Source organism: Mucilaginibacter conchicola, from assembly GCF_003432115.1.
GTDB classification, from domain to species: domain Bacteria; phylum Bacteroidota; class Bacteroidia; order Sphingobacteriales; family Sphingobacteriaceae; genus Mucilaginibacter; species Mucilaginibacter conchicola.
This window is the reverse complement of the sequence record NZ_QWDC01000002.1, coordinates 576716-634386: the sequence shown is the minus strand read 5'-3', so window position 1 is coordinate 634386 and position 57671 is coordinate 576716. Positions and strand designations below refer to the sequence as shown.

The window sequence follows — 57671 nt, the reverse complement described above, 5'->3', positions numbered from 1 at the left end:
GAAATTCTAATTTTGTTTTTCGCTTATTGCGCACACATTTTATTTAACTTATATTATAAACAAAACGAAAACTAAAAATTAAAAAGTAATGGCAAACGCACCAACAAAACCAACTACTCCTGTAAAAAAAGAAAGCTCAAGTGCATCGGGCGCATTTGCGACTTTAACTATTCCACTTTGTCTTGTAGTAGCTGTATTAATCTTCATTTTCATCTTAGGTCACCCAAGTCACTATAAAGGCGGCGATCCTGCTAACGATCCAACCGATATCTACGGTACTGTACACAAAGGTGGTGTTATCGTACCTTTAATTATGTCATACCTGTTAATGGTTATTGTATTCTCTCTTGAGAGGTTTGTGGTAATTGGCAAAGCTTCTGGTACTGGTAACGTTGATGCTTTCGTAAGAAAAGTACAATCTTCATTAAACTCTGGTAACATTGATGCTGCTAACGCTGAGTGTGACAAACAAAAAGGTTCTGTTGCAAACGTTATCAAATCAGGTTTGAAAAAATACCGTGAGATGGAAGCAGAGCAAAACCTTGACGTAGATCAAAAAACTTTAGCTATCCAAAAAGACATTGAAGAAGCAACAGCTTTAGAAATGCCAATGTTAGAGCAAAACTTAACCATCATCGCTACTTTGGTATCTATCGGTACATTAACCGGTCTATTAGGTACGGTAATCGGTATGATCGGTGCGTTCGCTACTTTGGCAGCATCAGGTGCTCCAAACCAGGCAGAACTATCTTCTCACATCTCTGAGGCACTTATCAATACTGCATTAGGTATCGGTACTTCAGCTGTATCAATTGTAATGTACAACGTGTTTACTTCTAAAATTGATAAACTGACTTACGCTATCGACGAAACTGGTTTCAGCATCGTTCAAACATTTGCGGCATCTCACAAAAACAAATAATCGTAAAATAAAGTTCTTATATAACCATTTTTAACAAAATAAAATTTGGTTATTAAATTTAAAGTCTTTAATTTTACATTATTACATAAACAAAGGAAAAATGCCAAGAGTAAAAGTAGCAAGAAAGAGCACTTCGATAGATATGACCGCCATGTGCGACGTAGCTTTCCTGTTGCTTACTTTCTTCATATTAACTGCAAAACCGAGAACTGAAGATCCGGTGCAAGTTGATATTCCTGCCTCTTCAGTTGAGCAGCCTGTGCCTGATGATAACATGTTAACGTTAACCGTTGGCCAGGGTAAAGTGTTCTTTAGTGTTGATGGTAATGATATCCGCAAGCAAACGCTTATCCAAATGGGCGAGAAATATAAAATCAATTTCACCCCAGAGGAGCAAATTAAATTTTCAGGTCTTCCTGTATTCGGTGTGCCAATTGCACAGCTAAAAGGTTTCCTTGCGCTTGAACCCGATCAAAGAAAAGAGTTTAAGCAACCTGGTATCCCTCGCGATACAACAAACAACAACGAGTTGTCTGACTGGATCCGCGAAGCGCGTAAAGCCGACGTAGCTCTACACAACAAAGCGTTACGTATAGGTGTTAAAGGCGATAACAAGGAAGAGTACCCGGTAGTTAAGGATGTAATCAGAATCCTTACCAACCAGAAAATTAACAAATTTAATTTCATAACGTCGCTGCGTGCTGCGCCAAAAAAATAATTAAGAAATGGCAGAATTAGACACCTCCTCCGGCGGGGGGAAAAAAGGCGGGAAGGTAAGAAGTAAAAAGGCGTCAACCCGTGTTGACTTAACCGCGATGGTTGACCTTGCGTTCTTACTGATCACCTTCTTTATGCTAACTACTACGTTAGCTAAGCCTAAAGCAATGGATGTTACCATGCCTGATAAGGATGAGAAAGTTAAAGATGAGTTGCCTGTTGCGGCATCAAGGTCAATGACACTCCTTTTAGGTGCCAATAACAAAGTAGAATGGTTTATCGGTGAACCGGGCAAAACTCCGCCAGAAACTACCTCTTATGGTAAAGATGGCTTACGTAAAGTCCTTATCGAAAAAGGCCAGGAAGTACAGCAAAGTACTGGTAAGTACATGGTGGTATTGATCAAACCAAGCGACAAATCAACCTACAAAAACCTGGTTGATGCTTTGGATGAGATGAAAATCACAAACGTACAATCACTTGCTATTGTAGATATTACGGCGCCAGAGCTTGAGCTGCTGAAACGTGATGGTAACTACTAATTGATAATTAACAAACAAACGTTATAACAATGTTCGGATCAAAATTAGACATATTAAACCAGCAGTGGATCGACGTTGTTTTTACAGGACGTAATAAGGCATACGGCGCATACGAGCTTAGAAAAGATAACCCTCGCCATACTAACAGGGCTCTTTTAATAGGTGTAGTGCTATTTGTTTTCCTTATCTCTTTAAAAACGATTCTAAACGCTATCGAGGGTATTATCCCGAAAGCTGCTGAGAAAGTGAAAGTGACCGAAGTGGTTTTACCACCACCACCGGTTAATGAACAAGAAAAACCACCTCCGCCACCACCGGAACCACCTAAACCAAAAGTTGACCAGGTGCGTTTCCCACCTCCGGTAGTAAAACCGGATAACGAGGTGCGTGAGAAAGAACCACCAACCGTAAAAGACCTTGAGGTTGCTGACCCTGGTCCAAAAGACCAAAAGGGTGACCCAAATGCCGATATTCGTATTGAAGAACCGGTAGGTAACTCAGACGTTAAACAGGTTGTTGAAGAAAACCCTAACCAAATCTTTACCGCAGTAGAGCAATCTCCGGCTTTCCCGGGTGGCGATGCAGCATTTGGTAAATATTTGAGTAAGAATATTCGTTATCCTCCGGTTGCGAGAGAAAATAACGTGCAAGGCCGTGTTATCTTAACCTTCGTGGTTGAGCGCGACGGTTCATTAACTGATATCAAAGTTGTTAGAGGCATTGGTAGCGGTTGTGACGAAGAAGCAATGCGCGTACTTAAATCTTCTCCGAAATGGAAACCTGGTATTCAGAACGGACGTCCGGTGCGTGTACAATACAGTATCCCTGTAAACTTTGCACTGGCAGAAGAATAAAATTTAATGTTAGAAGATAACAAAGAACAGCAAAAATCGCCCAAAAGGCGGTTTTTGCTTATTTTAGGAGTTACCGCATTTATTTGTTTTATAGCGCTGGGCTTACTTATCATCTTTTGGGATAAGTTTCCGTTGGATATGCCTCAATCGCGCAGAACAATTTTTGGTTCAGTAATTTTATTATACGCTGTATTGCGTTTTTCACGTTACCTAAGGAAGAACCCTAATGAAAATTAACGCAAAACCGTTTATTTATGCTATTGCCGTTTCGCTTTTTACGCAAGGTTGCGGGCAAGGTGGCAATACGAATAATAAAACAAAAGCCCCGTTAGATGGCTTTGCCACCGGTACGGCTAAATTTTCGGCAGATGAATCTTTTTCACCTATAGTTGAAGAGGAGCTTTTTGTTTTTAAGGGCATCTTTACTGAAGCTAAACCTGTTATTACATACAAACCCGAGACGGGTGTTTTAGATGATTTGCTTAACGATAAAACGCGTGTAGCAATCATAGCGCGTCAGTTGGATACAACTGAGTTAGGCCTGCTAAAAAGACGGGAACTTATACCCGATGTAAACAAATTTGCTATTGACGCTGTTGCATTAATTGTCAATCAGGCGTCAAATGATACCACCATCTCTGTAAAAGAGATAAAGCAAATGTTGAATGGGAAAGCAAAAACAGACAAAAGTATTGTGTTTGATAACCCTAACTCCAGTTTGGTAAGGTATTTGAAGCTATTGTCTGGTAATCAAGAGTTTAAACAGAAAAATATTTATGCATTAAGTTCAAATAAAGAGGTTATTAAGTACGTAAGTACACACCCCAATTCAATTGGAATAACTGGCTTTAGCTGGCTTAATGATCCGGATCAGGACTATGCGGAGGCTGTTGACAAGGTTAAAATTGTAGGTGTAAAAGACGAAAGCAGTAAGACTTCGCCTAATGAATACTTTAAACCATCGCAGACAACTCTTGTCCAAAAGACATATCCGTTAAGCAGGCCTTTGTATATCATAGACTGCACGGGCCGCAAGGGTTTAGGTGCCGGATTCGCATCCTTTTTGGCGAGCGAACGAGGCCAGCGGATCATATTAAAATCGGGCCTGTTGCCTGATTCACTTCCGACAAGGGAGATTAACTTTGTACACTAACTATATTTTTATTATACAATAAACTAAGATGAAAATGATCAGTAAAATAAGTAAGATCGTACTGGCGCTGAGTGTTGTGGGGTCGTCAGCTTTCGCACAAAGTTTAGCTGATGCTAAGAAGGCGATCGACGCAGAACAGTATCAGAAAGCTAAAACGATGCTTAAAAACTTGACCACAACTCAGGCTAATAAAGATGAGAATTTCTTTTACTACGGCTGGGTTTATGTACTACAAGAGTATCCGGATTCTGCAAAAGCAATTTTCCAGAAAGGTATTGCTGTTAATCCAAAATCGGCTCTTAACTATGCAGGTTTAGGTGCAGTTGCTGTTTTGGATAAAGATAAAGCCGGTGCTTCTACAAACTTTAACCAGGCATTAAGCTTAGCCGGTAAAGATAGCAAGCCATACCTTTATGTTGGTTTATCTTACTTGTTAAACAATGTAGACGGTAAAGTACCTGCAGAAGATGCAAACGCCGCAATTGCTGCGCTTAACAAAGGCAAAGCCGTTAATGCTAAAGATGCCGAGATTTTGATCGCTTTAGGCGATGCTTACCGTACACAGTTGAAAAACACTGATGCATTAAGCAGCTACCAGGCAGCTTTGGATATCGATCCGAAACTTGCTCACGCTAAAGTTGCAACCGGTGTTATCTGGAAATACGCTAACAACTTTGAATCATCAGAAACTGAGTACAAAGCTGCTTTGGCTATTGATCCTAACTATGGCCCTGCTTACCGCGAGTGGGCTGAAACCGACGTACGTTGGGCATTCAACGATCCGCGTATGGCATCAGCTAAGATCAAAGAAGCTACAGATCAGTACAAAAAATACCTATCGCTAACAGATTTGTCTCTTGATTCACGTTTACGTTACGCCGACTTCTTATTACTATCAGGCGATTACAAAACCCTGCAAACAGAAGCGCAGGCATTATCTAAAGATGCGGCTAACAACTTAAAAGTTTACCGTTATTTAGCTTATGCTGCTTACGAGAACAAAGATTACCCTGCAGGTTTACAGGCAATGAACACCTGGATCACTAAAGCAGATCCTAAACGTGTTATCCCTCGTGACTACTTGTACCTGGGCCGTTTGCAGATCGCTTCAAAACAAGATTCGTTAGGTATTGCTTCTCTACGTAAAGCTGCTTCAATTGATACAACACAAGCAGATGTATATTCAGATATCGGTAAAACCTTATTTGGTCAAAAGAAATATCTTGAAGCTGCAGAGGCTTACAATACTTATACTCAAAAAAGCCGTAACGCCAAGTTATTAGATCACTTCTATGAAGGTTTGAGCTACTACTACGGCTTCCAGGATCAGTATTTTTCTAAAGATAAAAGTGTTAAGGCTGATACATCATTGTTAGCAAAAGCAGATTCTGCATTTAGCTACGTTGCGCAGAAAAGCCCAACCACTCCGGATTCATACGTGTTCCGTGCACGTGTAAATGATTATCGCGAAAAAGACCGTAACAATATTGTTGGTTACGCAAAACCATATTACGAGAAGTTTATTGAGGTAGCCCTTGCAAAAGGTGCCCCTGCAGATAAAGTTAAAAAAGACCTTGCTGAAGCTTATGTTTACTTAGGTACTTATGCCGAATTTAAGGACAAAGATATGGCAAAAGCTACTGATTACTTTACCAAGGCCCGCGAAATGGATCCTACCAATAAGCAGGTTGTAACCTTCTTCTCTAAGAAAGGTGGCGCTGCTAAAGGCAAGTAAACAATAACAATTCTAAATACAAGAAGCCCCTTTTTTAGGGGCTTTTTTATTATACACACATTTGTATATTTGCAGCATGGAAGCACAAAGTTTACCGGTTAATTATTTACCCATCATTTTCCAAATGCTGGTGGCTATTGGTTTTGTGGTTACAACAATGTTTGTTACCCACAAAATAGGCCCTAAGCGCCAAACTAAGGATAAACTTACCCCGTTCGAGTCGGGTATCGAGGTGGTGGGTAACGCGCGTACCCCTGCGTCTATCAAATACTTCCTGGTTGCTATTCTTTTTGTGCTGTTTGATGTGGAAGTTATTTTCATGTACCCGTGGGCGGTTAACTTCCGTGATATGGGCAAAACCGGTATGATAGAGATGTTCATCTTTATGGCCACTCTGCTTGCCGGCTTTATCTACGTTATCAAAAAGAAAGCATTAGACTGGGATTAGTTTAGACTGATTCTAAATATATCACACCAACGCTCATTGTGTATTTCTTACAGCACTTTGTTGTAAATTTGCGCTATTAGCCATGGCTGATATTAATTTCATTACAATAAATAATGAGCGATATACAAATAGTTGATGCCCCCGCGGGAGTTGAGGGATCGGGGTTTTTCGCTACTTCACTTGATAAGGCGATAGGTTTGGCGCGTGCCAATTCACTATGGCCGCTACCATTTGCTACTTCTTGTTGCGGTATTGAGTTTATGGCTACCATGGGCTCACACTATGACCTGTCTCGCTTTGGTGCCGAGCGTTTAAGCTTTTCACCTCGCCAGGCCGATCTGCTGATGGTAATGGGTACTATCTCTAAAAAGATGGCCCCTGTACTTCGCCAGGTTTACCTGCAAATGGCCGAGCCGCGTTGGGTAATGGCTGTTGGAGCCTGCGCATCAAGCGGTGGTATATTTGATACTTACTCTGTTTTGCAGGGTATTGATGAGGTAATACCGGTAGATGTTTATGTACCTGGTTGCCCGCCACGCCCCGAAGCTATTATTGATGGCTTTATGGGTATTCAACATCTGGTTAAAACAGAAACGCTGCGCCGCCGTAACGAACCTAAATACCAGGAATTACTTGCTAAATACGGAATACAATAATGGGTAAGATAGCTAACGAAGAGCTTTTAAAAAGGCTTGATGAAAACTTCGCCGGCAAGGTAACACAAACCGGTGCCGATTTTGGGCTGCTTACCGTAGAAATAGATCCCTCAGTTATTACCGAGGTATTAACGTTCCTTAAAACTGATGCAGCGCTGAAGTTTATCTTCCTTACAGATTTAACTGCTATACATTACCCCGAGCTGGAAAAGCCAATCGGCGTAATTTACCACCTGCACAGCCTTACTACAAATACACGCATCAGGCTTAAGGTTTTCTTATCGTTAGATAACCTGCACATCCCTACCGCCTCAACTATATGGGACGGCGCTAACTGGATGGAGCGTGAAACTTATGATTTCTTCGGTGTGATATTTGACGGCCACCCAGACCTTCGCCGGATACTGAATGTTGATGACATGACCGTATTCCCGATGCGTAAGGAGTATCCGTTAGAAGACCCTAACCGCGTTGATAAAAAAGATTACTTTTTCGGAAGATAAGATATGCAGAACCATCCCGTATATATCGATACCGATCCGCAGAGTGAATACTCTACGCTAAACCTGGGCCCAACCCACCCTGCAACCCACGGTGTGTTCCAGAACGTTTTGCAGTTGGATGGCGAGCGTATTGTAAGCGGCGTATCAACCATTGGTTACATACACCGTGCATTTGAAAAAATTGCCGAGCATCGCCCATTCTACCAGATAACCCCGCTAACCGACCGTTTAAATTATTGTTCGTCGCCTATTAACAACATGGGCTGGCACATGACGGTTGAGAAGCTTTTAAATATCACTACTCCTAAGCGTGTTGATTACATGCGCATCATTATTATGGAGTTGGCGCGTATTGCCGACCATATTATCTGTAATGGTGTATTGGGTGTAGATACAGGTGCTTTCACCGGCTTCCTGTACATGATGGAGTACCGCGAAGAGATCTATGAGATCTACGAAGAGATCTGCGGCTCGCGTTTAACAACCAACATTGGCCGTATAGGCGGTTTTGAGCGTAATTTTAACCAGATCGCTTTTGATAAGATCAGGAAATTTGTAAAGAAATTCCCGCCGGTATTAAAAGAGTTTGAAGCGCTGTTTAACCGTAACCGCATATTTGTTGATCGTACCCGCGGCGTAGCAGCTGTATCTGCTGAAGATGCTTTAAGCTACAGCTGGAGCGGCCCGTTATTACGTGCAGCAGGTGTTGACTATGATGTGCGTGCAATGGAGCCATATTCATCTTATGATGAGTTTGACTTTGAAGTACCTGTAGGCGAGAACGGCGACGTTTATAATCGTTTCCTGGTACGTAACGAAGAAATGTGGCAGAGCCTTCGCTTAATTGAGCAGGCTTTGGATAAAATAGAAAAAGAACCATCAGATATATTCCACGCCGATGTGCCTGCGTTTTACCTGCCCCCAAAAGAGGAAGTGTACAACAACATGGAAGCGTTGATCTATCACTTTAAAATTGTGATGGGCGAAGTGGAAACACCAACTGCCGAGGTTTACCACAGCGTTGAAGGCGCTAATGGCGAGCTTGGTTTTTATCTGGTAAACGATGGCGGCCGTTCGCCGTACCGCTTGCACTTCCGCAGGCCAAGTTTCATCAATTACCAGATGTATGCACCAATGAGCCGCGGCATGCTGCTTTCTGATGCCATTATTAACATGAGTAGTTTAAACGTTATAGCCGGAGAGTTAGATGCTTAGTGTACAAAATACCGACGCGCCGGTAACCTTTACACCGGAACTGCTTGGCAAATTTGCCGATGTAGTTAGCCGCTACCCAGAGGGTAAGCGGAAATCGGCGCTATTGCCTATCCTGCACCTTGTACAAGCCGAATTAGGCTGGGTTAGCGCACCTGCAATGGATAAGGTTGCCGAGTATTTAAAAATTGAACCTATTGAGGTTTACGAGGTGGCAACATTTTACACCATGTATTTCTTAAAGCCGCAAGGCAAATACATGCTTGAGGTTTGCCGCACCGGCCCATGCGAAATTGTTGGCGCTACGCCGATAATGGAGCATATTGAGAAAACACTTGGTGTTAAAGAAGGTGATGTTACCCCTGATGGCTTATTTAGCTGGAGAGGCGTAGAGTGCCTTGCTGCCTGTGGTTACGGCCCGGTACTGCAAATTGGCCCCGAGTATACTTTCTACGAGAACTTAACCAACGAATCGGTTGATAAGCTGATAAGCGATTTAAAAGGAAAGGCGAACAACTAATGGGACGCAAACTTTTACTTGAACATATAAACGTACCCGGCATCAATACCTTTGATGTTTACCGCTCAAAAGGCGGCTATGCATCGGTAGAGAAAGCCCTGAAAACCCTTTCGCCAGATGATGTGGTTGAAGAGGTTAAAAAATCGGGCTTGCGTGGCCGTGGTGGTGCAGGTTTCCCAACCGGTATGAAATGGAGCTTTTTGGCTAAGCCGGAAGGCGTACCACGTTACCTGGTTTGCAACGGCGACGAATCTGAGCCTGGAACTTTCAAAGACCGTTATTTAATGACCCACATCCCTCACTTATTAATTGAGGGGATGATCGTAGCCAGCTACGCTTTAGGTGCAAAAACGTCATACATCTACCTGCGTGGTGAGATGATGCCGCAGATCCGTATCCTTGAACGTGCTATCGCAGAAGCAAAAAATGCTGGCTTCCTGGGAAAAAATATTTTAGGCACCGGTTACGATCTTGAGCTGTATGTACAGCCGGGCGGTGGTGCTTATATCTGTGGCGAAGAGACCGCCTTGTTAGAATCATTGGAAGGTAAACGCGGTAACCCGCGTATTAAACCGCCATTCCCGGCTATTGCGGGTTTGTATGGCTGCCCTACCGTGGTAAACAACGTAGAGTCTATCGCAGCAGTAGTGCCTATCATTAATGAAGGTGGCGACGAGTACGCTAAAATAGGCATCGGCCGTAGTACAGGTACCAAGCTGATCTCAGCAGGTGGTAACCTTAAGCGCCCCGGTGTTTACGAGATAGAATTAGGCGTACCTGTTGAAGACTTTATTTATGGCGATGATTATTGCCAGGGTATTGCCAATGGCAAACGCTTAAAAGCAGTAGTTGCTGGTGGTTCATCAGTACCTATCCTGCCTGCTAACCTGATCTTGAAGACCATCAACAACGAGAACCGTTTAATGAGCTACGAGTCATTATCTGATGGTGGTTTTGCTACCGGTACCATGTTAGGTTCGGGTGGTTTCATCGCTTATGATGAAGACCAGTGTATTGTTCGCAACACCTGGAACTTTGCCCGTTTCTATCACCACGAAAGCTGTGGCCAGTGTTCGCCATGCCGTGAGGGTACAGGATGGATGGAGAAAGTACTTCACCGCCTTGAGTACGGTCACGGTAAAATGAGCGACATGGACCTGCTGGTTGATGTAAGCAAGAAAATAGAAGGTAATACAATTTGTCCGCTGGGTGATGCGGCAGCTTGGCCGGTGGCCAGCGCTATCCGCCACTTCAGAGATGAGTTTGAGTGGCACGTAACTAACCCGTCAATTGCTGTCACAAACAACTACGGTTTAGCACATTATGCAGATCCGCTGCCTAAGTTAGAAACAGCGGAGGCGTAGAGTTTAAGTCAAAATTCAAAAGTAAAAATTCAAAATAGAAAAGCAACTTGAGCGAAAAGCCATACGACATCAAACAACGATGTTACCAGTTCTCAAAAGAGATTGTGCTTTTTATCTCAAATGCAAAATATGACAGAATTTACTTTTCAGTATTTGACCAGTTGCTAAGAAGCGGTACCTCGATAGGTGCCAACATAATAGAGGCTAAGGCCGGTAGTTCGACGAAGGATTTTAGGAACTTTTACAACATAGCTCTTAAATCTGGAAACGAAACGAAATACTGGATATGTTTGATAAGGGATACGATCTTATCAGACGAGAAAGAGAAGCTAAACAAGTTGCTGACCGAGGCAGATGAGATTTCAAAGATCATCGCTCGGATAATCATCAACCTTAAGTAATAAAGGAATTATAAAAAGGATAAGAGTTTTTGACTTTTGACTTTTTAATTTTGAATTATCCATGAAGGTTACAATTGATAACATATCAATAGAGGTAGAAGCCGGGACAACCATCCTTAACGCCGCAAGGATGATAGGTGGTGAGATTGTTCCGCCTGCTATGTGCTATTACTCAAAACTGCAGGGTAGTGGCGGTAAATGCCGTACCTGTTTGGTAAAAGTAAGTCAGGGTTCTGAAAAAGACCCACGCCCTATGCCTAAGCTGGTTGCCAGTTGCCGTACTACCGTTATGGATGGTATGGTGGTGCAAAACATTACTTCGCCAGAGGTAATTGAGGCACGTAAAGGCGTTGTGGAGATGCTTTTGATCAACCACCCGCTTGATTGCCCTGTTTGCGACCAGGCCGGCGAGTGCCACCTGCAGGACTTAGGTTACGAGCACGGTGCTGCTAAAACCCGTTACGAGTTTGACCGCCGCACGTTCGATAAAATTGACATCGGTGATAAGATACAACTGCACATGACGCGTTGTATCCTTTGCTACCGTTGTGTTTTCACTGCCGATCAGATAACCGATCACCGTATACACGGTATCTTAAACCGTGGTGATCATTCAGAGATCTCAACCTACATACAAAAAGCCGTTGATAACGACTTTAGCGGTAACGTAATTGACGTTTGCCCTGTAGGTGCTTTAACCGATAAAACTTTCCGTTTTAAAAACCGTGTTTGGTTCACCAAACCTGTTGAAGCACACCGCGAGTGCCAAACTGAAGGTTGCTGCGGTAAAGTAACTCTTTGGTACAAAGGCGAGGATGTTATCCGTGTAACCGGCCGCAAAGATGAGTATGGCGAAGTAGAAGAATTTATCTGCAACACCTGCCGCTTTGATAAAAAGAAAACTGCTGACTGGGTTATTGAAGGCCCGCGCAAGGTTTCAAACAAATCGGTTATCAACTCAAACCACTACGATACGCTTAAACCGCTGCCGGTTGTAAAAACTAACCCGGTACTGCAGGAAGCCAATAAAGAACAATTTGAAAGGGAGACACGCCTGTAATGGAAACTATAGACCTGCTTATTAAGATCGCACTGATCGTTATTATATTTGCGATAAGCCTGGTAGTAGCCATGTACTCTACCTATGCTGAGCGTAAGATCGCAGCCTTTTTCCAGGATAGGGTTGGCCCTAACCGCGCAGGCCCATGGGGTATTCTACAACCTTTGGCCGATGGTGGCAAAATGTTCCTGAAAGAAGAGATCATCCCCACCAACGCAACAGGTTTCCTGTTCATTGTAGGCCCTTCATTAGCTATTTTAACGGCCTGTATCGGTTCGGCAGTTATTCCATGGGGACAAAACCTGGAGATAGGCGGCCGTGTTATCCCGTTGCAGGTTACTGATATCAACGTAGGTATCCTTTACATCTTTGGTGTAGTATCATTAGGTGTGTACGGTATCATGATAGGTGGCTGGGCATCAAACAACAAATACTCTTTGTTAGGTGCCATCCGCGCAGCATCACAAAATATCAGCTACGAAATTTCAATGGGCCTTTCTATCATCGCTTTGCTGATGGTAACAGGTACCCTAAGCCTTGGTGAAATTGCTAAACAACAACACGGTTTCTGGGCTGATGGCTATTTTAGCTGGAACGTATTTAAACAGCCTTTAGGCTTCCTGCTATTCATTGTTTGTGCCTTTGCGGAGACCAACCGTTCACCTTTCGACTTACCTGAGTGTGAGACCGAGCTGGTAGGTGGTTACCACACCGAGTACTCATCAATGAAACTGGGTTTTTACCTGTTTGCAGAATACATTAACATGTTCATTTCATCGGCAGTTATGGCTACGCTTTACTTTGGCGGCTACAATTTCCCTTTTATGGATATGATACACTCGCCAAACCTGGTTGCCATTTTAGGCGTGGTGGCGTTGTTTGCTAAAATATTCCTGTTCATCTTCTTCTTTATGTGGGTACGCTGGACCATCCCGCGTTTCCGTTACGACCAGTTGATGGACCTTGGCTGGAAAACATTGATCCCATTGGCAATTGCCAACATCGTGTTGACCGGTATATTTATGACTTTTTTCAAATAGAGAAGGATTTTAATTAATGGAATCATTAAGTAATAAAAAGAAGCAATTAGAAGTAAAGCCGCTCAATTTTTGGGAGCGTGCTTACCTACCTACTATAGCTAAGGGGCTTTCTATCACCATGAGCCACTTTTTTAAAAAGCCGGTGACCATTAAGTATCCCGAAGAAAAACGTGAGTTCTCTGAAAACTTCCGTGGCATGCACTCGCTTAAACGCGATGAGGATGGCCGCGAACGTTGTACAGCTTGTGGCCTTTGCGCACTATCGTGCCCTGCAGAGGCTATTACCATGCAGGCTGCAGAGCGCCAGAAAGGTGAAGAGAACCTATACCGCGAAGAGAAATACGCTGCGGTGTACGAGATAAACATGCTGCGTTGCATTTTTTGCGGATTATGCGAAGAAGCATGCCCTAAAGAGGCGATCTACCTGGACGGCGATATCATCCCTTCAGATTACCTGCGTAAGGATTTTATATACGGTAAAGATAAATTAGTAGAGGCACCTTTAAATCAATAACCAAAGTTTATACCTTTGGCCAGCTTTAAAACGGGGCTAAGGGTATTTGTAAATATCAACCATGAGTACATTTTACTTCATTGCGTTTTTATCCATATTTTTTTCAATACTGGTTATTTCTGCAAAAAACCCGGTACACAGTATCCTGTACCTGGTGCTCACCTTTTTTACGTTTACCATTCATTACATTTTGCTTAACGCGCAGTTTTTGGCGGTTGTAAACTTCATTGTTTACATGGGTGCCATACTGGTACTGTTCCTGTACACGCTGATGCTCATCAACCTCAACAAAGAGGCCGAGCCGGTTAAACCGTTCATGGTGAAAATATCTGCTGTATTTGGCGGCGGTATTTTAGCTGTTGCGCTGGTATCGTCATTGAAATCGTTAGGCGTATCAGACCCTGTAGTGTTAAAAGACCCTAACCTTGGTTTGGTTAAAAACCTTGGTAAAGTATTATTCAACGAATTTTTATTGCCTTTTGAGATATCATCAGTACTGTTACTATCAGCAATGGTAGGTGCGGTATTACTGGCAACAAAAGAGAAAGAACCTAAAGCAACCATCTGATGGAAAGTTTAACCAGTACCATTCAAGCGGTTCCGCTTAACCACTACATATTTTTAAGCGCTATCATTTTTTCGATAGGTGTTATGGGCGTATTGCTACGTCGTAACGCTATCATCATATTCATGTCGGTTGAGCTGATGCTTAACTCGGTTAACCTGTTGCTTACCGCATTTTCTGTTTACCGCGGTGATGCAGCCGGGCAGGTCTTTGTATTTTTTATTATGGCACTTGCCGCTGCCGAAGTTGCAGTAGGCCTTGCCATTATAGTAATGATATACCGTAACACCAATTCTATCGACATTAACGTGTTGAACAGGTTGAAGTGGTAAAACTCGCCCCCCAGCCCCCTGAAGGGGGAGTTTAGTGTGGCGTGAATAAATAAAAAGAAAAACTTCTATTCCCCCTTCAGGGGGTTAGGGGGCAATTACATTATATGAACAATTTGATCTGGCTTATTCCTGTACTACCCTTAGCCGGTTTTATTATCAACGGCCTTGGGCGCAATGCCTTGTCTAAAGGTGTTATTGGCACCATTGGCAGTTTACTGGTATTGGCATCATTTGGTTTAAGCGTTGCTACATTTTTCCAGGTTAAATCAACCGGTGCACCTGTAAACGTTCATTTGTTTGATTGGATCAGCGTAGGCACATTCCACATCCAAATGGCGTTTTTGATAGATCAGCTTAGCTCAATTATGCTGTTGATCATCACCGGTGTTGGTTTCTTAATTCACCTGTACTCGGTAGGTTATATGCATGATGATGCCGGTTTTGGTAAGTTTTTCGCTTACTTGAACCTTTTCGTGTTCTTCATGCTGCTGCTGGTTATGGGCAGCAACTATGTGGTAATGTTTATTGGCTGGGAAGGTGTAGGTTTATGTTCATACCTGCTTATCGGTTTCTGGTATACCAACCCAAGCTATGCCGATGCCGCTAAGAAAGCTTTTATCATGAACCGTATAGGCGACCTTGGTTTCCTGTTAGGTATATTCCTGCTGATGGATCAGTTTGGCAGCGTTGCTTATGCTGATATTTTCCCTAAAGCAGTTGGCGCAGTTTCGCACGGTGCCCCAATCGTACTGATCACTTTATTACTGTTTGTAGGTGCGGTTGGTAAATCGGCACAATTGCCATTGTTTACCTGGTTGCCTGATGCGATGGCCGGCCCAACCCCGGTATCAGCCTTGATACACGCTGCAACCATGGTTACAGCAGGTATCTACATGATAGCACGCTCAAACATCCTGTTCACGCTGGCACCAACCACAATGGAAATTATTGCCATTATTGGTTTGGCTACCGCAGCGTTTGCAGCTTTAATAGCATTAACACAAACCGACATCAAGAAAGTGTTGGCTTACTCAACCGTATCGCAGTTGGGTTATATGTTCTTGGGTTTGGGCGTTGGCGCTTACACAGGTGCTTTCTTCCACGTGTTAACACACGCTTTCTTTAAAGCATTGTTGTTCCTGGGTGCAGGTTCTGTTATCCACGCCATGAGCGGTGAACAGGATATGCGCAAAATGGGCGGCCTGAAAGGTAAGATCAAAACTACCTTCATCACCATGCTGGTTGGTACTATTGCCATCGCAGGTATCCCACCGTTCTCGGGCTTCTTCTCTAAAGACGAAATTTTAGCTGCAGCATTTGCACACAGCACAGTATTTTATGTAATAGGTGTTATCACCGCAGGTTTAACCTCATTCTACATGTTCAGGATGATGTACCTTACCTTCTGGGGTAAGTTCCGCGGCACGCATGAGCAAGAGCACCACCTGCACGAGTCGCCTGCTAACATGACCATTCCATTGATCATATTGGCAGTGCTTTCGGCTATCGCCGGAGCTATCGGTGTACCGGCAGTACTGGGCGGCCACCATGAGTTGGGCGCATACCTTGCCCCTGTGTTTGAACAATCGCACAAGTTATTAGGCGAGCATGAAGTTAGCCACAGCACAGAGTGGATATTGATGGGTACATCAGTACTGATCGCTTTGGCAGCCATGGGTTATGCTTACAGCAAGTATGTATCGGGCGCAAGCGTTCCGGTATCTGACGAAGAAGAGCGCCCTGCACTGGCAAACCTGTCATACAATAAATTCTACATTGATGAATTGTACGATAAAATTATCCGCAAACCATTGGATAGCCTTTCAAACTTCTTGTACCGCGTGGTAGAGAAGATGGGTATTGATGGTTTTGTGAACGGTCTTGGCCAGGGAACTATGGATACAAGTAAAGGCCTGCGTTTACTGCAAACCGGTAACGTTGGTTTCTACATATTTATGATGGTGCTTGGCATCATTGGTATTTTGATTTACAGTTTAGTTAAAATTTAAGCGCTTAGCGTTTACGATATAAAATGACGGTTAGCATTTTACTTTTTTTACCGGTAGTAGCAGCAGTTTTAACTCTGTTTTTTAAGAACGAAGTGGCAAAGCATGCCGCATTGTTTTTTGCCCTTGTTGAACTTGGTTTGGCCATATCATTTGTGACCGGCTTTGTTCCAAACGCATCCATCCAGTATTTGGTTGATGTACCATGGATACCGCAATTTGGCATTTACTTTAGTGCAGGTATTGATGGTATAAGCATGGTAATGGTACTGTTAACAACAGTGCTGGTACCGCTGATCATACTGAGTACTTACGAGCATCAATACAAAAACGGCAAAGCTATTTACGCGCTGATATTGTTTATGCAGGCAGGTTTATTGACTGTATTTACCGCGCTTGATGGTTTCCTTTTCTATGTTGGTTGGGAAGCAGCGTTGATCCCTATCTATTTTATATGTGCATTATGGGGCGGCGAAAACCGCATCCGTGTAAATATCAAGTTCTTCATTTACACTTTTGCAGGTTCACTGTTTATGCTGGTAGCTATCATCTACCTGTACCTGCAAACGCCAAACAAGCTTTATGATATACACTCGTTTTACGAGCTAAGCTTGAGCATGAAACAGCAAACCTGGATCTTCTGGGGATTTTTCATTGCATTTGCTATTAAAATGCCTGTATTCCCTTTCCATACCTGGCAGCCCGATACCTATACCGAAGCACCTACTGCAGGTACTATGATGTTATCAGGTATCATGCTTAAAATGGGTATCTACGGTGTTATCCGCTGGTTGATTCCGAATGCGCCTATCGCATTTGCATACTGGGGATATTATGCTTTGATACTTTCAGTTATCGGTATTGTTTATGGTTCGGTTATCGCATTCAAACAAAAGGATGGTAAGCGTTTGGTTGCTTACTCATCAATAGCACACGTAGGCTTAATAGCTGCCGGTATTTTTGCCTGGAGCGTACAGGGTTTACAAGGTGCCATGATACAAATGGTGAGCCACGGTATCAATGTGGTGGGTATGTTCTTTATCTGGGATATCATCAGCCGCCGTTTAGGTACACGTGATATCAGCCTGATGGGTGGCATCGCCAAAGTAGCACCAAAGTTCTCTATAGCGTTTTTGATCATTGTTTTAGGCACGGTTGCCCTGCCGTTAACTAACGGTTTTGTGGGCGAGTTCCTGTTACTGAAAGGTGTATATAACTATACCATTGTATTTGCTGCAGTAGCTGGCTTAACCATCATTTTTGGTGCGGTTTACATGTTGCGCATGTACAAAAACGTAATGCAAGGCGAGCTAAATGAGCTTACGGCTACCTTTACAGATATCAAAGGATCAGAGAAACTGGTACTTGGTATCATTTGCGCTTTAATTATCATCATCGGTGTTTATCCGCAGCCATTGCTGCATTTATCAGAAGCATCGATCACTAATTTGTTCCAAACAGTTTCGGCTAAGTTCGCTGCGGCGAAATTTTAATATAGATACATGACCTCGATAATTATCATAGCTATTTTACCTATTGTACTTTTGTACCTGGGTTTGTATAAAGCACAAAAGGCTTTATTGCCTGTTGCCGTACTTGGCCTTTTAGCAGCACTGGTAACATCAGTAATGCAATGGACAACGCTTGATGAAGCGCATTCTGAGTTTAACGGAATGTTATTGTACAATAACTTTTCAGTAGCTTTCTCTGCTATCAGCATTATATCTACTATACTTATCCTGTTGTTATCTAAAGGATACTTTGAAAAAATAAGCAATCACATTGCAGAGTATTACGCTATTATCCTGTTCTCGTTAACGGGTATATTGGTAATGGTATCGTACCATAACCTTACCATGATGTTTATCGGTATCGAGATCATGTCGGTAAGTTTATACATCCTGGCAGGTATCCGCAAAAATGATTTTGCCTCAAACGAAGCTGCTTTAAAATACTTCCTGATGGGTGCTTTTTCAACCGGCTTCCTGTTATTTGGTATTGCATTGATATACGGTGCTACCGGTTCTTTTGATATCGATATCATCCGCGACTGGGTATTAAGCGCAGGCCGTAAGGCCGACCCGATGTTCTACACCGGCGTTATGCTGATCATTGTAGGCCTTTGCTTTAAAGTAGGTGCAGCACCATTCCATTTCTGGACACCGGATGTGTACGAAGGTGCCCCTTCTCTGATTACCCTGTTCATGTCAACAGTGGTTAAGGTAGCCGGTTTTGCAGCATTCCTGCGTTTATTCTCAGCATGCTTCCTGCCAATTGCACAGTTCTGGACACCGGTATTGCTGGTGATTACCATCCTCACCCTGTTTATCGGTAACATCACGGCGTTATACCAGCAAAGCTTTAAGCGTATGATGGCTTTCTCGAGCATCTCACACGCAGGTTATTTATTGTTTGCCATTGTGGCTATCGGCGCAAGCTCTGCCACCTCAATATTTATGTATTCTACAGCTTACTCAATTGCATCTATCATTGCATTTGGTGGGTTGATACTGGTAAGGCAGCAAACCGGTACTGATAACTTTGAGGGCTTTAATGGCCTGGCGGGCAAAAACCCGTTTCTGGCGTTGGTGCTTACAGTTGCTATGCTATCATTAGCAGGTATCCCGCTTACCGCAGGTTTTATTGGTAAATTCTACATGTTCTCGGGCGCGTTATCGCAGTACCGTATATGGTTGGTTATAGTAGCAGTGGTAAATGCCATCATCAGCATTTTCTACTATTTCCGCGTTATTATTGCCATGTACTTCCGCAGTGCCGATCGCGAGCAGGTTGAAGTTCCGGCTTATTACAAGTTTGTGTTGGGTTTCTCGGCACTGGCAACCATCATAGTGGGCGTTTACCCTACATTAATATCCGGCCTTATTAAATAAAGGCACTAACTGCAAATTGATTTAATATTTGTAGTTTTACGGATATCGTTAATGGAAAATTTTTGGGAATACCTGCAAAATCTTACAGATGCAAAGTCTATTTTAAGTAATGGTGGCTTTGCATTGCTGTTAATTGTGGTTTACGCAGAAACAGGCCTGTTCTTCGGGTTCTTTTTACCAGGCGATTATCTGTTGTTTTTGGCCGGCATATTAACTGCAGCAGGTATTATCCATGTACCTATTTACATGTTGGTTCCATCTCTGATAGCGGCGGCTGTATTGGGTAATTTTACTGGGTACTGGTTTGGTTACCGAACGGGGCCGGTATTGTTTAGCCGGAAGGACTCGTGGTTTTTTAAGAAACGATACATAACCGTTGCCGAAGAGTTTTATGCCAAATATGGCGGTACAGCACTTATTTTAGGCAGATTTTTCCCGATAGTTAGGACATTTGCTCCTATATTTGCGGGTATTGTAAAGGTTGACTTTAAGAAGTTTAGTCTTTACAACGTTGTTGGCGGCATTGCCTGGGTAACAACATTAACCTTAGCCGGTTATTTTTTGGGCAGGCGCTTTCCGCAGCTAAAAGATTATTTACAGTACGTAGTACTCGGATTAATAATAATTACAACAATTCCGCTGATTGTTGCTTATGTGAGAAGGCGAATGAACAACGATCAAAAGGAAAAGTAAAAATTAATATATTTAGATAAATGAGCACACAGCATCCCTGGCACCAGGTTTCACCGGGCGATAACACTCCCGAGATAGTAAATGCTATAATCGAGATCCCTAAAGGATCAAAAGGAAAATACGAAATTGATAAAGATTCAGGCTTGTTAAAGCTTGATCGTGTTTTGTTCTCTTCTGTAATGTATCCTGCTAACTACGGCTTTATCCCGCAAACGTATTGTGATGATAAAGACCCTTTGGATATCCTGGTACTTTGTTCTACCGATGTTTACCCGATGTCTATCATCGAGGCAAAAGTTGTAGGTGTAATGCACATGGTTGATAACGGCGAGCAGGATGATAAGATCATTGCCGTTGCTAAGAACGACATGTCTGTTAACTACATCAACGACCTTAACGAGTTGCCGCCGCACTTTATGAAAGAGATAGTGCGTTTCTTTAGCGATTACAAGGTACTTGAAGGTAAAAACGTTACCATTGAGCACCTGCTGGGCGTACGTTACGCACACAAAGTGATCGAAGAAAGCCTTGAGCTTTACAAAACAACCTTTCCCAATCACCAATAAAATATAAATGGACCCCGGGCATCAATACGAAATAAGCGCTTTTTACATATTTGCAACCATTTTCCTGGTATTGCTTAACGGTTTCTTTGTAGCCGCAGAGTTTGCCATGGTAAGGGTAAGAGGCTCTCAGATCGAGATAAAAGCTAAATCGGGCAGCGGGGTTGCCAAAATAGCACGCGGTATTCTGCATAATTTGGATGGTTACCTGGCTGCAACGCAGCTGGGTATTACCATTGCTTCGCTGGCACTTGGTGTAGTAGGCGAAGAGGTAGTTACCAGTGTGGTAGTACGTGCATTTTTAGGCCTGGGTATTACGCTTGCCCCTGCTTTGATCACTACTGCGCATATCCTTTCTTTCGTGGTGATCACCGTGTTACACATCGTTTTCGGTGAGCTGGCACCAAAATCATTGGCTATCCAGAAATCGGTACGTACCGTGCTGGCCGTATCATGGCCGTTAAGGTTCTTCTTTATCGTTTTCAAACCTTTTATATGGGTATTGAACGGCTTTGCTAATTTTATACTGAAAGCAATAGGCATCAGCAATGTAGAGGGCAGCGAAACCCACCACTCGTCAGAGGAGCTTCAATACCTGCTTGAGCAAGGAAAAGAGACCGGTGCTATCGACTCAAACGAGCACGAACTGATCCAGAACGTTTTCGACTTTAACGAGCGCGTAGTTAAAAACATCATGGTGCCACGTACCAAAATACAGGGTATTGAGATTGATGCTACTAAAGAGGAGTTACTGGATACGCTGATAGAAGAAGGCTACTCGCGTATGCCGGTGTATGATGAGGTGATAGATAAGATCATTGGTATTGTACATGCTAAAGATATTTTGCCGCTGCTGGCACGTGGCCAGGAAGTGGTACTGAAAGATATTATCCGCAAGCCATACTTTGTGCCCGAGACCAAGAAGATCAATGATCTGATGGCCGAGCTGCAGCAAAAACGCATCCAGATAGCTATTGTATCTGATGAGTTTGGTGGTACTGCCGGTATGGTTACGCTGGAAGATATTGTTGAAGAACTGGTAGGCGAGATACAGGATGAGTACGATGAAGAAAAACCTATCGTTGAAAAACTGAACGACCGCGAGTTTGTGGTGAACGCCCTTGCGCCTATCTACGACGTTAATGAGCATCTGCCACATGACCTGCCCGAGGATGGCGACTTTGATACCGTATCGGGCTGGTTAGGCCATATCTTTGGTAAAATACCTGATGTGGGCGAGCAGAAAGAAAGCAACGGCTACAACATCACTGTGCTGAAGAAATCTGACCAGAACATCGAATCGGTAAAACTGGAGCTGCTCATTAACGAAGAAGACGCGGTAGATTTACATTAGCCGCTTAGTATCAAGTATCAAGTAGTTAGTATCAAGACATGTTCTACTACTGGATGGGTAATCTTGATACTTGATACCAGCTACTTGATACTTTACAAATGCAGCTTTTTTATACGCCCGATATCGACCCCAAACTGTCTCAATACTTTTTGAGTGAGGAAGAGAGCAAGCATGCCGTGCGCGTACTGCGCCTGGCCGTTGGCAATGAGGTTACCCTGATAGATGGCAAAGGTGGCTTGTACAAGGCAGAGATTAAGGATGCGCACCCAAAGCGCACCATTTTGCAGATAAATTCGGTTATCGAAGAATTTAACAAACGTAACCATTACCTGCACATTGCCATTGCCCCAACCAAAAATCTGGATAGGATAGAGTGGTTTTTGGAAAAGGCTACCGAGATAGGTATCGATGAGATCTCGCTCATTATTTGTCAACGCTCTGAGCGTAAAGAGGCCAAGGTTGAGCGTTTGGATAAGATCATTACATCAGCTATAAAGCAATCTATAAAAGCTTATCATCCTAAACTGAATGCGCCTGTAAGCTTTAACCAATTTGTAAAGCAAAACTTTGATGGCGATAAATACATTGCCCATTGTGCCGATGGCGAAAAGGCAGAGCTAACGCAATCTTTTAAAAAGCAGGGGCGTTATTTAATACTGATAGGCCCCGAGGGAGATTTTTCTCCGGCCGAGGTGGATGCCGCTGTGCAGAACGGTTACCGCGCGCTTACCCTTGGCGAAAGCCGATTGCGTACCGAGACCGCTGCTTTAGAGGCCTGCTTTGAAGTGAACTTTCTGAATCGCTAACATGAGGAAACTAATATATGTTGCGGCACTTTTAACAACGCTGTTTGGCATAAGTAGCTTTGCACCGCCCGCGTATAAAATGGCCAGGCTTAAATACAACGGCGGCGGCGATTGGTACGGTGACCGCACAGCTCTCGTTAATCTCATTAAATTCTGTAACCAAAACCTCAAAACCAGTTTTGAGCCGGAAGAAGAAGTGGTTGAGGCCGGCAGCGAACAGATCTTCAATTATCCCTTTGTATTTATGACCGGCCACGGCAACGTGATCTTCAGCGACCAGGAAGCCCGTAACCTGCGTAAATACTTAACCGGCGGCGGCTTTCTGCATATTGATGATAACTACGGGCTGGATCAGTTTATTCGCCCGCAGATGAAGAAAGTATTTCCCGAACTTGATTTTGTAGAGTTGCCGGCCAATTATGCCATTTATCATCAGAAGTACGATTTCCCTACCGGCTTACCGAAGATACACGAGCATGATGGTAAACGCCCCCAAGGTTTCGGGCTGATATATAAAGGCCGACTGGTTTGTTTTTACACCTACGAGTGCGACCTGGGTAACGGATGGGAAGACTACGGCACCTACGCCAACGATACGCAGGAGAATCGCTTAAAAGCGCTTAAAATGGGCGCCAACATCATCCAGTATATCTTTACAAAATAGTATTTCCTATATTCGTGTACAAAGGTCATTGATATGTACAAGATAAAAGTTAACGCACACGATTTTGAATTACAAGGCAAAGGTAAACAACTGCAACTGAACGGGCAGGATGTTGCTGCCGATGTAAAGCAGCTGAGCGATAACCTGTATCATATCATCAATAACAAAGCTTCGTATAACGCCGAGGTGGTGAGTTTTGACGCCCAAACTAAAACCGCACAAATAAAGATAAACAACAACCTGTACACTGTTAAGGCTAAAGACGAGTTTGACCAGTTGTTAGACAAAATGGGCCTTAGCAACCTGATGGCTGCCAAAGTAAGCGACATAAAAGCCCCTATGCCCGGCCTGGTTTTAAAAGTACTGGTTGAGGAAGGTGCAGAAGTGAAAAAAGGCGATAACCTATTTATCCTGGAAGCCATGAAGATGGAGAACATCATTAAAGCGCCTGCAGATGTTACCATCCAAACCATAAAAATGCAGCCCGGCGATAAGGTTGAAAAAGGCCAGGTGCTGATGATATTTTAAAGAATCGATTTTACAATACAACAAGCCACGAGATTTAATTCTACGTGGCTTTTTTATTTTAATCGAAATTAATTTATCATTTTGACAAAATGAATTTTTGTAAAATTTTATTTGGTTGCGATTGATGTATTGGTTAATTTGCTTATAACCAATATATCACACTTACACTTATGAAATTCATCTCAACTATTGCCCTTTATTTTATAGCCGTTTGTTGCTTTGCGCAAGATAAAGGCGTAAACTTTCAGAATAATTTAACCTGGGCACAGGTAAAAGAGAAAGCTAAAAAAGAGAACAAGTTCATTTTTGTGGACTGCTACACTACCTGGTGCGTGCCCTGCAAGGTAATGGCGAAAGAGATACTGCCACAACCAGAGCTTTCTTCATATTTGAATGATAAATTTATCAGCATAGCCCTTCAGTTTGATAAAACCAAACAGGACGACGGTACCACCAAACGCTGGCATAAAGAGGTGAAGCGTATAGAGGCCGAAGCGAAAGTGGACGCTTATCCAACCTATCTGATCTATAGCCCGGACGGGCAATTGGTACACACCATTGTGGGCGGCTCGCCGGATGCGAAAACTTTTTTAACGAAATTACAGGAAGGTATTGATCCTAAAACGCAACTCGTTAACATGCGTAAACAGTATGCTGATGGTGACCGGACGCCCGGTTTTTTGCACACCTTTGCCAACGCCCTGATGCAAAGCTGGGACCCGCAAACAAAAGAGGTAATTAACCAGTACCTGGCAACGCAAACAGATCTGCTAACTAAAGAGAACGCCCGGTTTGTTATGATAGCTACCGGAAAATCAACCGACCCGGGTTTTAAAGCCTTGCTGAATAATGAAGCAGGGTTTGATAAAATGACCAGCCCGGGCCTGGGAAGCATGATAGCAGAGGGAATTATGTTTGATGAGATCGTATTACATCTCGTGCGTACAGACGGAAAAAAGGAAGTGAGGGGCGGGATGTATTTTTATACCGGCGAGATCAATAAAAATGTAAACTGGGATGAGGTGCATGCAAAATTAAAAGCTGTATATCCCGATTATGCCGATGAGGTGCTGGTTAAATCAAAAATAAGGTACTACCGTGACCTTAGCGACTGGCCAAAATTTGCCGAACAAGCCGCCGCTTATACAAAACAGTACGGGAAGAACCACTACCAGGTAATGACCTACGCCAACGATATTATGCTTTTTGCTGAAGATAAAGTCAGCTTAACTGAAGCCGCAACTTTAGCAAAGCCCTATGCTACCACCGCCGATGCAGGTAACGAATGGTACGTTGATGTGTATGCCCAATTGCTGTACAAACTGGGTCAAAAAGAACAGGCCATCACCTTGGTGAACAACAGCGTTGCCAAATTTGGTGACAAAGCCTACCGCTTAAAAGAAACCCAGGAGAAGATGCAAAAGGGAAAATTGTAGGAGTTATAATAAAGAGGGAAAAACCTTGTCATTTCGAACGAGCGAAAGCGAGGAGAAATCTTGTTATTTCAGATAAATCGTAGACCTTTCTTTAATATCAAGATTTCTCACTGTCGTTCGAAATGACAGTGAGAAATGATCACTACAATTCGCCCAGTTTAATCAAAGCATAGAACAGCCCGGTACAGTGTAATGCCTGGGCTATTTTATTATCGGCCAAAAGTTGTTTTACTTCGGCTATTGTGTATTGTTCAACCACAATGTGTTCGGTCTCGTCAAGGTCTTGCTCCTGCACCTTTACGCCGCCTTTAGCCAGGTAACAAAAAGTTTTGTTGTTGGCTGTGGATGGATTAGCGTAAACGGTGTTAATGAGTTCGATATCATCAAACTGATAGCCGGTCTCTTCCAGCAACTCGCGGCGCATGGCCTGCATAGGTTCCTCACCCTCGTCTATTACACCACCAGGTATCTCTAATGAAACTATTTTAGCTGCATGGCGGTATTGGCGTACCATCAGCACTTTACCCTCATCGGTAATGGCAACGGCATTAACCCAGTTAGGATATTCCAGCACGTAATAATCCTCTACAATGCGGCCATCGGGCATTTCACATTTATCGGTACGAAGCGTAGCCCATGGGCCTTTATGTATATAGGTGGAAGAAAGCGTTTTCCAGGTGAGTTCAGTCATGATGCAAATATATACTTCACAAAAAAAAGAGACGCATGTAATGCGTCTCTGTGATAATAAAATATGTTTTAGGCATTCAGCTTACGTCTTTTACCTTTCACCTCAAAAAACTACCAACTACCGCTGCTTCCGCCGCCGCCGCCGCTTCCGCCGCCAAACCCACCAAAGCCGCCGCCGCCACTGCTACCGCCGCCCCAGCCGCCGCCACCAGAGAATCCACCCCAGTCGCTGCCGCCGCTGCTACGACCGCTGTTGCCGAGCATATTGCCTGCCAGGAACCACCAAAACGGATCGGCACCGCCACGCCCGCCAATAATGCGCCTGCCGCCGCCGCCTCCGCCGCCTTTGCGGAAGATGATGATCAGTATGATCACCACAATAATAATGATGATACCCACTGAGCCCCCACCACCATCATTTTTGCCCGGTTTTTTATCGGACTTATACTCGCCGCTCATGGCTTTGATGATATCGTCGGTAGCTGCATCCAGCCCACCGAAATAATCATTTTGCCTAAACTTTGGCTTCATATCATTTTGGATGATATCTTGGGTAGTGATGTCGGGTAATGCACCTTCCGCGCCATAACCGGTAGATATGGCCATTTTACGGTCTTTAAGTGCTACGAGCACTAACACACCATTGTTCTTTTCCTTGGTACCAATCCCCCACTTACGTAAAAGGCCGGTAGCATACTGATTAATATCATATTCGCCGGTTGATTGCATCATCACCACAGCAATCTGCGTTGATGTTGAATCGAAATACGCTATCAGCTTTTGCTGAAGGGTTTCTTTATCATTTTCAGATAAGGTACCGGTATAATCTGTTACCAACCTGTTGGGTCGTTCCGGGAAATCCTGCGAAAATACCTTGCCTACAAAAAGTAGCAAACCAAGGCATATAAAAAGTTTTTTAAGCATCAATAGGATTCTTAATTGCCATCCATAAAGGCAATGTCATCAGATAATTCGTTTTTGTCGCCGGCCTGGTGCGGGAAGTATTGCTTTAATTGTTCGCCGGCTTTAGTAACGCCGGTAACTATCCCTTCCACCAGGTTGCCAAATTTAAATTGGCTCAGCATCTCTTCTTTAGTTGTATCCCAAAAATCTTCAGGAACAACCTTATTAATACCTGCGTCGCCTATAATGGCAAATTTACGGTCAACCGTGGCAACATATATTAGTACGCCATTGCGGAGGCGTGTTTTATGCATTTCTAATTGGGCAAAATATTTTACGGCGCGGTCAAGCGCTTCATCGCTACAAGTTTTTTCTATGCAAACACGTATCTCGCCAGAGGTTTTTTGCTCGGCATCGGCTACCGCTTTCTGGATACGCTGCTGTTCTTCGTCGGTAAATACGGCCATCTTTTTAATGAGTGAATTAGGGAATATTAATGAGTGAATTAGTGAGGGAGTGAATGAGTAAATGTTTGAAAGAGAAGATCCATTCCATCCTTCAATCATTCACTCCTTCGCTCATTAAAACTGCACCTTTGGCGCTTTATCTGCACCGGCTTCGCTTTGGAAATAGCCTTTGGCCGAGAACCCGAACATGCCTGCCATAATATTGGTAGGGAATGAGCGTACTTTGCTGTTATAGTTTTGCACGGCATCATTAAAATCCTTACGGGCAACAGAAATACGGTTCTCAGTACCTTCTAACTGCGTTTGCAGTTTACCAAAAGCCTCGTTAGCTTTCAGGTTAGGATAGTTTTCTGATGCCACAAGTAAACGACCTAATGCAGTGCTTAGTTGGCCTTGTACCTGCTGGTATTGCTGTATAGCCTCAGGCGTAAGTTTCGTAGGATCAACCTGTATTGATGTTGCTTTAGCGCGTGCCTCGGTAACTTCGGTAATAGTGCTTTTTTCAAAGTTAGCCTCTCCTTTAACTGTTGATACAAGATTTGGTATCAGGTCGCTGCGGCGTTGGTACTGGGTCTCAACTTGTCCCCATTTGCCTTTAACATCCTCGTCGCTCTTTACCATACCGTTATAGCTGCAACCGCCTATCATGGCAATCAGTACCACAACTACGATAGCGATAATCCAATTTTTCATTTGTGTGTGTTTTTAGTTTTAAGGTATTGTGTACTTTGAAATTTAGATACAAAAGGCATACCGATGTTACAATACGTAACAATTACGCCATATTGGCAATAAATGGCTGTATAAATGTAATTAAATATCAATAACCAATATATGGATTTTATATTTGCTTTCTGTTAAACTGTTTTACTGACATTACCGCTCAATAAATGAAGAAATTATTCGGCGCCCTGTTACTCTGCTGGGGCATGCAGGCTTCTGCGCAAAAAGCACACGAAAATTTAGTACAATATGTAAAGCCTATCATCGGTACCGAGCGTATGGGCCATACCTATCCTGGAGCAACCGTTCCGTTCGGTATGGTGCAGCTAAGCCCCGAGACAGATACCGCCAGCTACGACCTTAATGGCAAATACAACCCAAAAGTTTATGAGTACTGCGCAGGCTACCAATACGAGGATAAAACCATTGTAGGCTTTAGCCACACACACTTTAGCGGTACCGGCCACTCTGACTTGGGCGATTTCCTGATCATGCCTACCGTTGGCGAACTGAAGTTAAACCCCGGCTTAGCCGATAAACCGGGCAGCGGTTACCGTTCTGCTTTCTCGCACGCTAACGAGGTAAGTGCCGCCAACTACTACAAAGTAAAACTGGATGCATCAAATATCACGGCCGAGCTGACTACCAGCACCCGTGTTGGTTTCCATCAGTACACTTTCCCAAAATCAGACCAGTCGCACATTATTTTGGATCTGATGGCAGGCATCTACAACTACCCCGGCAAAAACGTGTGGACCTACGTGAAGATCATTAACGATAGTACACTGGTAGGTTACCGCTCAACCAATGGATGGGCGCGCACCCGTAATCTGTATTTTGCTATGAAGTTCTCAAAGCCATTCATCCAGCATGGCTTTAAGAAATACGACCAGCGCGAAGTATATGGCGGTTTCTGGGGTAAATTCAATCAAAGCAAAAACTTTCCTGAAATAGCAGGCAAACAGATCCGTGCCTACTTCGATTTCAAAACCGAGGAGAACGAAAAGATAAAAGTGAAATTTGCTTTATCTCCTGTAAGCATGGACGGTGCAATGGCCAACATGCAGGCAGAAGTACCGGGCTGGGATTTTGATAAAGTGAAAAATGATGGTCAGGCGCAGTGGGAAAAAGAACTGGATAAGATCACCATTACCGGTAGCGTTGAGAAGAAACAGAATTTCTACACCTCTATGTACCATACCATGATCAACCCTACCATTTACATGGATGCGGATGGCCAATACAAAGGTTTAGACCAAAACATTCACAAGGCCGATGGCTTTACTAACTACACCACATTCTCTTTATGGGATACTTACCGTGCGCTGCACCCGCTGTTCAATATTATACAACCGCAGCGCAATGCCGATATGGTAAGATCTATGCTGGTTCACTTTGATCAAAGTGCTGAAGGGATGCTGCCGGTTTGGAGCAATTCTGCTAACGAGAACTGGTGTATGAGCGGTTACCATAGCGTGGCTGTTTTGGCCGATGCTGTTGTTAAAGGCAACGCGCCATTTGATGCCAACAAAGCCTTAGATGCCTGTGTGGCCACCGCCCGCAAACGCAGCTACGAGGGTATTGGCGAGTACATTGATAAAGGTTATGTGCCCGATGAAAGAAGCGGTACATCAGTATCAAATACGCTGGAGTACGCTTATGACGACTGGGCTATTGCACAAATGGCTAAGAAACTGGGCAAGACCGATATCTACAATGAGTTCATCAAACGCTCTGAAAACTACAAAAATGTTTATGACCCTAAAGTAGGTTTCATGCGCCCTAAAAAAGCCGACGGTACTTTCCGGGCTAAGTTTGACCCGCTGAGCACCATTAACGAAGGTTTTATCGAAGGTAACTCTTGGAACTATACATTGTTCGCTCCGCAGGATCCGCAGGGGTTAATTAAACTGATGGGCGGCAACCAACGTTTTGTACGCTACCTTGATTCATTATTTACCATGAACCTGCCGGATAAATACTTTGCTGAAACGGAAGACATTACCCGCGATGGTATCATCGGTAACTATGTGCATGGTAACGAGCCATCGCACCACGTGGCCTACTTCTACAACTGGACGGATAAACCATGGAAAACCCAGGAACGTATCCGCATGATTTTGCCACGTATGTACAAACCAACTCCTGATGGCTTGGGAGGTAACGATGATACCGGCCAGATGAGTGCATGGTATATTTTCAGCTCTATCGGGTTCTACCCAATGGCGCCGGGCTCTGTTGATTACGCAATCGGTAGTCCGTCGGTGAACAGCGCGGTTGTACAGGTTGGTAACGGTAAAACCTTCAACATCACGGTTAAAAACCAGGGCGATAAAAATGTTTATGTTCAAAAAATAACCCTCAACGGTAAGCCACTAAACGGCCTAAACATCACTCACGACCAGATCATGGCCGGCGGCGACATGGTGTTTTACATGAGCAGTAAACACAAGTAGAGAGTAGTGGTTGGAGATGAGGTATTAGGTTGATCAGGGTATCCTGGTCAACCTTTTTTGTCTAATATACTTTGGTTGATCTTATGAATTGTATGATCTGTATCCAAATAAATGGTAAGCCAACTATCAGGATAGCAGCATCAACGTCTTTTGATATCGTGTAAAGTGTAATCAGTATGGCTATAATTGACGACGCTATATAGCTTAACAGGCGATAAAATATATTAATTTTTATAATATAGTAGAGGTTAAGCAAAACAGTTGTAGAAACAATGGTAAGTACAGCTATGCTGATAAATGAGTAATATGCTGCTGAAGCGATTGAAAACAATATTGATAAAAACTTTATCTCATTATAGATAAAAATAGTTAAGCCAGTAAGGCTTATACAAAAGCTGATGAGAAAGGTAAATAGCAGGCTTTTTAAAAGATACTTGGTTAATTGTGATTTGGTCATAAAGTAAATATAACCTTTCACAAAAAGAATCGAGAGTAGGTAGGCGAAAGTTTACTCACCTTTTTTGATTTATTGACCTTTCGGCAGCCATGCCGTGTTCAAGATCAATAAATCAATTGCCGATATGCGGCGTAGGTTAGGTAATGGTTCTATCTCCCTCTCTTTCGGAGAGGGCCGGGGGAGAGACTCTTTACCCCGCCAAACAATGGCGCTCCCTTACAGTCAATTTGCTTAATTTTTCTTTCAGGATGGTACGGGCGCGGTATAAAGTGGTGCGTGATAACAATTCTGTCATGCCCAGTTTGCTGCCAATTTCCTGGTGAGAGTAACCCTCAATAGCGTACATGTTAAATACAGAGCGGTAGGTATCCGGTAACTCCTGTACCATGTTCATCAGCTCGTTGGTTTCTAAATTATTGCCATTCTGACTGATGCTTACCGGGATGTTCTGCTCAGCAAAATCATCAACCAGCAGCACATTTTTTGCCTTGCGGTAACGTGATATGGCACTGTGCACCATGATACGACGGATCCAACCCTCAAGGCTGCCTTCACCACGATAATTACTCATGTTTTTGAACATCTTGATGAAGCCTTCCTGCAGTATATCCTGCGCCTCATCTTTATCTTGTGCGTAACGCATGCACACGGCAAGCATACGTGGTGCTAACATTTTATAAAGCATTTCCTGTTGCTTACGATCGTTGCGAAGGCATCCTTCCCAAAGCGTTTCTAAGCGGTTGTCAACTGAAGTTGTCATGATTGTGATGTTTATTGATAACACCTATGCCAAAACTCAACCGATTTTATAAAATATTGATAATTAGATACTTGATTTAAGTATGACAATCAAAATCGTCCGCTATCGTACAGTTGTCGTTCGGTTGTAACACAAATAATGCTGTCATTCGCGATATTGAAATATGATAATATCCATCATGTCATTGCGAGCGACAGCGTGTTAATCTCGTCGCATGTTGATCATAAACGCGAGGCGATTGCCACGTCGCTGTCGCTCCTCGCAATGACATGGGTGAGAAGAGGACGGCGTGATAAACCTTTTTCCTTATCTTTGCACCATCCGGGATAAAAACCCGGCATTATCATGATAAAAGAAGCAGAAATTGTATGCCCGCCCGGGCAGCAGGATGATGAGAACGTATTAAAAACACTTGCATCCGCATCAATAAATATCCCGCAGAAAAGAATTACCGGAGTAAGAGTGGTAAAGCGCTCTATTGATGCGCGTGGCCGCAAGGTGGTTTACCGCATGCAGGTGCAGGTTTTTGTGGATGAACATTTTAAGGTGGAGCATTATAACCACCAATACCAAGATGTAAAAGACGCCAAACGCGTTATTATTGTAGGTGCGGGACCGGCGGGACTGTTCGCTGCCTTACAGGCGATTGATAACGGTATGAAACCTGTTGTGCTTGAACGTGGCAAGGATGTAAAACAACGCCGCCGTGATCTGGCCAATATCAACAAACAGGGCCTGGTAAACCCCGAATCAAACTATTGCTTTGGCGAGGGTGGTGCAGGTACATACTCTGATGGTAAGCTATACACCCGCTCAACCAAGCGCGGCGATGTAAAAGGCGTATTGGAAACCTTTGTGGCCCATGGCGCTACCGAAGATATTTTGGTGGATGCCCGCCCGCATATTGGCACCAACAAGTTGCCGCAGATCATCACTGCCATGCGTGAGAGCATCCAGAATGCAGGTGGCGAAGTGATATTTGATGCAAAAGTAACTTCATTGATAGTGGAGTTCGGCAAGATAAAAGGCGTGCAGTTGGCTAACGGCGAAAAGCTGTTTGCCGATGCCGTGATACTGGCAACCGGCCACTCGGCGCGTGATGTGTTCGAGATGCTGCACCATCAGAATATCCTGATAGAAGCCAAGCCTTTTGCGCTGGGTGTCCGCATCGAGCATCCACAGGAAATTATAGACCGCGCGCAGTACCATTGCGAATTTCGCGGGCCTGATCTGCCGCCATCATATTATAGTTTGGTGGAGCAGGTTGATGCACGTGGCGTATTTTCATTCTGTATGTGTCCCGGTGGTATCATTGCCCCATGTTCTACCGATGCAGATGAGATAGTAGTGAACGGCTGGAGCCCATCCAAACGGAACAATCCTTACGCTAACAGTGGCACGGTGGTACAGATAAACATGGAAGATATTAAAGGCGACATGAACGACCCCTTCCGCATGCTGAAATTTCAGCAGGAAGTGGAGCGCGTTGCCTTTAAAGCAGGCGGCGGTAATCTGGTTGCCCCGGCCCAGCGCATGGTTGATTATGTAGAAGGCCGCCTGTCGCGAGACCTGCCCGATAACTCTTACCTGCCCGGCTGCAAAAGCACCGAACTGCAAGAAGTGTTGCCTGGGTGGATAGGTGAACGCTTGCGTAAAGCCCTGCCCGCTTTCGGTCGTAAAATGAAAGGTTATTATACTAACGAGGCCATATTGGTGGGTGTAGAATCGCGCACCTCATCACCGGTAAAAATACCGCGCGACCGTGAAACCTTTCAGCATCCACAGGTTGCAGGACTGTTCCCCTGCGGCGAGGGCGCCGGCTATGCGGGTGGCATTATTTCTGCAGCCATTGATGGCGTAAACTGTGCCGATGGCGCGGCAAAATATTTAGGCTGATAGGCCATTGAGGCAGCCCCGCTGCACCTTATATTTACTAAAACTATGCAATCTCCACTCAATAAATATAACGAGAAGTTTAAGGCTGCGCTGGCGGGTTTAAATCCCGAACAGCTGAAAGCCGTTAACCAGATGGACGGCCCTGTACTGGTAGTAGCCGGCCCGGGAACGGGCAAAACGCAGATATTGGCCGCGCGTATCGGTAAGATACTGACTGATACGGATGCTCAGCCAAACGAGATATTGTGCCTCACCTATACCGATGCAGGTGCGGTTGCCATGCGCAAGCGCCTGTTTGAGTTTATAGGGCCCGATGCATATCGCATTAACATTTATACCTTCCACGCTTTTTGTAATGATATCATCCAGGAAAATCTGGAGTATTTTGGTAAGCTTAATCTGGAAGCATTGTCTGACCTCGAATCGGCCATATTATTTCGCGAGTTGGTGGATGAGTTTGGTAATGAACACTTATTAAAACGCTTTACCGGCGATACCTACTTTGAGACCAAAAGGCTGAAAAGCTTGTTTGCCGATATGAAGAAGGAGAACTGGTCGGAAGAGCAAATGGCAAAAGCAGTAAAGGATTACTTGGACGATCTGCCAAACCGCGATGAGTTTATCTACAAACGCGCCAACGCAAAAACAGGTGTTAAGGTAGGCGATGTGAAGCAGAAGGACATCGACAAGATTGCCGAAAGCATGGAGAAACTGCTTGCCGGTGTTAGCGAGTATCGCAACTACGATGCTAAAATGAAACGCGACAGCCGGTATGATTATGACGACATGATCCAGTGGGTGCTGCGTGCTTTCCGCGAGAATGAAGAGATCCTGCGCCGTTACCAGGAGCGTTACCAGTATATACTGGTAGATGAGTTTCAGGATACCAGCGGCTCGCAAAACGAGTTGCTCAAATTCCTGTTGAACTACTGGGACACCCCTAACGTGTTTGTGGTAGGCGATGATGACCAGTCGATCTTTAAGTTCCAGGGTGCCAACATGAAGAACATCATCGATTTTGCTAATGATCATGTGGCTACGCTATCTACCGTGGTGCTGAAGCATAACTATCGCTCTAACCAGCAGATACTGGATATTTCGCGCGCGCTGATCAACAATAATAACGAGCGACTGACCGCCCAGCTTAATTTAGATAAAAACCTGCAGGCCTCACACCCGCGTTTTTTAAATAACGCTGTAGAGCCTGCCATTAAAGAATACGAGAACCCCAACCAGGAACTGGTTGATGTGGCCATGCAGATCAAAAACCGGGTAGCAAAAGGCACTGAACCCGGCGAAATTGCGGTGATATACCGTAACCACAGCCAGGTTGAAGATCTGCTGCATTTTCTGGAAACACAAGGTATCGCCGTAAATACCAAACGTAAGATAGATGTATTGACCATGCCTTTTGGCGAAAAGATCATCAATATACTGCGCTACCTGGCTATGGAGCTGGATTCGCCCTACAGTGGTGACGAGCTGCTGTTTGAGATACTGCATTATGATTTCTTTGACATCCCGCCTATCGAGATTGCGAAGGCCAGCATAGCGGTATCAAAAGAGAACTTTGCCACGGCAAATAACAATCAGCCCAAGACATCGCTGCGCAGGCATATCCACGAGATAAAGGTGGCTGCCCAAACCGATCTGTTCACTAAGCAGGTAGGCACAGGGATGAAATTCCTGATCAATGATATTGATGAGTTACTTACCGATGCGGTTAGCGTTACGCTGCAGCAATTCTTCCAGTCGGTGATAGCCAAGATGGGTATCCTCAAATACATCATGCAGCAGCAGGATAAGGGAACTTATATGCAGGTGCTGACCAGTTTCTTCGATTTCCTGAAGGACGAAAGCCGCAAGAACCCTGAAATAAAGTTGGCCGAGCTGATCACCACCATCGACCTGATGCGTAAGAACAGCATCCGCATGGAGCTGAACAAGGTGATCTTCTCTGAGAATGGTATCAACTTTTTGACCGCCCACGGTTCAAAAGGTTTGGAGTTTGAGCATGTATTCTTTATCGGTTGTGATAAGAAGACCTGGGATGCCAAAGGCCGTAACAGTGGTTTCAGTTACCCTGATACTTTGACGCAGGCTGCATCAGAAGATATTGCCCTGAAAGAAGAAGCACGCAGGCTATTCTATGTAGCGCTTACGAGAGCCAAGCAATGCCTGAATGTTTCTTACGCCGCAAAAGATAAGAATGGCAAAGACCAGGAGCCATCGCAGTTCATCGGCGAGATACTGGCTGATACTGACCTGCAGGTGAACCACCCGAAAGTGAGCAGCGATGATATGATAGCGTTTATTGCCACGCAGTTTAACGAGGCCGATAAGCCGGTTGTAGAGCTGCTGGACAAGAATTACATCAGTCAGCTGTTGCAGAACTATACGCTATCGGTAACGCACCTGAATAATTATTTAGATTGCCCGCTGCGATTCTATTTCCAGTGTTTGATACGCGTGCCATCGGGTAAGAGCCCATCGGCTACGTTTGGGCAGGCGGTGCACTGGGCTTTGAACAAAGCCTTCCGCAGGTTGAAAGAGTTTGGTGAGGAGTTTATGCCGACCGAGGAATTTATGAAAGAGTTCCGCTGGTATATGTACCGCAACCGCGACTCGTTCACTAAAGAAGAGTTTAAACTACGCGTGGCCTACGGCGAAAAGATATTGCCGCCATACTACGAGCAGAATGTAGTAACCTGGAACAAAGTGACCCGTACCGAGCACAGCATTAAGAACATTGAAGTACAGGGCGTGCCGATAAAAGGTAACCTGGATAAGATTGAATTTAACGGCAAGCAGGTTACCGTGGTGGACTATAAAACAGGCCGTGTACGCAACGCCAAACCAAAACTGGAGCGCCCAACCAATGATGAACCCAACGGCGGGGATTACTGGCGCCAGGCTGTGTTCTACAAGATCTTGGTAGATAACGACCGCACCAACGATTGGGAAGTGGTAGATACTATTTTCGATTTTGTGGAGCCCGAGAAGGACGACGAATATTACAAAGCCAAAGTGGTGATCACACCTGAGGATATTGAAGAGGTAACCACGCAGATCACCTCAACCTACCAAAAGATCATGAACCACGAGTTCAGTACCGGTTGCGGCAAAAAAGAATGCGACTGGTGCCACTTCGTAAAAAGCAATTTTAAACAACCGGAAGGTTTGCTGGAAGTGGCTGAAGGAGATGATGGGATGGAGTAAGAATCCTTTGGTCATGCTGAGGAACGAAGCATCTATGAACGTGCAAAGAACGCGGTTAGATTCTTTTCCGCCAGCCGGCGGATCAGAATGACAAATCATAAAGTCACGTCATTGCGAGGAACGAAGCAATCTCTTCAGGACAAGTTTACACTATGCATCCGTGATTGGCTTAAAGAGATTGCTTCGTACCTCGCAATGATGCGGGGATATAAAACGACAAAGCCTTCCGAAACTCGGAAGGCTTTGTCGTTATCTTTTCTGCAAGGCACTCGCTGCTGGATCATCCAGGAACCATTGGATATCGGTGCTTTTTATTAATTGCGCCGGGTATTCTTCAATGTTGGTACCGTCTTCAAGGATGTGTTTAACGGCTTCGGCTTTGCCCTGGCCGTAAACCAGGAAGGCAATGTGTTTGGCATTGTTGATCAACTGGGCAGTGAACGTTATGCGGTTCATCTTTACCTCGTCAATGTATAATGCCTGTACCGATGCGCTTTCATCGTGCAATACGCTGGTATGCGGGAACAATGATGCCGTGTGCGAGTTGTCGCCCAAACCAAGAATGATCAGGTCGAAGGCGGCTTTTTCTCCACCAAAGAAATCATCGATCTTTTCCGTGTATTGTTTGGCTGCTTCTTCGGCACCCAGATCAGTTTGTACCGGGAAAATCTGTGCAGCATCAATACCCAGCGGATCAAACAGAGTTTGTTTGGCCATAAGGTAATTGCTCTGCGAATCGGTCAAAGGCACATCGCGCTCATCGCCAAAAAAGAAGAACACTTTGTTCCACTCTATTTTATCGCGATACTCGCTTACCAGCAGCTCATGCAGCTTTTTAGGCGAACTGCCACCGCTCAGCGAAACAGCAAAGCGTCCGTTTGCTTCAATAGCTTCTTTTGCCTGGTCGGCAAAGAAGGCAGCAAGGGCAGCTAATACTTCGGTATCTGTTTTAAAAACATTTAGTGTCATATCGCCTTATTTTTTGCCGTTAACCGGTAAGGTAAACCAATTGAAACCATCGCGTGCTATCAGTGCCTCTGCAGATTCTGGGCCCCATGAGTCGGCACTGTAGTTAGGGAAGTTAAGGCTCTTTTTGTTTTGCCATGTGTTCAGGATAGGCATTACCAGTTCCCAAGCCGCTTCAACCTGGTCGCCACGCATAAACAGGGTTTGGTCGCCCAGCATGGTATCCAAAATTAAAGTTTCATAAGCTTCAGGCGTTTGGTTGGTATAAGTGCCTTTGTAATCGAACACCATATCAACGGCGTTCAGCACCATATCAATACCCGGGCGTTTAGCCTGTACTTGTAAACGGATGCTCATCTCAGGCTGTATGCTGATGATCAGCCTGTTCTGTTGCCAGCTTTCGGCAGCCTCGGTAGGGAATATCAGGTGAGGTACATCCTTAAACTGTATAGTGATCACTGATGATGACTGGTGCAAACGTTTACCTGTACGCAGGTAGAACGGTACACCTTGCCAGCGCCAGTTATCAATAAAGAATTTAATGGCAGCAAAGGTCTCGGTATTTGATTGCGGATCTACCTTTGGCTCCTCGCGGTAACCCGGCACTTCTTTGCCTTTCATCCAGCCGCTACCGTATTGGCCGCGTACTGCCGAATTGCGCACATCCTCAGGTGTAAATCTGCGCATGGCGCGTAATACGTCAACCTTACGGTCGCGCACTTCATCAGCATTGAAGCTAACCGGTGGCTCCATAGCCACGTGACAAAGCAGTTGCAGCAGGTGGTTTTGGATCATATCGCGCATAGCGCCTGATCCGTCGTAGTAATCGCCGCGTTCTTCAACGCCCAATTGCTCGGTAACCGAGATCTGTACATGCTCAATATAGTTACGGTTCCAAAGCGGCTCCATTATGGAGTTGGCAAAGCGGAAAGCCATGATGTTCTGTACCACCTCTTTACCAAGATAGTGGTCGATACGGTAGATCTGGCACTCGTCAAAAATACCTTTCAGCAATTCGTTAAGGTCTTTAGCAGACTCTAAATCGTGGCCAAATGGTTTCTCGATGATGATACGCACCTTGTTCTTATCCTCGGCCAGTTTGGCTTTAGATATGTTTGATGCGATGATAGGGAAGAAGTTTGGCGCTACAGCAAGATAGAACAATACGTTAGCTGTAGTTTTCCACTCTTTGTTGTGTGCATCTATGCGTTTGCCAAACTCTTTGTAGGTTTCGGCATTGGTAGCGTCTGATACCTGGTAATAGATATTTTTTGAGAACTCGGCCCATTTCTTGGCATCGGCTTTACCGCTACGCGAGAACTGGTTGATATCGTTATGCAAATTCTCACGGAACTGCTCGTCGCTCAGCTGCGTACGGCCGGTACCTATGATCGAAAATTGTGCAGGCATCCAACCATCTAAAAACAGGTTGTAAAGCGCCGGTGCAATTTTGCGGGCGTTAAGGTCGCCGGTGCCGCCAAATATGATAAATATGGTAGGATCGGCTTTTGCGTTATTGTTGCTCATTGTTGTGTGTTTTTGGAGCGGGAGATTGGAGCGAGTGCCGGAGAAAAGTCTGGCATCCGGCTCCGGTCTCCCGCTCTAATATTTTATTTCTCCGGTGCCCATTGTGTATGGAACGTACCTTCTTTACCTATCAGCTCGTAAGTGTGCGCGCCAAAATAGTCGCGCTGGGCCTGGGTAAGGTTTGATGGCATACGCTCGTTACGGAAGTTATCAAAGTACTCTAACGATGCAGCATAAGCAGGGATGGCTATGCCGGCATTAACTGCCGATGAAATCACCTTACGGATGCCCGGAAGCGTGCCTTTAACCAATTCGGCAACATCACCATCTAATAATAAATGCTCAAGGGTTTTATCCTTGCCGTAAGCGCCGTAAATGTTCTCCAGGAATTTAGAACGGATGATACATCCACCTCTCCAGATCTTGGCGATCTCATCAAGTTTAAGATCATATTTATACTCGGCAGAAGCCAATGACAGCATGTGCATGCCCTGCGAGTAGCTGATGATCATGGTGAAGTAGAAAGCCTGCTCTAAAGCGGTTAATAATTCATCAACGTTGCCTTCAATGGTTTGGTCTTCGCCTTTACTGTAGATAGCTGCGGCTTTTGTACGCAGGGCCTTGTATTTAGAAAGGTCGCGCATTTCAACTGCGCTGTCTACCGTTGGGATAGGTGCCTGCAGATCCATAGCGCTTTGCGATGTCCATTTACCGGTACCTTTTGCACGGGCCTCGTCTTTGATGTCATCTAACAACAGGTGGTTAGTACCAGGTGCTTTGTAGGCAAAAATATCTTTAGTAATATCTAAAAGGAATGATTGCAGACGGCCGTTGTTCCAGTCGGTAAAGATCTTACCAATGGCATCACCATCAAGCTTCAATCCTTTTTTCATTACCTCGTAGGTCTCGGCAAGCAGTTGCATAATACCGTACTCGATACCGTTGTGCACCATTTTCACAAAGTGACCAGATGCACCAGGGCCGATGTAGGTAACACAAGGCTCGCCGTTTACTTTGGCAGCAATAGCTTCAAAAATCGGTTTCATTACGGCGTAGGCATCTTTATCGCCACCCGGCATCATGCTTGGGCCGCGGCGTGCGCCTTCTTCGCCACCAGATACACCCATACCGAAGAAGTGTAGGCCTTTAGCCTCTAATTCTTCCACACGGCGGTTGGTGTCGGTAAAGTGCGAGTTACCGCCATCGATAAGGATATCACCTTTATCAAGCAGTGGGGTAAGTTCTTCAATAACGCTGTCAACAGGTTTGCCTGCGGGTACCAGCATCATAATAGCACGCGGTGTGCTCAGGTTTTGAATAAACTCTTTTACATCCAAAAAACCTTTAGCCTTGCGGTCGCCGGCTTCCTGGTTAAGTGAGTCTACCTTTCCCTTATCTTTATCATGTCCCGCAACGGCAAAGCCATGGTCGGCCATGTTCAGCAGCAGGCTGCGTCCCATAACACCAAGGCCTATCATGCCGAAAGCGTATTTATCAGTTGTGCTCATTGTTGTTTGAGTTGATTTCTTTTTTTAGATCTTCCAATATTTGTTTGGTTGTTTCAAAACCGGTGTGTTGATAAGCCCTCATGCCTAATTTGCCTGCGGCAAGCGCAAACATCTTCCTGTCGTCAAAATAAACGCATTCTGATGGCTGAGCCATGGCAACACCCATTGCCAGTTTAAATATGGCAGGGTCGGGCTTGCGGATACCTACTTCGCACGATGATATAAAACCATCGAAAACTTCATGCAGCTTAAACTTCTTGATACGGTAATCATTCAGTTCCTTGCCCTCGTTGTTGATAGCCATTATTTTAAAGCCGGAAGTTTTCTTCCATTTTTTAAGCCAGGCCAGCATATCGGGCAGTTCTTTTGATTGCTCAAACATGAAGTTCTTAAAATCCTCGCGGGTAAACTCGCGCGGGTGATTAAAAACAACCGTATCCAGATAGTCATCAAGGTCTACACCTGCTGCTTCGTACACGTTAAAAATGAACGTATGCAGTTCCTTTACCTCGCTGTAATCAAGGCCGAATTTGCGTGCAGCTTCCTCGCGGGACTCGTGGCCCCAGCCGTTGGTAAGCAAAACCCCGCCGATATCGAAAAAGAGGAACTTAACAGATGTTGCTTCCATCGTATTAAGCTTTATTTTTCTGGTCTTCGATAGCTTTTAAAAGTTTCTCGAAAGGCTTGTTGAATTTATCAATACCCTCATCTTCCAGTTTCTGGGTGATCTCGTCTAAGTTGATGCCGGCAGCTTTAACACGTTGTAGCGTTTCAGTAGCCTGCTCTAAACCAAGCATCAAAGTATCGGCGGCAATACCATGGTCGCGGAATGCTTCGATAGTTTCCAAAGGAACGGTATCAACAGTATCAGGGCCGATAAGCGCCTCAACGTATTTAGTGTCTTTAAAAGCAGGGTTTTTGCTGCTGGTACTTGCCCAAAGCAAACGCTGTGGTTTAGCGCCTTTTGCTTCAAGCGCTTTCCAACGCTCGCTGCTGAATACGCGTTTGTAGATCTCATAAGCTTTTTTAGCTGATGCGATAGCAACTTCGCCTTTTAATTCGCCAAGGCCTTTTTCGTCTAATAACGGGTCAACCATTACGTCGATACGGCTAAGGAAGAAGCTGGCTACAGATGAGATGTGCTCAATATTGTGGCCTGCTGCTAAGTGGTCTTCTAAACCTGCAATGTACGCCTCGGTTACTTCCTCGTAACGTTGTAAGCCGAATAACAAGGTAACGTTGATGTTGATGCCATGTGCGATAGATTCGCGGATAGCTTTCAAACCTGGTTTGGTACCCGGGATCTTGATCATCACGTTCTCGCGATCAACTTTTTCCCAAAGCTCTACTGCCTGTTTTGCAGTACCTTCGGCATCAAGCGCCAGGAACGGAGAAACCTCTAAGCTTACGTAACCATCAGCACCTTTAACGGCACCGTTGTAAACACCGCTGAAAAGATCTGCAGCTGCCTGGATATCTTTAACGGCTAATTCAAAAAACAATTCCTCGGTAGTTTTGGCCGTTTTACCGAACTCTTTTATATCAGTATCGTAATCTGAACTGCTTGTTATCGCTTTCTCAAAAATGGCCGGGTTTGAGGTTACGCCTCTAACGCCATCCTCATCAATTAACTTTTGTAGTTTACCTGATGAAATGATCTCGCGGTCAATAAAATCAAGCCAGATGCTCTGACCAAACTCGTGGATTTGTTTTACTTTATTTGCCATGATAAATATATCTGTGTGGTTTTTAATTCTTTGTTAGTATAACGTTTAGCACACTCAAATGTGCTGATTAATGTGTATTGTTTTGTAATGCTAATCTCCTAATTACGTTATCATTGTGTAATTAATACACAATGAGTATCAGCCATTCAAAATTTCAAGTGGATAACCCTGAAACAGGCCGCTCTCGATGACCCCTGTTATCGATTTGATATCGCGCTCCAAACCGCTTTCTATCGCATCAAATTTACAATCCAGTATCAGGTTGTTGTTCTCGGTTATCACCGGGCCATCCTTGCCTTTTGCGGGGCGTAATGCAATATCCACAGCGCCTAACTGCTGTAACTGTTTCTCAACTGTTAATAATGCCTGCGGGAAAACCTCAACCGGTACCGGGAACTTTGAACCGAGCTTATTTACCAGTTTACTTTCATCAACAATGATGTAATTAACCGGACTACTGCTGATCAGTAATTTCTCTTTGAACATGGCACCGCCACGGCCTTTTATAAGCCAGTTGTTTGGGTCTACCTCATCGGCACCGTCAAAAAGCCAGTCGGGAGTATGTTCGTAAAGGGTGGTAAGCGGGATGCCCAGCTTGGCGCAGAACATTGAAATCTCCAGCGAAGTGGGGATAGCTTTGATGTTTAACTGTTCGGTTTTTAACCTGTCGGCAATGGCAAGCAATGCCAAATAAACGGTAGAGCCCGAGCCAACGCCAAGTACATCGCCATCTTTTACCTTTTGGGCAATTTGCTGCGCTACTTTTTGTTTGCCCTCAGGATTAATGATCTCTGACGACCATTGGAGCCGTTCAATTAAACTATCCATACTGGTATCAAGTAGTTAGTATCAGGTAGTAAGACAGAACATCTGCACCTGTTACGAACATCTTTTAAATGGTATTAGGTAGAAAGCATCAGGTAGCAAGAAAACAGTTACCTGTCTATATACTTGCTACCTGATACTAAGGTCTTATTTTAAAAGCGCTTTTGCTTTCGCTACAACATTATCAACGGTGAAGCCGAAATGTTTGTAAAGGTCATCAGCCGGTGCAGATTCACCAAAGGTGGTCATGCAAAGGGTATCACCTTCGTCGGTGGTGTATTTATGCCAGCCTTGTGGTGATGCCATTTCAACAGCTAAACGTTTTCTGTTTGCTTTTGGCAATACGCTTTCTTTGTAAGCAGCATCCTGTGCCTCAAATAACTCCCATGATGGCATGCTTACCACACGGGTTGAGATACCTTCTGCTTCCAGTTTTTCTTGTGCCTGTAGTACTAAAGCAACTTCAGAACCGGTTGCTAACAGGATCAGGTCAGCGTTGCCGCTTTCTTTTGATACAACGTAAGCACCTTTTTCAAGGTCTGCCGCTTTACCGTATTTATCCTGATCAAGGATAGGCAATGCCTGGCGGGTGAATATCAATACAGTTGGGCCACCTTTTTTCTCGATAGCTACTTTCCATGCGTAAGAGGTCTCGTTGGCATCAGCCGGGCGGATAACTGTTACGTTAGGGATAGCACGCAGCGTTGCCAAATGCTCTATAGGTTGGTGGGTTGTACCATCTTCACCTAAACCGATGCTATCGTGTGTGTAAACGAATATCGGGCTTATCTTCATAATGGCCGCCAAACGGATAGGCGGGCGCATATAATCTGCAAATTGCAGGAAGGTAGCACCAAATGGCAGTAACCCTTTGGTTAAAGCCATACCGTTCAACGCCGAACCCATTGCATGCTCGCGGATACCGAAGTGGAAGTTGCGGCCTGCACGGTTCTCTGAAGTGAATGAAGTTTCTTCTTTAAGGTTGGTTTCTGTAGAAGGTGCTAAGTCGGCAGCACCACCTAACAGGTTAGGCAATACACCGGCAACAGCGTTCAATACTTTACCAGATGCCTGGCGGGTTGCCATTTTAGGATCTGATCCTTTAAATACCGGCAATTTATCAGTCCAGCCTTTTGGTAGTTCGCCTTTAAACGAAGCTTCAAACTCGGCAGCCAGTTCAGGGTATTTCTCTTTGTATTTAGCAAAAAGCTCGTTCCATTTCTCTTCTTTTTTAACACCACGTTCGCCTTTTTCGCGGTAGTATTTAATAACCTCATCAGGCACGTTGAATGATTTTTCAGGATCAAAGCCAAAAAACTCTTTCACCAGTTTTATCTCATCAGCACCCAGCGGCGAACCGTGTGAACCGGCAGTACCCGATTTGTTAGGGCTACCATAAGCGATCAATGAACGTACGCGGATCAGTGATGGTTTCTGTGTTTCAGATTTAGCGTTTATCAATGCCAGCTCTAAAGCATGGGTATCATTAACATCAGCTATCTCCTGTACGTGCCAGCCATAAGCACGGAAACGTGCGCTTACATCCTCGTTAAAGGCAATATTAGTGCTGCCCTCAATAGAGATATGGTTATCATCGTACAAGTAAATAAGGTTGCCAAGCTCCAGGTGACCCGCTAATGAAGCAGCCTCAGAGGTTACACCTTCCATCATATCGCCATCGCTTACAATAGAGTAAACTTTGTAATCAAAAAGCTCAAAGCCCGGTTTGTTGTAACGTGCAGCCAAATGTTTTTGCGCAATTGCAAAACCCACACCGTTTGCAAAACCCTGACCAAGTGGGCCGGTAGTTACATCAACGCCCGGTGCCAAACCATACTCCGGGTGACCGGCAGTTTTGCTGTTAAGCTGGCGGAAGTTCTTGATATCATCTAATGACAGATCATAACCTGTAAGGTACAGGAAGTTGTATTGCAAGATACATGCGTGGCCAGCAGAAAGGATGAACCTATCACGGTTAGCAAAATCAGGGTTATGCGGGTTATAGTTTAAAAACTTGGTCCACAGTACATGGCCCATTGGTGCCAAAGCCATTGCCGTGCCCGGGTGGCCCGAATTTGCTTTTTGTACTGCATCTGCCGATAATACCCTAACGGTATCTATCGCTAATTTTTCAAGTTTTTCGTTCGGTTTTTCCATTGTTGTAAGTAAAAAAGAGAAAATTATTATTTAGTTGGGGTTGCCATTGCTACGTGGGTAACAGGATGTTTATCCTCTTGCCACAATCGCGCCCCGCCTTTTATCCCGTCGGCGTTGGTGACAATTTTCATATTCTTATCCAGCTTAAAGTCAAGCAGGTCAGAGTTACCGCCGCCTATATATAAATAGTCGTAATTAAATACAGTTTTTAAAATGTCAAAAACCTTGCGGATACGGCGGTTCCATTTTTTCTCGCCTATCTCGTCAAGTGCACGGTCGCCAATATACTCATCGTAATCGCGGCCTTTTGATACCGGGTGGTGCGATACCTCAAGGTGAGGCAGCAGGTGGCCATCCATCAGCAGCGCAGTACCAAAACCGGTACCCAGTGTTATCACCATTTCAAGGCCTTTGCCTTTAACCACACCAAGACCCTGCATGTCGGCATCGTTAACTACCTGGGTATCTTTGCCCAGTTCTTCGGTTAAACGTTTCCTGAAATCAACATCGGCCCAAAAATCAGTACCCAGGTTAGGGGCTGTTTTTACAATACCATTGCGCACATAGCCGGGGAACCCAACCGATACGCGGTCATACTCCGGGTAATTCTTCACCAGGGTTTTAATGGCCTTTATAATGTTTTCGGGATTGGCCGGTTTGGGGGTGGCAATTTTCTGGTAATCCATAGTAAGGTTGCCCTTGCTGTCTAAAATGGTAGCCTTAACGCTCGAACCGCCGATATCAACAGAAAGTATCCTTAATTGGGAAGGTGTAGTTTTCATGTACCCGGTAATTATTAGATGTATAATGTGGTATTCGCTGTAAATATCACATAATTAAATAATAAATGGTATTATTTACCCATAATATTCAACGCCAAATAAACAGCAAATGGCTTATAATAATGTAATCTGTATGTTACTTTATTTGCGAATACTTGTTAGCACAACCTTTGAAAGCGGTTTGAGTTTGCCGCATGGTGTATTTATGACATTTTGTTGAAAGGAGAGGATTGCATGTTTATAAGAAATAAGGGCGTTTCCCCTATGTGCATCGGGGCCGGGCTATACGTTCATACGCCTGTCCCGAAGGGATGCCTATGGCACAGGCCTTGTGCGCAGCGCCGGTATCCACTTCTATCCCTAACGCAGATGGTCCTGATTCAAAGAACCGTGTCATTTCGAACGAGCGACAGCGAGGAGAACCGAATCGAAGCTCATCGTAGATAGATCTTCTGCGTTGTAAATGTCGCGTGTAGAAGATTTCTCGTCACCCCCGCGCACGATCCTGCCCTTCTGTTCGCTCGAAATGACATACTTTTATTTGTCATTCTGATTCGCCGGCTGGCGGAGAAGAATCTTACCGTGTTCGTACCTCGCAATGACGCGCGAGTGTTATTGACAAAATCAACCATCACGAATTGGCCGAGGTGTTCACGCTTGTTCACGAGCGTTCACGTGCGTGAAAGTGAACACCATCCCTATATCCCCAAACTATTCTTCCCGCCTTTTAAATAATAGCTTTTGCCCTTCCATATAAACACGCCATCGGTACGCATGGGCAGCTCCACATCCATGGCCCATTTAGCGCCGGTTTTACGATAGTTTACTTTTACCATGCCGTTGGGATGCGGTACCTCGCCGGCTGCATTTTGCAGGCTGCCCAGGTGTGGCTCTACCTTTACTTTACTGAAGCCCGGGGCATAACTATCCACCCCCAACACAGTACGGAAGAATTCGATATTCGGACTGGCACCCCAGGCGTGGCAGTCAGAGCGGTTATGTTCCAGGTCTGAGATCTCGGCCCATGTAGTGAGGCCCGTTTTGATGTTGTTGCGCCAGATATCCAGCCATTTTACATAGTTATTGCCCAGGCCGCCTTTCACCATTGCCTGGTGCACATAGTATTTAAAATAAATGGTTGAGGATACTATGGTGGTATCGTTTTGCAGCCTTTTGGCAATAGCAGGCACGTTTGCGCCCTGCGCCACACCGCTCAAAATAGCCAGCGAGTTAGCATGCTGCGACCAGGTGTTTTTATCTTTATTGTCGGCGTACAAGCCGCGGCCGGCATCCCAGTATTTCTTTTGGATAGCAGTTTTTAATTGCGATGCCTTAGCATTGTACATAGTTGCAAAGGCGGGCATGCCCAGTTTGCTTTCCATTTCTGCAGCCTGCTGGTAGGCCCATAGCAGCTGCATATCCAGTACCGATGAGTTACCATCCTTATCCTTCGGCGATTGGCCGAAATCCCAACCTTGGGTGCTCACCCAGTCCACAAACGTCCAGTAGGGCGTTTTTTTGAGCGAGCCATCAGCTTGCTGGTACTTACTGAAAAAGGCCAGCACTTGCCGCACACCTTCCAGCTTGTCTTTCACAAATTTGGGGTCGTTGCGGTACATCCAGTAATCGTGCAGCATACCTACATACCACAATGAGAACGTAGAAATGATCTGCGGACTAAAAGATGGGTGCCTGCTCAACGTAACGCCTTCGGCAATGCGCGAGTGGTCTATCAGGTTAATTGCATTCCGTGCCAGGCGGTCGTCTCCGGCATTGTAGTACGATACCATGGCCTGTATACGGCCGTCGCCTATGTACTGCAGCTGCTCGTAGTACGGGCAATCGAAATAGGTTTCAACCGCGCACAAACGTGCCGTGCGCCAGCCTATATCCAGTATCTGCTGCATCTCGGGATCGGCTACTTCCAGTTTGGCCTGCCTTTTAAAAGGGAAACCGGTAAAGGTGCCGTAAATATCGTTGATAGTGAGCGGTTGTTCATGCGTGGTGATATTAACCAATATATACTTGTAGGTGCGGAAAGCCATGGTGGTAAACACCTGGCCGGCCGAACCGTCTGCAATAATGCTGTCCTTGCGGCCCGCAAATTTATAGCCGTCTACCTCGTTACGGTTGGGTTTTACCATGCCACGTGTATTTGCCATAGGCGATTCACAATAAGTAAATGAGATACCCGCTTTATCGCCGCCGCTCAGGTTTAGGGTGAGATATGCATTGGTCAGGAAGGTTTGATCCAACAGCATAGATGCTGTTGTATTTGCCGGTATGGTTACCGCTGTTTGTGTAGCAGGGAAGCCTGTAGGTGCGGTAAACCCTTTTGCATAGCGCAGGGTGTTGATCCGCTGGTTGGTCATCTCCATTTGCGGAATGGAAGATGGCACCAACATCCAGCCGAAAGCATCGGTCATGCCTTTTGGCTGGCCTCTGTCCAGTTCTTTGGCTGGCAGCCAGGCGTTGTCATTAAAGCCTGCGGATTGCCAGTCTTTAACCATCTGGTGCATATCCACCATCTCACCGGGGCCGGCAACATAATAGGTGGGGTAGCCAACACCGGTTAACGGTTTAAAAGCATTATCGCGAATGCCGCGCCAGGTTTTATCGGTATTAATGATGTCTTCTTTTTCGGTATCGCCCTGCAGGATAAAAGCTGTCCATTCGGTTATCTGCGCCTCGGGGCGGTCTTCGCCGTCGTTCCAAACCAACGAGGCAATGGTATTCTTACCTGCTTCGAGGTAAGGCGCTATATCAACGGTCTCATAGTTCCAGTAGTAAGTATCGCCACGCGCGGGGCCCAGTGATACCAGTTTGCCGTTCACATACAGTTTGTAACGGTTATCTGCTGATACATGCACCACAAACTTTGCCGGTTTGGTAGGCAGATCAAACGATTTGCGGAAATGGTAAACGCCATAGGTTTTGTCCGGCTCGTTAGGCAGGAATATCCAGTGAGCCTTCCACTTTTTGGTCAGGAGATCGGGATTGATATTTTGTGCTTTTAACGGAGATAAAGCGACAAGGCACAGCAGTGCAAGTACGAGTCTGGCAGGTAGTTTCATGACAGGTATATTGGTTAGCGCATTGTAAATTAAGAAAATTTAACATACCAAGTGTGCTGAAGGATGTGGTAATGATGTAACTTGTAGCAGTTAATACAGATTGTCATTTCGAACGAGGTACGAGGAGAACCGGAACAGAGTGGAGCTCATCGAAGATAAATCTTGTTACTCCATGTTAGTCGGCTTGTAAGGAATAACAGGATTTCTCACTGTCGTTCGAAATGACTTGGCCTTAAAATCAACCACCATGAGCAACACCCTGCATATCCTCAACGGCGACTCTACACTCTACGGCTTTGAACGCACCGGCATTGACGGCGATGTATTGATTTGGCGCGAAGTATTATCTGAGGGCCCGCTGCTGGAAAATATCAACTCAGCCGCATTTTGGAAAGAGCGCGCTGCCTGGATAGGGCAAACTTTTGGCGAACCCACTGCTGATTATCAGAAAAAGGTAGTAGAGCCATTGGCGCGTTTGAGTGAAGATTACAAGGATATCAACCTATGGTTTGAGTTTGACCTGCATTGCCAGGTAAATATGCTTGGAGTAATGATGCTGCTATCTCAGCACACCGACCTTACCGAACGCAATATTTACCTGATATGCCCCGACAGCTTCCCCGGCAAGCCGGATTTCCGCGGTATGGGCGAACTAACCGGCGAAGAGCTGGAATACTTGTACGATAACATCCGCGTACAACTAAGCGACTATGATTTTGAACTGGCTACGGAAGCATGGGATATCTATATAGCCAAAGATGCCGTGACTTTAGAACAATGGTTAGCAACGGGAAGGTTCTGGGGTAACCTGCATTCGCTTAAGCCTGCCTTGTCAGCCCACCTCAAACGCCTTCAAACTAATAGTGAAGGCCGTAACTACATCGAACAAAAGCTATTGGATATCTATAATAACGGTATTAGTGACCGATTAGCCATCCATAGTGAGTTTTGGAAAACCGAACCTATTTACGGCTTGGGGGATGCTGAGTTGAATATTTATTTGGATAAACTCAATATCGTTTAGTGATCCGTTTCTTCTAACAGGTCTTTCAACTGTTTAATGCGCGCTCTTGTGCTTTGGGTTTTAGAGTTATTGATGGCCAACGGTGCCATTGAGCCACCCTCGTATAACAGTGCGTAGATCTTAGCTTCCTCATCTCTGAAAGCTACCCACTTGCGTTGTGATTGTGTTAATGCTGCCTTTAACCCAGGCGCCAGGCGCGTCATGAGTTGTTTGTAAAGGGTGTTGAGTTCCTTGTCTGCCGCAGCAAATTCTTTTGCCGAGCAAATATTCATTTCGGTTTGCGTTACGGCTTTAGAGCAATCAACACTTTGTGCATGCAGTCGACTGCTGAATGCCATTACCAATAAAAACAGCGGGAATATTTTACGAAGCATGGGTTTATGAATTTAAGATATCAGTATAAAACGGATGGTTCTTATGTTTAGGATTTGACCATATCAATCGCCCATTTTCAAAAATTGCGACACGCGAACGAACCGATGCGGAATTGTCAAAAAGATAAGCTTTGTCAAAAAGCGAAAGGTGTGCTTTCAGGTTGATCCGGCTTTTATGATAACGTCTTACTACATCCTCAAGATTTACGTTGTGGCCGAGGTTAGTTTTGCGCTCTTCTACCCTGATTATATTATCCAGGACAGATTGCAGGGCTATAAAATAAAGGGTTGCTTTGTATCCTTTCGCTTTTGCGGTTTTCACATCCCTGATCTCGCTACTGCCCGAAAATGTGGTTTCAAAAGCAAGGTCGTTGAGTTGATCAATAGCTGAGGCTCGATCAGATAAAGCGACCCTTGCAGCTTTCAGATGATGGTCATAACTGCCAAAAACATTTAGCGCAATACTATCCGGATTGATAACATCAGTTTTTACACGGCCTCTTTGAACAAGGTGAGTAGTAAGAGTTGTTTTACCCGACCCGTTAGGCCCGCCAATTACTACTATTTCAGGCATTACAAGGCGTTAAGAGGACGGATTATTTCTTCGAGCAATCTGAGGTCTTCGGTAAGGTGTTTACGGACTATGAATTTTGCGCCGCTTGAGTACTCTTTAACGAAAAGCTCGCCTGACATAGTTTCGGGATATTGCTCATCACGATAAAAGATAGGAACGCCGGCTTTCAACATTTGCTCTGCACCCCATCCGGCACCTTCATCTATCACTTTTTGCAAAGGATCGTTCTTGTATATATCCTCAAGTGTCACCATTTTTAAATATACTTAAAATTTGATCAAAGTTTCCATCATTTCCTCTAAACGGGCTTTGGCCAAAAACTGGTCTTCCAAGGCTTTGTTCATGGGTACGGCAGTATCCAGGCTGGCGCAGCGCATTACCGGGCCATCCAGGTATTTAAAGCAATGTTCGCCTATCCAGGCTGCAATCTCGCCACCAAAACCGCTGGTAAGGGTATCCTCGTGTAATACCAAAACCTTAGAGGTTTTCTTAACGGTTTTTTCAACTGCGGCTTTATCCCATGGTTGCAGGCTGCGCAGGTCAATGATCTCTATAGATTGGTCGGGGTGGTTATCGGCATATTCAATAGCCCAGTGTACGCCCAGCCCATAGGTGATGATACTGGCCTTGGTGCCCTCGCGGATAACGCGGGCTTTGCCTATCTCTACAAAGTAATCATCATCTGGCACGCTACCGCTTATGCTGCGGTAAAGGGCTTTGTGCTCAAAAAACATCACCGGGTTAGGGTCATTAATGGCAGCCATTAACAAACCTTTGGCATCATCCGGGAAGGCGGGGTAAACCACTTTTAGTCCCGGTGTTTTGGTGAACCATGCTTCGTTACTTTGCGAGTGGAACGGCCCTGCACCGGTACCCGCACCCGTAGGCATGCGTATCACCGTATCAACCGTTTGGCCCCAGCGGTAATAAGTTTTGGCCAGGTTGTTCACTATCTGGTTAAAGCCGGCGCTCACAAAATCGGCAAACTGCATTTCTACTACAGATTTATAGCCATTGATGGCCAAACCCATAGCCGCACCCACAATGCCCGATTCGCAAATAGGCGTGTTGCGTACCCTGTCTTTCCCAAACTCTTCAACAAAGCCCTGGGTAATTTTAAAGGCACCGCCGTACTCGGCAATATCCTGCCCCATGATCACCATGTTTGGGTGGTTATGCATGCTCAACCGCAAAGCATCTGATATGGCATCGATATAGCGTTTATCAGAAGTGCTCTCAGACGGTAAATGCCGCGGCGCATTAAACAGGCGGTACATGGCCTGTTCTTCGGTTTGTACATGCGGTATAATATCCGGCTCGCTGAAAACCTTTTCTATTTCGGCATCTATCAGCGTGGTAAACTCATTTCGTAAATACGGCACCCACTCCGGGCGAAGCACACCTTCGTCCAGCAGGTACTTTTCAAAATTCTCCAGCGGGTCTTTCTGTTTCCATTCCTCAAATAAATGTGGTGGTACATATTTAGTGCCCGATGCTTCCTCGTGCCCACGCATGCGGAAGGTCATGCATTCTATCAGCACAGGGCGCGGTTTTTCGCGCATTTCTTTCGCCAGCGTATCAATAGTATGGTAAACTTCCAATACATTGTTACCGTCTATTTTGCGGCCCTCAATACCGTAGCCGATGGCTTTATCAACCAGGTTAGCGCAGCGGTATTGCTCGCTGGTTGGAGTAGATAGGCCATAGCCATTATTTTCTATCAGGAAAATAACCGGCAGATCCCAAACGGCGGCAATGTTTAGCGCCTCGTGGAAATCGCCTTCGCTGGTGGCACCTTCGCCGGTGAATACCAGGGTAACTCTCTTATCTTGTTTTAATTTGTCTGCTAAGGCAATACCATCAGCCAGGGCCATTTGCGGGCCAAGATGCGATATCATGCCGATGATCTTATACTCCTGCGTGCCGAAATGGAATGAGCGGTCGCGGCCCTTGGTAAAGCCCGATGCCTTGCCCTGCCACTGCGCCATTAAGCGCGAGATAGGGATATTACGCGATGTAAATACACCCAGGTTGCGATGCATAGGCAGGATGTATTCATCGTTATTGAGCGCTAAAGTTGCGCCAACAGAAATAGCTTCCTGGCCAATGCCCGAGAACCATTTGCCAATGCGGCCCTGGCGCAGCAGGATGAGCATTTTTTCTTCAACCAGGCGGGGCAATAACAGTTTCTTATAAAACGTTATTAGTCCGTCATTATCTATATTTTTCCGGTCAAAAATCATCACGTAAAGCTAAGAAGTTTTTAAAACTTTGTATGTTTGAACAATCCACTTTTTCGCTATGAAGCAATTGTACGTTAGGTTTATATTATTTTTCGCTTTTATTGCCCTGGTAAGTTTTGTGCCAGATCATTTCCTGTTGGCCGAGCATTTTTTCCTGAAAAAAGGCGATACTTTAAGCCTGCACCTGCTGCTTGGCGAGAACCTTGCCGGTGAAAGTGAACTGCATTATACCGCTAAACAAACTACCAAGTTCAATATCTACGAAGGTAAAAAAGTTACCGACCTTACCAAGGTAGTTAAAGATAATGCACAGCCATTATTAAAATACAATGTAAGTAATGATGGCCCGGTGCTGGTATCGTTAAATAATAATGAGCTGAACGAGATTCCCCGGGAGGATTTCCTGGCGTTTTTAACAGAGCAGGGTTATGACGACATTGCTGATAAACTAAAGAACAGTAATGCACTAAATTTTACCGAAAAATGCAATCGTTACATTAAAACTCTGCTAACCGTTGGCGATGGCGGCGGCAACGAACATAGCAAAGTAGTTGGCGACGATTTTGAGATAGTGCTTAAAAAGAACCCATACAAACTTAATTACGGAGAAGACCTTACCGCTACCGTAACCTTTAAAGGAAAGCCTTATGATGGGCCGGTTTGGGTATATATCAAAGCCTCATCGGGCAACATCTATCCCCAAAAACTGAATACCGACCCGCAAGGAAGGGTTTATATGAATATTAGCCGCGAAGGCGTTTATATGTTGCGTGCTACTAAGTTTGAGGCATCAAAAGGCAAAGAGGCCGATTATGAATCATGGGTGGCCAGCTACATCTTCTCGTTCCGTAATCACGATGATGAGCCGAATACTTACAAAGAGTTTGGCTTTGGCGATAAGCACTAAATATTAAAGTTGATCTGTTGTGGATTTCGGCTAAAGCCGGATGGTTTATCTGTTTATCCGTTGGCTGAAGCCAACGGTAATGATATTCATGATATAATTTATTCATTACCGTCCCATTTTGTGGGACGGGATATTAAACCCGCACGAGTGGACTTTAGCCCTAAGTTGAATTTGCAGGTAAGCTTTGTTAGCTTGCCCTATGTAGAGAGTGGTTACAGCAGCGGTAAAGTCTCCGGGTTAAACCAGGGCTTTAGCTCATAGCGCACTTGCAGCAGCCCGGTGTCATAGGGGATACTTTCTAATAAATTTAACTGCACACGGCTTTTTATCTCCTGAAACAACGGCTTACCTTCGCCTAAAACGATAGGATGGATGGCCAGCAGCAATTCGCTTACCAGGCGTTTATTCATGAATATAGATACCAGTTCGGCACCGCCAAAGAGCCAGATATCGCCACCTTCGGCATTTAGGATCTGATCTACTGCCGCATCAAAATTATCGCGGCGAATAACATGAAACCTTTCGCCTTCTTCCGGGCTGATACTATCCGAGAAAACATAGATGTTTGGCACCGGGAACATATCCAGATCATTACGGATCATCTCAAAGCTTTTGCGGCCAATAAACATGGTATCGGTATTGGAATAGAATGCTTCCATGCCGTAATCCTGGTCGGCAAAGCACCAGTCGTACTCGCCATTGGGGCCTTCAATAAACCCATCAAGGCTCACGGCCAGGTTCATTATCACTTTTCTCATAAGATAGTTTTGTTATTCGGGGCGCTGCCCTTCTTTCCATTGCTGGCTAAACGATTTTTGTGCCACCTCTGGCATTTCTTTGTAATGCCCCCATGATTTTTTGAAGAAGGTGCGCAGCATCCAGTTTTTAGTTTTACCGCTAAAAAAGTCAGTTAACTTGCGTTTAAGCATGCCTTTGGTCCACAGTTGCCAGCCCCACTTTTCTTTAGTTGGTGCAAGGCCATCTTTTACTGAATCGCGGCGGTTTAGCAATAGCATTTTGTGGATATCTATCTTCACAGGGCACACCTCGGTGCATTTGCCGCAAAGGCTTGATGCAAAGCTGAGGTGCTTAAACTCCTGCATCCCCTTTAGGTGAGGTGCTATAACTGAGCCTATCGGCCCGCCGTAAGTGTAGTCGTACGTATGGCCGCCAATGTTCTGGAACACCGGGCAAACGTTTAAACATGCCCCGCAACGGATGCAGTACAAACCCTGGCGCTGTTCTTTTTGGGCCAGCAGGTTGGTGCGGCCATTGTCAAGCAATACCACGTACATTTCTTCGGGGCCGTCGGTTTCGTTAGTTTGGCGCGGGCCACTTAAAATGGTATTGTATACCGTAAGGTTTTGGCCGGTGCCGTGGGTAGCCAGCATGGGCCAAAAAGTATCAAGATCTGTTATGGATGGTATCATTTTCTCGATACCAACAACAGCGATATGGATCTTAGGAAAGCTGGTAGTTAAGCGTGCATTACCCTCGTTTTCGCTGATAGCAATACTACCGGTATCGGCGATCAGGAAGTTAGCGCCGGTAATACCAACATCGGCTTGCAAGTATTTGCTGCGCAATATCTCGCGGGCTTTTTGGGTAAGTTGCTCTGGTGTGCTATCTATCGGGCTACCAAATTTCTCGTTAAAAAGTTTGGCGATATCTTCTTTTGATAGGTGCATGGCTGGTGTTACCATGTGGTATGGTTCCTGGCCAAGCAATTGTACTATGTACTCACCAAGATCACTTTCTAACGCCTCAATGCCGTGTTGTTCAAGGGCTGCATTGAGGTGGATCTCCTCGGTAGCCATTGATTTTGATTTGATAACCGTTTTTGCGCCGGCTTTTTGGATAATATCCAATATCTCTTTACGTGCTTCTTCGGCATCGTTAGCCCATATCACCTTACCGCCGCGTTTCTGGAAGTTGGATTCAAACTCGGGCAGGAATTTGTCCAGGTTCTCCATCACCCGCCATTTAATGGTATGGCCTTTCTTCTTGGTATGATCAAGGTTTGCCAGCCTGGCTTTGCCTTTCTCAAAAGATGCATCGTACTTATCAATACTATTGTTGATAATGCGCCGGTGATCTGTTTCAAAAGCTTTTTGCTCTGATGCTACCAAAAAGTCGTTTGCGGTACTTGCCATGTATGCGAAAGTAATTAAACCCTACAAAAGTTTTATGATATGTTAAAAATACAACAAGTATGTGTTAAACTGTAATGCTGTGTTAGGTATGGTAGTCTACGGTGCATGAAAGTAAAAAATTTAGTCGCAAGTTTATTGGTTGTGATATTGGCAACATCATGTTCAAAGCAAGTTTATAATAATAACGCCTACCTGGCTAAGCATAAACTGGAAGGTAAAACACTGGCCATTTTGCCTGTTGAGGTGCATATTGCCGGGAGAACGGACAAGAACAATAACCGCTATGCCGAGGAGCAGGCACTAAGCCTTAACCTGCAAAACCAATTTCACCAGGATTATCTTCGCCATGCCGGTTCGCCAGGTAAAGGGCAACAGCATGTAATGCTTTTAGATCCGGAAATGGTTAATAGCCGCCTGCAAAATAAAGTAGCCGATTTACGCAGCGTTTGGGCTTTACCCGCCGACAGCGTTGGCCGCATGGCGGGTGCCGATCTTGTTTATAAAATACGCATCAGCACACAGCGCTACATGTCAAAAGATCTGGCCAAGGGTATCAACACAGGGTTGTTCCTGCTGGAGTCTATCATCGAGAATAAAAAGAGTTCTGATATTATTGACATGCCGAATGTTAAAGCCGAAGACGTTGACTATGATATCAGCCTGATTGAAACGCGTACCGGTGAGGTGATATCAAAATATATAAATAACCCCGACAGAGAGAAGGACGAACCTATAAAAGACATCAACAAGAAAATGGTAAAGGCGGCTGCCGTTTACGTA

The 57671-nt window shown here is 44.8% G+C and carries 55 protein-coding genes (1 of these 55 cut by a window edge); 34 read left to right on the top strand and 21 right to left on the bottom strand.

The window, feature by feature from the left end:
* Positions 1 to 88 precede the first annotated feature (88 nt).
* The 28 genes from D0C36_RS12510 to D0C36_RS12370 all read left to right on the top strand — a co-directional run bounded on the left by D0C36_RS12510 (position 89) and on the right by D0C36_RS12370 (position 25479).
* On the top strand, positions 89 to 922 hold the full coding sequence (locus D0C36_RS12510; protein ID WP_117391968.1) for a MotA/TolQ/ExbB proton channel family protein: 834 nt from the start codon (positions 89 to 91) through the stop codon (positions 920 to 922).
* A 100-nt stretch (positions 923 to 1022) separates the two neighbouring features.
* Entirely contained in the window at positions 1023 to 1640 is a 618-nt protein-coding gene (locus D0C36_RS12505; RefSeq protein ID WP_117391967.1) for an ExbD/TolR family protein, read from the top strand.
* Between the two features lie 7 nt (positions 1641 to 1647).
* The gene (locus D0C36_RS12500; RefSeq protein WP_117391966.1) at positions 1648 to 2181 is read left to right on the top strand and encodes an ExbD/TolR family protein; all 534 of its coding nucleotides are present in this window, start codon (positions 1648 to 1650) and stop codon (positions 2179 to 2181) included.
* A 29-nt stretch (positions 2182 to 2210) separates the two neighbouring features.
* The gene (locus tag D0C36_RS12495) at positions 2211 to 3035 is read left to right on the top strand and encodes an energy transducer TonB (protein ID WP_117391965.1); all 825 of its coding nucleotides are present in this window, start codon (positions 2211 to 2213) and stop codon (positions 3033 to 3035) included.
* Between the two features lie 226 nt (positions 3036 to 3261).
* Entirely contained in the window at positions 3262 to 4188 is a 927-nt protein-coding gene (locus tag D0C36_RS12485; protein WP_117391963.1) for a PstS family phosphate ABC transporter substrate-binding protein, read from the top strand.
* 34 nt (positions 4189 to 4222) lie between these two features.
* Entirely contained in the window at positions 4223 to 5923 is a 1701-nt protein-coding gene (locus D0C36_RS12480; RefSeq protein ID WP_233524477.1) for a tetratricopeptide repeat protein, read from the top strand.
* Positions 5924 to 5999: 76 nt separating this feature from the next.
* The gene (locus D0C36_RS12475) at positions 6000 to 6371 is read left to right on the top strand and encodes an NADH-quinone oxidoreductase subunit A (RefSeq protein ID WP_117391961.1); all 372 of its coding nucleotides are present in this window, start codon (positions 6000 to 6002) and stop codon (positions 6369 to 6371) included.
* A gap of 113 nt (positions 6372 to 6484) precedes the next feature.
* Positions 6485 to 7027: an NADH-quinone oxidoreductase subunit B gene (locus D0C36_RS12470; RefSeq protein WP_117391960.1), complete on the top strand. Its 543-nt coding sequence runs from the start codon at positions 6485 to 6487 to the stop codon at positions 7025 to 7027.
* Complete coding sequence (locus tag D0C36_RS12465; protein ID WP_117391959.1) at positions 7027 to 7530, top strand: NADH-quinone oxidoreductase subunit C; 504 nt, start codon at positions 7027 to 7029, stop codon at positions 7528 to 7530. Before D0C36_RS12470 ends, D0C36_RS12465 begins: the two co-directional genes overlap by 1 nt.
* A 3-nt stretch (positions 7531 to 7533) precedes the next feature.
* A complete protein-coding gene (locus D0C36_RS12460; protein WP_117391958.1) occupies positions 7534 to 8745 on the top strand; it encodes an NADH-quinone oxidoreductase subunit D in 1212 nt (403 codons plus the stop codon).
* On the top strand, positions 8738 to 9262 hold the full coding sequence (locus D0C36_RS12455) for an NADH-quinone oxidoreductase subunit NuoE family protein (RefSeq protein WP_117391957.1): 525 nt from the start codon (positions 8738 to 8740) through the stop codon (positions 9260 to 9262). The genes D0C36_RS12460 and D0C36_RS12455 overlap by 8 nt, the downstream gene beginning before the upstream one ends.
* Positions 9262 to 10626 carry an NADH-quinone oxidoreductase subunit NuoF gene (gene nuoF, locus D0C36_RS12450; RefSeq protein ID WP_117391956.1) on the top strand — a complete coding sequence of 455 codons (1365 nt, stop codon included), beginning with the start codon at positions 9262 to 9264 and terminating at the stop codon, positions 10624 to 10626. Before D0C36_RS12455 ends, nuoF begins: the two co-directional genes overlap by 1 nt.
* A gap of 47 nt (positions 10627 to 10673) precedes the next feature.
* Positions 10674 to 11027 carry a four helix bundle protein gene (locus tag D0C36_RS12445; RefSeq protein WP_117391955.1) on the top strand — a complete coding sequence of 118 codons (354 nt, stop codon included), beginning with the start codon at positions 10674 to 10676 and terminating at the stop codon, positions 11025 to 11027.
* Positions 11028 to 11088: 61 nt separating this feature from the next.
* Positions 11089 to 12087: a 2Fe-2S iron-sulfur cluster-binding protein gene (locus D0C36_RS12440; protein WP_117391954.1), complete on the top strand. Its 999-nt coding sequence runs from the start codon at positions 11089 to 11091 to the stop codon at positions 12085 to 12087.
* Positions 12087 to 13127: an NADH-quinone oxidoreductase subunit NuoH gene (nuoH, locus tag D0C36_RS12435; protein ID WP_117391953.1), complete on the top strand. Its 1041-nt coding sequence runs from the start codon at positions 12087 to 12089 to the stop codon at positions 13125 to 13127. The genes D0C36_RS12440 and nuoH overlap by 1 nt, the downstream gene beginning before the upstream one ends.
* A gap of 16 nt (positions 13128 to 13143) precedes the next feature.
* On the top strand, positions 13144 to 13641 hold the full coding sequence (locus D0C36_RS12430) for a NuoI/complex I 23 kDa subunit family protein (RefSeq protein WP_117391952.1): 498 nt from the start codon (positions 13144 to 13146) through the stop codon (positions 13639 to 13641).
* 61 nt (positions 13642 to 13702) lie between these two features.
* Positions 13703 to 14209 carry an NADH-quinone oxidoreductase subunit J family protein gene (locus tag D0C36_RS12425; protein WP_117391951.1) on the top strand — a complete coding sequence of 169 codons (507 nt, stop codon included), beginning with the start codon at positions 13703 to 13705 and terminating at the stop codon, positions 14207 to 14209.
* A complete protein-coding gene (gene nuoK / locus D0C36_RS12420; RefSeq protein WP_117391950.1) occupies positions 14209 to 14538 on the top strand; it encodes an NADH-quinone oxidoreductase subunit NuoK in 330 nt (109 codons plus the stop codon). Before D0C36_RS12425 ends, nuoK begins: the two co-directional genes overlap by 1 nt.
* 104 nt (positions 14539 to 14642) lie before the next feature.
* Positions 14643 to 16547: an NADH-quinone oxidoreductase subunit L gene (gene nuoL / locus D0C36_RS12415; RefSeq protein WP_117391949.1), complete on the top strand. Its 1905-nt coding sequence runs from the start codon at positions 14643 to 14645 to the stop codon at positions 16545 to 16547.
* Positions 16548 to 16570: 23 nt separating this feature from the next.
* Positions 16571 to 18037, top strand: a complete 1467-nt coding sequence (locus tag D0C36_RS12410; protein WP_117391948.1) for a complex I subunit 4 family protein — start codon at positions 16571 to 16573, stop codon at positions 18035 to 18037.
* Between the two features lie 9 nt (positions 18038 to 18046).
* Positions 18047 to 19435: an NADH-quinone oxidoreductase subunit N gene (locus D0C36_RS12405; RefSeq protein ID WP_117391947.1), complete on the top strand. Its 1389-nt coding sequence runs from the start codon at positions 18047 to 18049 to the stop codon at positions 19433 to 19435.
* A gap of 51 nt (positions 19436 to 19486) precedes the next feature.
* Complete coding sequence (locus D0C36_RS12400) at positions 19487 to 20128, top strand: DedA family protein (protein ID WP_117391946.1); 642 nt, start codon at positions 19487 to 19489, stop codon at positions 20126 to 20128.
* Between the two features lie 20 nt (positions 20129 to 20148).
* Positions 20149 to 20694 carry an inorganic diphosphatase gene (locus D0C36_RS12395; protein ID WP_117391945.1) on the top strand — a complete coding sequence of 182 codons (546 nt, stop codon included), beginning with the start codon at positions 20149 to 20151 and terminating at the stop codon, positions 20692 to 20694.
* Between the two features lie 7 nt (positions 20695 to 20701).
* Positions 20702 to 22045 (top strand): hemolysin family protein, encoded by a 1344-nt coding sequence (locus tag D0C36_RS12390; protein ID WP_117391944.1) that lies wholly within the window; start codon positions 20702 to 20704, stop codon positions 22043 to 22045.
* Positions 22046 to 22143: 98 nt separating this feature from the next.
* Complete coding sequence (locus D0C36_RS12385) at positions 22144 to 22851, top strand: 16S rRNA (uracil(1498)-N(3))-methyltransferase (RefSeq protein WP_117391943.1); 708 nt, start codon at positions 22144 to 22146, stop codon at positions 22849 to 22851.
* Between the two features lies 1 nt (position 22852).
* Complete coding sequence (locus tag D0C36_RS12380) at positions 22853 to 23515, top strand: DUF4159 domain-containing protein (protein WP_117391942.1); 663 nt, start codon at positions 22853 to 22855, stop codon at positions 23513 to 23515.
* 33 nt (positions 23516 to 23548) lie between these two features.
* A complete protein-coding gene (locus tag D0C36_RS12375) occupies positions 23549 to 24043 on the top strand; it encodes an acetyl-CoA carboxylase biotin carboxyl carrier protein subunit (protein WP_117391941.1) in 495 nt (164 codons plus the stop codon).
* A gap of 170 nt (positions 24044 to 24213) precedes the next feature.
* Entirely contained in the window at positions 24214 to 25479 is a 1266-nt protein-coding gene (locus D0C36_RS12370; RefSeq protein ID WP_117391940.1) for a thioredoxin family protein, read from the top strand.
* A 142-nt stretch (positions 25480 to 25621) separates the two neighbouring features.
* Here the strand turns inward: D0C36_RS12370 and D0C36_RS12365 are convergent, their stop codons facing one another.
* From D0C36_RS12365 to D0C36_RS12350, 4 genes are all read right to left on the bottom strand, one after another.
* A complete protein-coding gene (locus tag D0C36_RS12365) occupies positions 25622 to 26170 on the bottom strand; it encodes an NUDIX hydrolase (RefSeq protein ID WP_117391939.1) in 549 nt (182 codons plus the stop codon).
* Positions 26171 to 26280: 110 nt separating this feature from the next.
* Positions 26281 to 27093: a TPM domain-containing protein gene (locus D0C36_RS12360; RefSeq protein WP_117391938.1), complete on the bottom strand. Its 813-nt coding sequence runs from the start codon at positions 27091 to 27093 to the stop codon at positions 26281 to 26283.
* 11 nt (positions 27094 to 27104) lie between these two features.
* Positions 27105 to 27539 carry a TPM domain-containing protein gene (locus D0C36_RS12355; protein WP_117391937.1) on the bottom strand — a complete coding sequence of 145 codons (435 nt, stop codon included), beginning with the start codon at positions 27537 to 27539 and terminating at the stop codon, positions 27105 to 27107.
* Between the two features lie 114 nt (positions 27540 to 27653).
* Positions 27654 to 28232, bottom strand: a complete 579-nt coding sequence (locus tag D0C36_RS12350) for a LemA family protein (protein ID WP_117391936.1) — start codon at positions 28230 to 28232, stop codon at positions 27654 to 27656.
* 197 nt (positions 28233 to 28429) lie between these two features.
* On the opposite strand from D0C36_RS12350, the gene D0C36_RS12345 reads away from it, so the two are divergent.
* Complete coding sequence (locus tag D0C36_RS12345) at positions 28430 to 30718, top strand: GH92 family glycosyl hydrolase (protein ID WP_117391935.1); 2289 nt, start codon at positions 28430 to 28432, stop codon at positions 30716 to 30718.
* Positions 30719 to 30779: 61 nt separating this feature from the next.
* On the opposite strand, the gene D0C36_RS12340 is transcribed toward D0C36_RS12345, so the two are convergent.
* Positions 30780 to 31175 carry a hypothetical protein gene (locus tag D0C36_RS12340; protein ID WP_117391934.1) on the bottom strand — a complete coding sequence of 132 codons (396 nt, stop codon included), beginning with the start codon at positions 31173 to 31175 and terminating at the stop codon, positions 30780 to 30782.
* Positions 31176 to 31365: 190 nt separating this feature from the next.
* Positions 31366 to 31935 (bottom strand): RNA polymerase sigma factor, encoded by a 570-nt coding sequence (locus tag D0C36_RS12335; protein ID WP_117391933.1) that lies wholly within the window; start codon positions 31933 to 31935, stop codon positions 31366 to 31368.
* 345 nt (positions 31936 to 32280) lie between these two features.
* On the opposite strand from D0C36_RS12335, the gene D0C36_RS12330 reads away from it, so the two are divergent.
* A complete protein-coding gene (locus D0C36_RS12330; RefSeq protein ID WP_117391932.1) occupies positions 32281 to 33831 on the top strand; it encodes an NAD(P)/FAD-dependent oxidoreductase in 1551 nt (516 codons plus the stop codon).
* A gap of 45 nt (positions 33832 to 33876) precedes the next feature.
* Positions 33877 to 37050, top strand: a complete 3174-nt coding sequence (locus tag D0C36_RS12325) for an ATP-dependent DNA helicase (protein ID WP_117391931.1) — start codon at positions 33877 to 33879, stop codon at positions 37048 to 37050.
* 249 nt (positions 37051 to 37299) lie between these two features.
* Here D0C36_RS12325 and pgl read toward each other — a convergent pair whose 3' ends face one another.
* The 9 genes from pgl to D0C36_RS12280 all read right to left on the bottom strand — a co-directional run bounded on the left by pgl (position 37300) and on the right by D0C36_RS12280 (position 49616).
* On the bottom strand, positions 37300 to 38019 hold the full coding sequence (gene pgl, locus D0C36_RS12320) for a 6-phosphogluconolactonase (RefSeq protein WP_117391930.1): 720 nt from the start codon (positions 38017 to 38019) through the stop codon (positions 37300 to 37302).
* Between the two features lie 6 nt (positions 38020 to 38025).
* Positions 38026 to 39543: a glucose-6-phosphate dehydrogenase gene (gene zwf / locus D0C36_RS12315; protein ID WP_117391929.1), complete on the bottom strand. Its 1518-nt coding sequence runs from the start codon at positions 39541 to 39543 to the stop codon at positions 38026 to 38028.
* Between the two features lie 83 nt (positions 39544 to 39626).
* Entirely contained in the window at positions 39627 to 41051 is a 1425-nt protein-coding gene (gndA, locus tag D0C36_RS12310) for an NADP-dependent phosphogluconate dehydrogenase (RefSeq protein WP_117391928.1), read from the bottom strand.
* Positions 41038 to 41679, bottom strand: coding sequence for an HAD family hydrolase (locus tag D0C36_RS12305; RefSeq protein WP_117391927.1), 642 nt, complete (start codon positions 41677 to 41679; stop codon positions 41038 to 41040). Before D0C36_RS12305 ends, gndA begins: the two co-directional genes overlap by 14 nt.
* A gap of 4 nt (positions 41680 to 41683) precedes the next feature.
* Complete coding sequence (tal, locus tag D0C36_RS12300) at positions 41684 to 42778, bottom strand: transaldolase (protein WP_117391926.1); 1095 nt, start codon at positions 42776 to 42778, stop codon at positions 41684 to 41686.
* Positions 42779 to 42916: 138 nt separating this feature from the next.
* Positions 42917 to 43606, bottom strand: a complete 690-nt coding sequence (gene rpiA, locus D0C36_RS12295; protein ID WP_117391925.1) for a ribose 5-phosphate isomerase A — start codon at positions 43604 to 43606, stop codon at positions 42917 to 42919.
* 144 nt (positions 43607 to 43750) lie between these two features.
* Positions 43751 to 45760, bottom strand: coding sequence for a transketolase (gene tkt / locus D0C36_RS12290; RefSeq protein ID WP_117391924.1), 2010 nt, complete (start codon positions 45758 to 45760; stop codon positions 43751 to 43753).
* A gap of 26 nt (positions 45761 to 45786) precedes the next feature.
* Positions 45787 to 46542, bottom strand: coding sequence for an ROK family protein (locus D0C36_RS12285; protein ID WP_117391923.1), 756 nt, complete (start codon positions 46540 to 46542; stop codon positions 45787 to 45789).
* A gap of 698 nt (positions 46543 to 47240) precedes the next feature.
* The gene (locus tag D0C36_RS12280) at positions 47241 to 49616 is read right to left on the bottom strand and encodes an alpha-L-rhamnosidase-related protein (RefSeq protein WP_117391922.1); all 2376 of its coding nucleotides are present in this window, start codon (positions 49614 to 49616) and stop codon (positions 47241 to 47243) included.
* 247 nt (positions 49617 to 49863) lie between these two features.
* On the opposite strand from D0C36_RS12280, the gene D0C36_RS12275 reads away from it, so the two are divergent.
* Positions 49864 to 50640: a DUF1835 domain-containing protein gene (locus D0C36_RS12275; protein ID WP_117391921.1), complete on the top strand. Its 777-nt coding sequence runs from the start codon at positions 49864 to 49866 to the stop codon at positions 50638 to 50640.
* Here the strand turns inward: D0C36_RS12275 and D0C36_RS12270 are convergent.
* From D0C36_RS12270 to D0C36_RS12255, 4 genes are read right to left on the bottom strand one after another with little or no spacing between them, the layout of a single operon-like run.
* A complete protein-coding gene (locus D0C36_RS12270) occupies positions 50637 to 51014 on the bottom strand; it encodes a lysozyme inhibitor LprI family protein (protein WP_117391920.1) in 378 nt (125 codons plus the stop codon). The two genes, D0C36_RS12275 and D0C36_RS12270, sit on opposite strands and share 4 nt — an antisense overlap.
* Before the next feature lie 4 nt (positions 51015 to 51018).
* The gene (locus tag D0C36_RS12265) at positions 51019 to 51588 is read right to left on the bottom strand and encodes a zeta toxin family protein (RefSeq protein WP_117391919.1); all 570 of its coding nucleotides are present in this window, start codon (positions 51586 to 51588) and stop codon (positions 51019 to 51021) included.
* On the bottom strand, positions 51588 to 51842 hold the full coding sequence (locus tag D0C36_RS12260; protein ID WP_117391918.1) for a hypothetical protein: 255 nt from the start codon (positions 51840 to 51842) through the stop codon (positions 51588 to 51590). The genes D0C36_RS12265 and D0C36_RS12260 overlap by 1 nt, the downstream gene beginning before the upstream one ends.
* Positions 51843 to 51854: 12 nt before the next feature.
* Positions 51855 to 53831: an alpha-ketoacid dehydrogenase subunit alpha/beta gene (locus D0C36_RS12255; protein ID WP_117391917.1), complete on the bottom strand. Its 1977-nt coding sequence runs from the start codon at positions 53829 to 53831 to the stop codon at positions 51855 to 51857.
* A gap of 58 nt (positions 53832 to 53889) precedes the next feature.
* Between D0C36_RS12255 and D0C36_RS12250 the strand changes: the two genes are divergently transcribed.
* The gene (locus D0C36_RS12250; protein ID WP_117391916.1) at positions 53890 to 54738 is read left to right on the top strand and encodes a DUF4198 domain-containing protein; all 849 of its coding nucleotides are present in this window, start codon (positions 53890 to 53892) and stop codon (positions 54736 to 54738) included.
* Positions 54739 to 54950: 212 nt separating this feature from the next.
* Here D0C36_RS12250 and D0C36_RS12245 read toward each other — a convergent pair whose 3' ends face one another.
* Both D0C36_RS12245 and D0C36_RS12240 read right to left on the bottom strand, forming a co-directional pair.
* Positions 54951 to 55496, bottom strand: a complete 546-nt coding sequence (locus tag D0C36_RS12245; RefSeq protein ID WP_117391915.1) for a dihydrofolate reductase family protein — start codon at positions 55494 to 55496, stop codon at positions 54951 to 54953.
* 12 nt (positions 55497 to 55508) lie between these two features.
* Entirely contained in the window at positions 55509 to 56891 is a 1383-nt protein-coding gene (locus D0C36_RS12240; RefSeq protein ID WP_117391914.1) for a LutB/LldF family L-lactate oxidation iron-sulfur protein, read from the bottom strand.
* Positions 56892 to 56996: 105 nt separating this feature from the next.
* Between D0C36_RS12240 and D0C36_RS12235 the strand changes: the two genes are divergently transcribed.
* A protein-coding gene (locus D0C36_RS12235) for a hypothetical protein (protein ID WP_117391913.1) crosses the window boundary here: on the top strand, positions 56997 to 57671 show its 5' portion. It continues 9 nt past the right edge of the window; only the first 675 of its 684 coding nucleotides appear in the window; its start codon is at positions 56997 to 56999; its stop codon lies beyond the right edge, outside the window.

Coding starts and splice junctions, on each gene's coding strand:
- D0C36_RS12245 (WP_117391915.1), bottom strand. CDS start 55,496: ATGAGAAAAGTGATAATGAACCTGGCCGTGAGCCTTGATGGGTTTATT.
- D0C36_RS12510 (WP_117391968.1), top strand. CDS start 89: ATGGCAAACGCACCAACAAAACCAACTACTCCTGTAAAAAAAGAAAGC.
- D0C36_RS12400 (WP_117391946.1), top strand. CDS start 19,487: ATGGAAAATTTTTGGGAATACCTGCAAAATCTTACAGATGCAAAGTCT.
- gndA (WP_117391928.1), bottom strand. CDS start 41,051: ATGAGCACAACTGATAAATACGCTTTCGGCATGATAGGCCTTGGTGTT.
- D0C36_RS12440 (WP_117391954.1), top strand. CDS start 11,089: ATGAAGGTTACAATTGATAACATATCAATAGAGGTAGAAGCCGGGACA.
- D0C36_RS12350 (WP_117391936.1), bottom strand. CDS start 28,232: ATGAAAAATTGGATTATCGCTATCGTAGTTGTGGTACTGATTGCCATG.
- D0C36_RS12270 (WP_117391920.1), bottom strand. CDS start 51,014: ATGCTTCGTAAAATATTCCCGCTGTTTTTATTGGTAATGGCATTCAGC.
- D0C36_RS12250 (WP_117391916.1), top strand. CDS start 53,890: ATGAAGCAATTGTACGTTAGGTTTATATTATTTTTCGCTTTTATTGCC.
- D0C36_RS12335 (WP_117391933.1), bottom strand. CDS start 31,935: ATGACAACTTCAGTTGACAACCGCTTAGAAACGCTTTGGGAAGGATGC.
- D0C36_RS12380 (WP_117391942.1), top strand. CDS start 22,853: ATGAGGAAACTAATATATGTTGCGGCACTTTTAACAACGCTGTTTGGC.
- nuoF (WP_117391956.1), top strand. CDS start 9,262: ATGGGACGCAAACTTTTACTTGAACATATAAACGTACCCGGCATCAAT.
- D0C36_RS12280 (WP_117391922.1), bottom strand. CDS start 49,616: ATGAAACTACCTGCCAGACTCGTACTTGCACTGCTGTGCCTTGTCGCT.
- D0C36_RS12475 (WP_117391961.1), top strand. CDS start 6,000: ATGGAAGCACAAAGTTTACCGGTTAATTATTTACCCATCATTTTCCAA.
- D0C36_RS12325 (WP_117391931.1), top strand. CDS start 33,877: ATGCAATCTCCACTCAATAAATATAACGAGAAGTTTAAGGCTGCGCTG.
- D0C36_RS12260 (WP_117391918.1), bottom strand. CDS start 51,842: ATGGTGACACTTGAGGATATATACAAGAACGATCCTTTGCAAAAAGTG.
- D0C36_RS12360 (WP_117391938.1), bottom strand. CDS start 27,093: ATGCTTAAAAAACTTTTTATATGCCTTGGTTTGCTACTTTTTGTAGGC.
- D0C36_RS12340 (WP_117391934.1), bottom strand. CDS start 31,175: ATGACCAAATCACAATTAACCAAGTATCTTTTAAAAAGCCTGCTATTT.
- D0C36_RS12500 (WP_117391966.1), top strand. CDS start 1,648: ATGGCAGAATTAGACACCTCCTCCGGCGGGGGGAAAAAAGGCGGGAAG.
- D0C36_RS12305 (WP_117391927.1), bottom strand. CDS start 41,679: ATGGAAGCAACATCTGTTAAGTTCCTCTTTTTCGATATCGGCGGGGTT.
- D0C36_RS12265 (WP_117391919.1), bottom strand. CDS start 51,588: ATGCCTGAAATAGTAGTAATTGGCGGGCCTAACGGGTCGGGTAAAACA.
- D0C36_RS12505 (WP_117391967.1), top strand. CDS start 1,023: ATGCCAAGAGTAAAAGTAGCAAGAAAGAGCACTTCGATAGATATGACC.
- D0C36_RS12460 (WP_117391958.1), top strand. CDS start 7,534: ATGCAGAACCATCCCGTATATATCGATACCGATCCGCAGAGTGAATAC.
- D0C36_RS12430 (WP_117391952.1), top strand. CDS start 13,144: ATGGAATCATTAAGTAATAAAAAGAAGCAATTAGAAGTAAAGCCGCTC.
- D0C36_RS12395 (WP_117391945.1), top strand. CDS start 20,149: ATGAGCACACAGCATCCCTGGCACCAGGTTTCACCGGGCGATAACACT.
- D0C36_RS12345 (WP_117391935.1), top strand. CDS start 28,430: ATGAAGAAATTATTCGGCGCCCTGTTACTCTGCTGGGGCATGCAGGCT.
- D0C36_RS12480 (WP_233524477.1), top strand. CDS start 4,223: ATGATCAGTAAAATAAGTAAGATCGTACTGGCGCTGAGTGTTGTGGGG.
- D0C36_RS12485 (WP_117391963.1), top strand. CDS start 3,262: ATGAAAATTAACGCAAAACCGTTTATTTATGCTATTGCCGTTTCGCTT.
- D0C36_RS12240 (WP_117391914.1), bottom strand. CDS start 56,891: ATGGCAAGTACCGCAAACGACTTTTTGGTAGCATCAGAGCAAAAAGCT.
- D0C36_RS12405 (WP_117391947.1), top strand. CDS start 18,047: ATGACCTCGATAATTATCATAGCTATTTTACCTATTGTACTTTTGTAC.
- tkt (WP_117391924.1), bottom strand. CDS start 45,760: ATGGAAAAACCGAACGAAAAACTTGAAAAATTAGCGATAGATACCGTT.
- D0C36_RS12370 (WP_117391940.1), top strand. CDS start 24,214: ATGAAATTCATCTCAACTATTGCCCTTTATTTTATAGCCGTTTGTTGC.
- D0C36_RS12365 (WP_117391939.1), bottom strand. CDS start 26,170: ATGACTGAACTCACCTGGAAAACGCTTTCTTCCACCTATATACATAAA.
- pgl (WP_117391930.1), bottom strand. CDS start 38,019: ATGACACTAAATGTTTTTAAAACAGATACCGAAGTATTAGCTGCCCTT.
- D0C36_RS12275 (WP_117391921.1), top strand. CDS start 49,864: ATGAGCAACACCCTGCATATCCTCAACGGCGACTCTACACTCTACGGC.
- D0C36_RS12495 (WP_117391965.1), top strand. CDS start 2,211: ATGTTCGGATCAAAATTAGACATATTAAACCAGCAGTGGATCGACGTT.
- D0C36_RS12385 (WP_117391943.1), top strand. CDS start 22,144: ATGCAGCTTTTTTATACGCCCGATATCGACCCCAAACTGTCTCAATAC.
- zwf (WP_117391929.1), bottom strand. CDS start 39,543: ATGAGCAACAATAACGCAAAAGCCGATCCTACCATATTTATCATATTT.
- D0C36_RS12455 (WP_117391957.1), top strand. CDS start 8,738: ATGCTTAGTGTACAAAATACCGACGCGCCGGTAACCTTTACACCGGAA.
- D0C36_RS12330 (WP_117391932.1), top strand. CDS start 32,281: ATGATAAAAGAAGCAGAAATTGTATGCCCGCCCGGGCAGCAGGATGAT.
- D0C36_RS12255 (WP_117391917.1), bottom strand. CDS start 53,831: ATGATTTTTGACCGGAAAAATATAGATAATGACGGACTAATAACGTTT.
- D0C36_RS12470 (WP_117391960.1), top strand. CDS start 6,485: ATGAGCGATATACAAATAGTTGATGCCCCCGCGGGAGTTGAGGGATCG.
- nuoL (WP_117391949.1), top strand. CDS start 14,643: ATGAACAATTTGATCTGGCTTATTCCTGTACTACCCTTAGCCGGTTTT.
- D0C36_RS12390 (WP_117391944.1), top strand. CDS start 20,702: ATGGACCCCGGGCATCAATACGAAATAAGCGCTTTTTACATATTTGCA.
- D0C36_RS12425 (WP_117391951.1), top strand. CDS start 13,703: ATGAGTACATTTTACTTCATTGCGTTTTTATCCATATTTTTTTCAATA.
- nuoK (WP_117391950.1), top strand. CDS start 14,209: ATGGAAAGTTTAACCAGTACCATTCAAGCGGTTCCGCTTAACCACTAC.
- D0C36_RS12285 (WP_117391923.1), bottom strand. CDS start 46,542: ATGAAAACTACACCTTCCCAATTAAGGATACTTTCTGTTGATATCGGC.
- D0C36_RS12465 (WP_117391959.1), top strand. CDS start 7,027: ATGGGTAAGATAGCTAACGAAGAGCTTTTAAAAAGGCTTGATGAAAAC.
- rpiA (WP_117391925.1), bottom strand. CDS start 43,606: ATGGATAGTTTAATTGAACGGCTCCAATGGTCGTCAGAGATCATTAAT.
- D0C36_RS12410 (WP_117391948.1), top strand. CDS start 16,571: ATGACGGTTAGCATTTTACTTTTTTTACCGGTAGTAGCAGCAGTTTTA.
- D0C36_RS12355 (WP_117391937.1), bottom strand. CDS start 27,539: ATGGCCGTATTTACCGACGAAGAACAGCAGCGTATCCAGAAAGCGGTA.
- nuoH (WP_117391953.1), top strand. CDS start 12,087: ATGGAAACTATAGACCTGCTTATTAAGATCGCACTGATCGTTATTATA.
- tal (WP_117391926.1), bottom strand. CDS start 42,778: ATGGCAAATAAAGTAAAACAAATCCACGAGTTTGGTCAGAGCATCTGG.
- D0C36_RS12375 (WP_117391941.1), top strand. CDS start 23,549: ATGTACAAGATAAAAGTTAACGCACACGATTTTGAATTACAAGGCAAA.